This is a genomic window from Modicisalibacter muralis, from assembly GCF_900102945.1.
Lineage (GTDB): Bacteria > Pseudomonadota > Gammaproteobacteria > Pseudomonadales > Halomonadaceae > Modicisalibacter > Modicisalibacter muralis.
Genome location: NZ_FNGI01000005.1, coordinates 56791 through 114034 on the forward strand (window position 1 = coordinate 56791; position 57244 = coordinate 114034).

Below are 57244 nucleotides of genomic sequence, written 5' to 3' on the forward strand. Positions count from 1 at the left end.
GGTACAGGTCGCCCAGTATCGCGAAGCCGAGGACGATAAGCGCGGCAAGATGATCGGCTATTTCGTCGGCCAGGTGATGAAGGCCTCGCGTGGCACCGCCAACCCGCAGCAGGTCAACGCGCTGCTCAAGGAAAAGCTGGATCAGGCATAGGGAGTCAGGAATGTCAGACGATGTCGGCCCACGCTTGCGTGCCCTGCGCACCTTGCGGGGTATTTCCCAGCGCGAGCTGGCCAAGCGCTGCGGTGTCACCCACTCCAGCCTGTCGCTGATCGAACAGAACAAGGTCAGCCCTTCGGTCAGCTCGCTGAAGAAGATTCTCGACGCCATCCCGATCAGCGTGGGCGATTTCTTCACCATGGACCTGGAGAGCCGCAATCAGGTGTTTTATTGCGCCGACGAATTGCCCGACATCGGTAGCGGCGACGTGGTTTACCGGCTGGTCGGCGCCAACCGCGAGACACGCGCACTGTCGTTCATCATCGAGACCTATGCCGCCGGTGCCGATACCGGGCGCGAGATGATCGCCCACCAGGGCGAAGAGGCCGGAGTGATCATCGAGGGCGAGATCGAGATCACCATCAACGCCGAGACCCGCACACTGGGCCCCGGCGAAGCCTATTACTTCAACACCAACATCCCCCACCGCTTCCGCAACCCCGGCAAGGTCGCTTGCCGGCTGGTGAGTTGCTGCACCCCGGCCAAGACGTTCTGATCGCGGCGATCTTTGACAGTCGACGGCGCAACTGGAACCATGGCGCACCTTTTTCAAAAACCGTTTCCACAGAATGGAGAAACCGATGCCCATCGTCCAGATCCAGCTCATCGAAGGCCGCAACGACGAGCAGAAGGAGAAGCTGATCCAGAAGGTCACCGAGGCCTGCGTCGAATCCATCGATTGCACCCCGGAGAGCGTACGCATTCTGCTGAGCGACATCTCCGAGCAGCATTTCGGCGTCGCCGGGGAATCGGTCAGGACACGTCGCGCACATAAGTGAGCCGGCCAAACGACGAAATACCACGGGCCGCCCATTCTGGGCGGCCCGTGGTCCTTTAGAAGCGGATAAACGGAAACTTCTTGCGCCTCAGGGCGCCAGCGACATCCATACCGTCTTGAGTTCGGAGTATTCCTCCAGCGAGTGGTGCGACTTGTCGCGACCATTGCCCGACTGCTTGACGCCACCGAAAGGCACCGTCATATCGCCGCCGGCCCAGTTGTTGACGAACACCTGACCCGAATGCAGCCGCCGCGAAACCCGCATGATGCGGTCGATATCCTGGCTCCACAGCCCGGCGGCCAGGCCGTATTCGCTGTCGTTGGCCATGGCCACGGCTTCTTCCTCGCTGTCGAAGCCGAACACCGACAGCACCGGGCCGAAGACCTCCTCGCGACCGATGGCCATCTGCGGCGTGACGCCATCGAAGATCGTGGGTGCGACGAACAGCCCACCCTCGACCGGACTCACCGCCGCGCCGCCGGTGCGCAGGTGGGCGCCCTCTTCCACGCCCTGGCGAATGTAATCGAGGATGCGCTTGTGCTGCACCTCGTCGACGATCGCGCCCATGAAGCTCGCCGGGTCGAGCGGGTCGCCGGGCTGCATGTTCTCGGCATGCGCCAGCACCCGTTCGATGAACGCCTCACGGATCGGATTCTCGACCAGCAGGCGCGAGCCGGCGATGCACACCTCGCCCTGATTGTGGAAGATCGCCGCGGCGGCATTCTCGGCCACGGAATCGATATCCTTGCAGTCGGCGAACACCAGGTTGGGACTCTTGCCGCCGCACTCCAGGTAGATACGCTTCAGGTTCGACTGACCGGCGTATTGCATCAACTGCTTGCCGACCCCGGTGGAGCCGGTGAACGACAGGCAGTCGACGTCCATCGACAGCGCCAGCGCCTTGCCGGCGGTGTGGCCGAACCCCGACAGCACCTGGAACACGCCATCGGGTAGCCCGGCCTCCTGCGCGAGTTGCGCCAGGCGCAGCGCCGAAAGCGGCGACTTCTCCGAGGGCTTGAGGATCACGCTATTGCCCGCCGCCAGCGCCGGGCCGATCTTCCAGGCGGTCATCATCAGCGGGAAGTTCCACGGCACGATCGAGGCCACCACGCCCAGCGGTTCGCGCAGCACCAGGCCGAGGCTCTCCTCGCCGGTGGGCGCGACCTCACCGTAGACCTTGTCGATGGTCTCGGCGTTGTAACGAATGCAGCCGATGGCGCCGCTCATATCGCCCAGCGAGCTTCCCACCGGCTTGCCCATGTCGAGCGTGTCGAGCAGTGCCAGTTCGTTCTTGTGCCGCTCCATCAGTTCGGCCAGGCGCAGCATGGCCTGCTTGCGCTTGCCCGGTGCCAGGCGCGACCAGTCGCCGCGATTGTAGGCATCGCGGGCATGGCGCACGGCAAGCTCGACATCCGGCGCATCGCAACTGGCGATCTCGGCAAGCACTTCGCCGGTGGCCGGGTTGATGGTGGCGAAGCGCTCGCCACTCGCGGCATCGACGAAGCGGTTGCCGATGAAGGCGCGCGTCTCGTAGCGCAAATCGCCGGCGAGTTTTTGCCAGTCGGCGTGGCTCAATTGCGTGCTCATGCGGGAGTCCTCTCAAACGTACGATTTTTCAGCCGCCGCGCGGTCTCGTCCAGGGCCTGGCGTGCAAGCCGAACCAATTCATCGATCTGCTCACGGGTGATGACCAGCGGCGGCGAGATAATCATGGTGTCGCCCACCGAGCGCATCACCAGGCCATTGGCAAAGCATAGATCGCGGCACAGGCTACCGGCACCCAACGACTTGTCGAAGCGTGCCCCGCTGGCCTGGTCGGCGACCAGTTCCAGTGCGCCGACCAGGCCCAGGCTGCGCGCCTCGCCAACGATGGGATGCTCGGCCAGCTCTGACCAGCGGCTGGCCAGATAAGGGCCGAGGTCGTCGCGTACGCGTTCGACGATATTCTCCGCCTCCATCAGCTCGAGATTCTTCAGCGCCACGGCGGCGCAGGCCGGATGCCCGGAATAGGTGAAGCCATGGAAGAACTCGCCGCCATCGTCGATCAGCGTTGTGGCAACCCGGTCGCCGACCAGCACGCCGCCGATCGGCAGGTAACCCGACGACAGGCCCTTGGCGATCGGCATCAGGTCGGGCTCGAGGCCGTAATGCTGGCTGCCGAACCACTCGCCCAGTCGACCGAAGCCGCAGATCACTTCATCGATGACCAGCAGGATGTCATATTTGGCCAGCACCGCCTTGACCGCCGGCCAGTAGCTCTCGGGCGGGATGATCGCGCCACCGGCGCCCTGCACCGGCTCGGCGATGAACGCCGCGACGTTGTCTTCGCCGAGCGTCAAAATCTTGTCTTCGATGGCCTGGGCGCAGGCGCGTCCGAACGCCTCGGGCGACTGATCGCGCCCTTCGCCAAACCAATAGGGCTGGCGCACGTGTTCGATCCCCGGCACGCAGGGCCCGCCCTGGCCGTGCATCGGCGCCATGCCGCCCAGGCTCATGCCGGCCACGGTGGAGCCGTGATAGGCGTTCTCGCGGGCGATGACGATGTGCTTGTCCGGCCTGCCCTTGAGCGCCCAGTAGCGTCGCACCATGCGCAGCACGGTGTCGTTGGCCTCGCTGCCCGAACCGGTAAAGAACACCCGGTTGACGTGCTCTGGCGCCAGTTGGCAGAGCTTCTCGGCCAAACGCACCGCCGGCGGGTGCGTAGTCTTGAAGAAATTGTTGTAGTACGGCAGCTCGCGTAGTTGGGCGGTCGCCGCCTCGACCAGCTCCTCGCGTCCATAGCCGAGGTTGACGCACCACAGCCCGGCCATGCCATCGAGAATGCGATTGCCCTCGCTATCATGGATGTACACGCCTTCGGCATGCGTGACGATGCGGCTGCCCTCTTCGCCCAGCGCCTTGAAATCGGTAAAGGGGTGCAAGTGATGCGCGCGGTCCAACGCCTGGAGTTCCCCGGTAATAGGCCTGTTCATGGTCGTTCTCCACAGAGTGAGCCAAGTGTGGCATCGGGTGACTTAGCGCGTCGCATGATGGCGGCAGGCCTCGGCGAAGCCGCGAAACAGCGCGTCGTATAGCGGATGTTCGGCGGGCTGCCACTCGGGATGCCACTGCACCGCCAGGGCAAAACTCGCAGCACCTTCGACCGACACCGCCTCGACGAGCCCATCCGGTGCGCGGCCTTCCACGCGCAGCCCGTCGCCGAGACGCGCGATGCCCTGCTGGTGCAACGAATTGACCTGCGCGCAAGATCGATCGAACAGCCCCGCCAATACGCCGCCCGGCTCGATGGCCAGGTCGTGAACGGGCGCGTACTGTGCCGCCTTGTCGCCCTCGGGTTCGCGATGATCGAGCAATCCGGATACCGTCTGCACGGCCTGATGCAGGCTGCCGCCGAAGGCGACGTTGAATTCCTGAAAGCCACGACAGACGCCGAACAACGGCAAACCCCGCTCGATAGCGGCGGGAATCAGCGCCATCGACACGGCGTCGCGATCGCGGTCGTCGCGGGTGTTCTGCGGAGCGGGTTCCTCGCCATAGCGCCACGGCTCGACATTGGTGTAGCTGCCGGTCAACAGCAGGCCATCCAACTTCGTCAGCAGCGCCGTATCCACGCCGTCTTCCCAAACCGGCAGCATTACCGGCGCAAGACCGTAGTCGTGCAGCGCTCGCAGATATTTATCGGTGACCATGTGCGCCGGATGGCCTTCGACCTGCCGACGGCAGGCGATCACTCCCACCAGAGGACGTAGCTCCATAACGCGCTCCTTCGAAAACGATTAGGCAGTGTTATATTTTTCTCAACATAACGCCATTAATTACGCTTGCCAAGGCACCTTGAGGATTTTTTCCATAAACTTCATATAAATTCTTTTAAAACATTGCATTAAAGAAATTAAATCGAGAAACGACAAATTCTGTCGATCAGAATTAGCGTAAAAAATTTGACAACACTCTTGGCCAGCGGAAAGATGACGGCCATGCATCACAAAATTGGCACAAAGGGTTCACCTCATGACGTCCTCACCTGCCCAAGCCGAGGCCCGGGAGTTTCTCGAACGCCATCCGGACATCGAAAGCTTCGATCTGTTGATCAGTGACTTGAACGGCGTGCTGCGCGGCAAGCGCATCCCCCGCGACAACCTGATCGGCGCGTACCGCAGCGGCATCAATTTACCGGCGTCGGTGTTCGCGCTCGATATCAATGGCAACACCATCGAGGAAACCGGCCTGGGTCTGGCCACCGGCGATAGCGACCGGGTGTGCCGCCCGATACCCGGCACGCTGATGCCGACACCCTGGCTGCGCGAGGGGCGCCAGGCCCAGCTGCTGATGACCATGCAGGAAACCGACGGCCGGCCGTTTTTCGCCGACCCGCGTCAGGTGCTGAGCCGGGTGCTGGCCGGGTTCACCGCGCGCGGTCTGACCCCGGTGGTTGCGCTGGAACTGGAATTCTATCTGGTCGACCGGCGCCGCGACGATCTTGGCCTGGCCCAACCGCCCTGCTCGCCCGGGACCGGCGAACGCGCCACCCAGAGCCAGCTCTACTCGATCAACGAGCTCGACGAATACGCCGATTTCCTCGAGGAAATACAGCAGGCCGCCATCGCCCAGCAACTGCCGCTGGACACCGCACTCAAGGAGTGCGCGCCGGGTCAGTTCGAGATCAACCTGATTCACTGTGACGATGCGATCAAGGCCTGCGATAGCGCCGTGCTGCTCAAGCGCCTGATCAAGGGCGTGGCGCTCAATCACGGCTTCGAGGCCACGTTCATGGCCAAGCCTTACGGCGACGAGGCCGGTAGCGGCGCGCATGTGCATATCAGCCTGATCGACGGCGAAGGGCGCAACATCTTCTCCAGCGACGACGAGGACCCGTTAGGCACCCCGGCATTGAAGCAGGCGATCGCCGGCCTGCTGGAGTTGATGTCGGCTTCGATGGCCATCTTCTCGCCCAACCTCAATTCGTTCCGGCGTTTCCAGCCCGGGCTTTACGTGCCCATGGCGCCTTCCTGGGGCTACGACAACCGCTCGGTGGCGGTGCGCATTCCATCGGGCCCCAATGCCGCGCGGCGCATCGAGCATCGCGTCGCCGGCGCCGACGCCAACCCGTATTTGATGTTGGCGACGTTGCTGGCATCGGTCATGCACGGCTTGAAAAACGAATTGACGCCACCCGAGGCGATCAGCGGCAACGCCTACGAGCAACTCGAGCCGACGCTGACCAATAGCTGGCAGCACGCACTCGACCTGTTCGCGACCAACGAGGTGCTGGCCGAGGCGCTGGGTCGCGATTTCATCCATGTCTACCACGCCAACCGGCTCGCCGAACGCGCTTATGCCATGCGCACCGTCAGTTCGCTGGAGTATGACTGGTATCTGCGCCACGTCTGATCATGGCTTGAGATAGCCAAACGCCAGGCGCCCCATCGACGGATGGGGCGCCTGGCGTCGTGAACTCGCTAAAATCTCCAATCAGGAACTGGCGTTGCCACCCCCGGCGGCGGCCTGCCACTGCGGCTCGCCATTCTCCAGCGGCACGCGATCGCCTTCGGGTGCCTGGTCGAGTTGGGTTTCGTAGGCTTGGCCATCGACCCGGTACTCGACGTCATAGCCGATCAGTTGTTCCTGGGAATCGGTCACGGTGCGGCAACGCCGCTCGCTGGTGGTGTAGGTATCGCCCTGCTGCATGCGCTGCTGCACCTCGCGACCGGCAAAACCGCCAGCCACGGCGCCCGCCGCGGTAGCGATCTTCTGACCGCTGCCATCGCCGATCTGATTGCCCAGCACGCCACCGACGATCGCGCCGATCGCGGTGCCGGCGATGCGGTTGGGGTCCTTCACCGGGCGCCGGTGTGTCACGGCAACGTTCTCGCAGACTTCGCGCGGCGTCTCGACGGTTTCGGTGACGCGGTCGACACTGATCACCTCGGCGAACTGTGGCTGCTGGGCCGTTTGCATCTGATAAGCACCGAAGGCCAGGCCACCCAGGCCCAGCACCGCTAGGGTGCCACCAATGACGATTGATTTGCTCATATGTCGACTCCTGTATTCTTCTTGACGTCACTGTCGTTCAAGCTGCTGATCCGTTTCGCTGATAGAGGTCCGCATAACGAGCGATGTGTGGACGATACGCCGGCTCGAGCGCATCGCTGACCACGAGAGACAGGCTAAGCTTACTGCATCGAATGCGTTGCCGTTAGTTTTTGAACAGTGTTTTCATATTGTTTGTCATTTCTCCGAAGAACCCTTGAGCATCCATTCCTTCAGTTCGCGAAAAGCTCATCGACGTCGCAGACTTCACCGCAGCGATCCGGCGAATAGCCCGGTAGTTCGGCAACCGCGGTCTTGAAAGCCTCGCTTTCGATCAGTTCGAACAGCCGCTGAAATTTCGGATCGCTGAGGGATTTCCCATGGCAGACCATCAGGTAGTGCTCACTGGCCAGCGGTATGAATCCCAGACCGAACTGGCGCGCTGCGGCCTCCACGCCAAAGCCGACGTCCGCCATGCCGGCGGCGATATAGGCCGCCACCGCCGAGTGGGTGTATTCCTCGAGCTCGTAGCCCCTGATCCCGCGCATCGACAGCCCGGCCTCGCGAAGCAAGCCATCGAGTAGCGCCCGGGTGCCGGAGTCCTTCTGGCGATTGATGAAACGCACATCGGCTTGCAACAGATCCGGCAATCCCTTGATCCGCTTGGGATTATCCGGCTTGACCATCAAGCCCTGGCAACGCGTAATAAAGCGAATGACGCGGTGGCTGCGGGGTTTCAGCAGGCGACGGTGGGCCTGTATCAACGGGCCGCTGGTCGCGCTCGTCGGCAGGTGAAAGCCAGCCAGGTCACAGGCACCGCGATTGAGCGCCGCCAACGCCTCCCGGGGGCTGCAGTACTGCAGATCGAGTTGCAGGTCGGTGGCGAATTTCGGCAACAGGGCCACCGCATAGCCATGACTGGCATGCAGGCGCAGCACCGGCTTGACGCCTTCCAGCAATTGCTGAATCTCGAGATTCAATTCCGAACCCAGACTTTCGAGCTGAGGACCCAATCGCGCGATGACGCGCTGCTCGGCCCACAACAATTTTTCACCCAGCGGCGATAGCCGAGCCCCCCGCCCCCGCTGCATCTCGACGAGTGCCAGTCCGAAGAAATCGGTCCACTTGTTGAGCAGGTTCCAGGCATGGCGATAGGAAATGCCACACCCCTTGGCCGCCACGGTCAGCTTGCCACTCTGGTGAATCGCCTGTAGCAATCCAAAAAGCTGGGGATCGAGGCGCTTGCCGGCCTCGTCCGTGAAGCTCCACTCGGGGATGATTCGAATTTTTTTCATATGAATTAAATTTCATATTTTGTGATTCATGATCCGATGCTAGCTTTGCCGCGATAGAGTAACAACCACAAAAACAAATATGAATTGTTTTACATATTTAACCGTGAAGCGCAAAACTAGCAACCAGGTGATCCCATGAGTGGCTCTTCCGAGTGGACTCCCCAGCTTTTGCAACAAGAGATCGACGCGTTGAGGTCGCTGCCCGGCGCGCTGCTGCCGATCCTGCATGCGATCCAGAACCGTTTTGGTCATGTTCCCACCGAAGCCGTGCCGCTCATCGCCGAATCGTTGCGGCAATCGCGCGCCGAAGTCCACGGCGTGATCAGCTTCTACCATCATTTTCGCAGCACCCCACCCGGCAACCACACGCTGCGGATCTGCCGGGCCGAGGCCTGCCAGGCGAGAGGGTCGCGCGCGCTGGAGGCTCATGCCAAGGCACGCCTGGGCATCGACTATCACCGCACCACCGCAGATCGTGAGCTCAGCCTGGAGCCGGTCTACTGCCTGGGGAATTGCGCCTGCGGTCCATCCATCCAGGTTGGCGATCGCGTGCTCGGCCGAGTCACGGCGGACAAGTTCGATCGCCTGGTCGATGAGTTGAAGACTCACGTAGTGGAGGTGAAATGATGGCGACCCGGCTCTACGTTCCCTATGAAACGACTGCCCTGGCGATGGGTGCCGATGAGGTTGCCACCCGGATCGTCCGCGAGGCGAAGGTACGTGGTGCAAGCATCGAACTGGTGCGCAACGGATCGCGCGGCCTCGCCTGGCTCGAGCCATTGGTCGAGGTCGAAACGCCGGCCGGGCGTGTCGCCTATGGCCCGGTCGAACCCGACGACGTCGCCGCCCTGTTCGACAGCGGTTTTCTCGAGAGCCGCACCCAACATGCACTGTCACGGGGGGCGACCGAGGAAATCCCCTACCTGAAAAAACAGCAACGCCTGACCTTCGCTCGCATCGGCATCACCGATCCGCTGTCGATCGAGGATTACAAGACCCATGACGGTTTTCGTGGCCTGGAGAAGGCGCTGCGACTCGCACCGCAGGCGATTGTCGATGAGGTCACCGCCTCAGGCCTGCGCGGGCGAGGCGGCGCCGCCTTCCCCACCGGCATCAAGTGGCAAACCGTGCTGGATGCCCCGGCCGATCGGAAATACATCGTCTGCAACGCCGATGAAGGCGATTCCGGTACCTTCGCCGACCGCCTGGTCATGGAGTGCGACCCCTACCTGCTGATCGAGGGCATGACCATCGCCGGTCTCGCGGTCGGCGCCACCCAGGGCTATATCTACCTGCGCAGTGAATACCCGCTGGCCCACCAACTAATGAACGAGGCCATCGCAAGGGCCGAAGCCGCTGGCTATCTGGGCGAAAACCTGCTGGACAGTGGTCGGCGCTTCAACCTCGAAGTGCGCCTCGGCGCCGGCGCCTATATCTGCGGCGAGGAAACCTCGCTGCTCGAGAGCCTCGAAGGCAAGCGCGGCCTGGTGCGCGCCAAGCCACCGCTGCCGGCGATCGAGGGCCTGTTTGGCCAGCCCACGGTGGTCAACAACGTGCTGTCGCTGGCCGCCGTGCCTTACATACTCGACAAGGGTGGCCAAGCCTACGCCGATTATGGCATGGGACGCTCGCGCGGCACCCTGGCGCTGCAACTGGCCGGCAACGTCCAGCGCGGCGGCCTGGTCGAGCTGGCTTTCGGCGCAACGCTGCGCGAACTGATGGAAGACTTCGGTGACGGCACGTTTTCGGGTCGCCCATTGCGCGCGGTTCAGGTGGGCGGGCCCCTCGGCGCCTACCTGCCGAAAAGCCAGTGGGACACTCCGATGGACTATGAAGCCTTCGCCGCCATCGGCGCCGTGCTCGGCCACGGCGGTGTGGTGATGTTCGACGACACGGTCGACATGGGTGAACAGGCGCGCTTCGCCATGGAGTTCTGCGCCATCGAGTCGTGTGGAAAGTGTACCCCTTGTCGCATCGGCGCGACCCGCGGCTTAGAAACCATCGACCGCATCCGCGCCGACGACAGGCGTGACGCCAACCTCGCGCTGCTCGGCGAACTCTGCGAGACCATGGTGGACGGTTCGCTGTGCGCGATGGGCGGCATGACGCCGTTCCCGGTACAAAGCGTACTCGAACACTTCCCGGACGACCTGCAAGGCACCACGGCTGGAGGACGGCATCATGCTGCAGCACTTTGACCCCAACAAGGATTACGGCACCCCGGCCCGGCTGTCCGAGACCCTGGTCACCCTGGAAATCGACGGCAGCGAAATCAGCGTGCCCGAGGGAACGTCAGTACTGCGTGCCGCGGCACTCGCCGATATCAATATTCCCAAGCTGTGCGCCTCGGACAATCTCGACGCCTTCGGCTCCTGCCGATTGTGCGCGGTACGCATCGATGGCCGGCGCGGCTACCCGGCTTCGTGTACCACGCCCGTCGCGGAGGGCATGCGGGTCACCACCCAGGATAGCAAGCTGGCCAAGCTGCGCCGCAATATCATGGAGTTGTACATTTCCGACCATCCGCTGGATTGCCTGACCTGCCCCGCCAATGGCGATTGCGAATTGCAGGACATGGCCGGCGCGGTCGGCCTGCGTGAGGTGCGCTACGGCTTCGACGGTGAAAATCACCTGGAAGCCGAGCAGGATCACTCCAACCCCTACTTCAGCTTCGATCCCAGCAAGTGCATCCTCTGTTCGCGTTGCGTGCGCGCTTGCGACGAGGTCCAGGGCACCTTCGCGCTGACCATCGACGGCCGCGGTTTCGATTCCCAGGTATCGCCGGGGCAGAACGCCGCGTTCATGGACTCCGAATGCGTGTCCTGCGGCGCCTGCGTGCAAGCCTGCCCGACCGCGACGCTGATGGAAAAGAGCGTCATCGACAAGGGCCAGCCGGAACACAGCGTGATTACCACCTGCGCTTACTGCGGCGTGGGTTGTTCGTTCAAGGCCGAAATGAAGGGCGACGAGGTCATCCGCATGGTGCCCTACAAGGGTGGCGACGCGAACCATGGCCACTCCTGCGTCAAGGGGCGTTTCGCCTTCGGTTACGCGACGCACAAGGACCGTATCAAGCAGCCGATGATCCGCGATTCGATCGACCAGCCCTGGCGCGAAGTCGGCTGGGAAGAGGCGATCGCCTTCGCCGCCCAGCGGCTGAAAGCGGTACAAGCGGAGCATGGCCGCGAGAGCATCGGCGGCATCACCTCGTCGCGCTGCACCAACGAGGAAACTTATCTGGTGCAGAAGCTGGTGCGCGCGGCGTTCGGCAACAACAATACCGATACCTGCGCGCGGGTCTGCCACTCGCCTACCGGCTATGGCCTGAAGCTCACCCTCGGCGAATCCGCCGGCACCCAGACATTCGATTCGGTCATGCAGGCCGACACGATCATCGTGATCGGCGCCAACCCGACCGACGCCCACCCGGTCTTCGGCTCGCAGATGCGCCGCCGCCTGCGTGAAGGCGCGCAATTGATCGTCATCGATCCACGGCGCATCGATCTGCTGAAAACGCCGCACCTGAAGGATGCCCAGCACCTGGCGCTACGCCCGGGCACCAACGTGGCGTTGGTCAATGCCCTGGCGCATGTGGTCATCGACGAAGGGCTCGAGGATACGCAGTTCATTGCCGAGCGCTGCGATACCCAGGCCTACCAAGCCTGGCGCGATTTCATCAGCGATCAACGCCATGCCCCGGAGCGGGTCGAGTCGATCACCGGCGTGCCGGCCGAAGCCGTGCGCCGCGCCGCGCGTAGCTATGCCAAGGCAGCCAACGGCGCCATCTACTATGGCCTGGGCGTCACCGAGCACAGCCAGGGCTCGACCATGGTCATCGGCATCGCCAACCTGGCCATGGCCACCGGCAACCTCGGTCGCGAGGGTGTCGGCGTCAATCCGCTGCGCGGCCAGAACAATGTGCAAGGCTCCTGCGACATGGGCTCCTTTCCGCATGAACTGCCGGGCTATCAGCACGTGGCCGACGCGGCCGTGCGCGGTCGCTTCGAACGGGCCTGGGGCGTTGCGCTCGACGACGAGCCGGGCCTGCGTATTCCCAACATGTTCGATGCGGCGATCGCCGGCACCTTCAAGGCGCTCTACGTTCAGGGCGAGGATATCGCTCAGTCCGACCCCAATACCCAGCATGTCGAAGCGGCATTGCGGTCGCTGGAGTGCCTGATCGTACAGGATATCTTTCTCAACGAGACGGCCAAGTTCGCCCATGTGCTGCTGCCGGGCTCCACCTTCCTCGAGAAGAACGGCACCTTCACCAATGCCGAGCGCCGCATCAACCGGGTACGCAAGGTCATGGCGCCGCTTGCCGGCAAGGAGGATTGGGAGGTTACCGTGGCGCTGTCCAATGCGCTGGGTTATCCAATGGACTACCGCCACCCTTCCGAGATCATGGACGAGATCGCCCGCCTGACCCCGACGTTCAGCGGCGTCGACTATGACAAGCTGGAACGCCTCGGCAGCATTCAGTGGCCTTGCGACGAGCGGCACCCAGACGGCACTCCGACCATGCACGTCGAAGACTTCCCGATCGGCCGCGGCCACTTCGCGATCACCGAGTACCTGGCGACCGAGGAACGCACCAATGGCCGTTTCCCACTGCTGCTGACCACCGGGCGCATCCTCTCGCAATACAACGTGGGCGCCCAGACCCGGCGTACCCACAACCAGGTCTGGCATGACGAGGATGTACTGGAAGTGCATCCCCACGACGCCGAGGTGCGCGGTATCAGCGATGGCGACTGGCTGGGCATTTCCAGCCGATCCGGCCAGACGGTGCTGCGCGCTCGCATCAGCGAGCGCATGCTGGCGGGCGTGGTGTACACCACCTTTCACCACCCGGGTAGCGGCGCCAACGTGATTACCACCGATAGTTCCGACTGGGCCACCAATTGCCCCGAGTACAAGGTGACTGCCGTACAGGTCGAGAAGGTCAGTCAGCCATCCGCGTGGCAACGCCATTTCCACGCGTTCGATGAATTGCAACAGCGGTTGCTCGAGGGCCACATTCAGCAGCCCGCGCCCGAAGCCGGAGCGCAGCGATGAAGACGCCGGGCGCGAGCCATGCCAGCTATCGGGCCGCGGTGGATATTCGCCGAGGCCGAGACGGCGAGCCGCTTGGGGCGATCGACCGCATCGCGCTGGAAGTGCCGGTGGCGCTGGTCTACAACGGGATTTCGCATGCCGTGATGATGGCCACGCCGGCCGATCTCGACGACTTCGCACTCGGTTTCAGCCTCAGCGAAGGCATCCTGCGTTGCCGCGATGAGCTTTACGACATCGAGCTCGAAAAGCAAGAGGAAGGCATTGCGGTACATGTGCAAATCAGTGCCCAGCGTTTCGCCGAACTCAAGCTGCGCCGCCGCAGCCTGGTCGGTCGCACCGGCTGCGGACTGTGTGGCACCGAATCGCTGCAGCAGGCGATTCGTGAGGTGCCGCCGGTTAAGGCACCGACAATCGCCGACAGTGCCATTCAGCGCGCCCTGGGCGAGCTTTCCCGCCACCAGCCATTACAGGGCGAAACCGGCGCCAGCCACGCCGCCGCCTGGTGCGATGCCGCTGGCGCCATCGTGCTGGCGCGCGAGGACGTCGGCCGTCACAACGCACTGGACAAGCTGATTGGCGCGTTGATGCGTAGCGACCAGCCACGCGGCGAGGGCTTTGCGCTGGTCTCGAGTCGCGCCAGCTACGAGATGGTGCAGAAAAGCTGCAGCGCCGGGATCGGCTGTCTTGTCGCGGTCTCCGCGCCAACTTCGCTGGCGGTCGAGCAGGCCCGGCAAGCCGGATTGACGCTGGTCGGCTTCGCCCGCCCCGGACGCCATGTGGTCTATACCGCCTCCACGCCCTCAAACAAGGCAAGCCCGCCGGTATTGCCGCTGGCCCAAGCCAATCCAGCCGGCCGCCAAAGACTCGACACCCTGCCCGACCACGCCTACCGAGGCTACCTGCAATGAGTCACAGCCAACTCGACATGCTGATTCAAATGGCCAACCAGATCGCCGATAACAACACCCACCATGGCAGCGATGCGGCGGCGGCCCACTACGTGGCAACACATTTGCACAAGTTCTGGGCGCGCAGCATGAAGCAGCAGATCATCGGCTACCACGATGACGATGGTAACCGTCTCACTCCGGTCGCCAGACTCGCCGTACGGCAGTTGGCCAGTGGCGAGTCCTGAAACCTAGATGCCCAGCGCATCACGCGTGCGGTAATACCAGGCGCCCAGCGTGGTCAGGGGGACGCGCAACAGCCGCCCGCCGGGAAATGGCAGATGCGGCAAGCCGGCGAAGGCGTCGAAGCGCTCGCTCTCGCCATCGATCACCTCGGCGATCAAGCGCCCGGCCAGGTGGGTACAGGTCACGCCGTGACCCGAATAACCCTGCGCGTAATAGACGTTGGCGTTGAGTCGCCCGAACTGCGGCAGGCGGTTCAGCGTCAACAAGAAGGTGCCGCCCCAAGTGTAGTCGAACGCGATGCCCTTGAGCTGTGGAAAGGTGGTTTCCAGCTTGGGGCGAATGGCGTCTTCGATGCTGTCCGGGTCCTGGCCACCGTAGCTGACGCCGCCACCGTAGATCAGCCGGCGATCGGCCGACAGGCGATAATAATCGAGCAGATAATTGCAGTCCTCGACGGCACGGTCGGTGGGCAGAATGTCGCGCGCCTGCACGTCGTCCAGCGGTGTGGTGGCGATCACCTGGGTGCTGGCAGGCATCGATTTGGCTTCGAGTTGCGGCATCAGCCCCTGCATGTAGGCATTGCCGGCCAACACCACGCGCTCGGCGACGACCTCACCGCGAGGCGTGCGCAATCGCACCGGCTCGCCGTGGGTCAGCTCGGTGACCGGCGACTGCTCGTAAATCGCCCCACCCAACGACTCCAGCGCCGCGGCCTGGCCCAGCACCAGATTGAGCGGGTGCAAATGGCCACCGGAATGATCGAGCAGCGCACCGACATAACGATCGCTACCGACTTCACGTCGATAGCTATCGCTGCTCAGCAACTCCAGCTCATGGTTGCCGTAACGCTCCCACAGGGCCTTGTGTTCGATCAGACCCTGCATCTGCTTGGTGCTGCAGGCGGCGAACAGGTTGCCGTCCTTGAGATCGCAAGCAATGTCGTAACGCGCGATGCGCTCACGAATGATGCGATTGCCCTCGAAGGCCATGTCGCCCAGCGCGCGAGCGGTCTCGCTGCCGTAGCGCGATTCGATGACATCCATGTCGCGACTGTAGCTGTTGACGATCTGGCCACCGTTGCGCCCCGAGGCGCCAAAGCCGATGCGCGCGGCTTCGAGCACCACGACCCTGTAGCCTTTCTCAGCCAGATGCAGGGCGGCGGAGATGCCGGTAAAACCGGCACCGACGACACAGACGTCACAATGCACCTCGCCCTCGAGTTCAGGGCGCTCCAGCTTATCGTTGGCCGTGGCGGCATAGTAGGACGCCACGTGGGACGCAGTATCGGACGATGGCATGCCTGGCCTCCAGGTTTCGAATAATGTTGAGTGGTTAAACACGCAGCAGCAGGTGTTCGCGTTCCCACGAGCTGATGACCCGGTAGTAAGCCGTGTGCTCGGCACGCTTGACCGCCAGGTAGCTGTTGGTGAAGCGTTCGCCCAGCAGGTCGGCCAGCGGCTTGCATTCCCTGAGCGCGTCCAGCGCCGGGCCGACATCATCGGGCAGCTTGTTACCCGCCGACCAGGCCGAGCCGACCATCGGCGGGCGCGGATCGATCTGACTGATCATGCCCAGGTAACCGCAGGCCAGCGACGCCGCCATCGCTAAATAGGGGTTGGCATCGGCGCCGGCAAGGCGATTCTCGACCCGCGTGGCCTCTGGCTCGCCGACCGGAACGCGCAGGCCCACGGTGCGGTTATCGAAGCCCCACTCGGTATTCACCGGCGCCGACCCGCTGGTTTCGCTGCGCATCAGGCGGCGAAAGGAGTTCACATTGGGGGCGAAGAACGGCATCGCCGACGGCAGGTACTGCTGCAGGCCGCCGATGAAGTGATGGAACAGCCGGCTCGGCTGGCCATCGTCGCCGACGAACTGATTGTTGCCGCTGGCGATGTCCACCAGGCTCTGGTGAATATGCAGGGAACTGCCTGGCTCGTTGGCCATCGGCTTGGCCATGAAGGTGGCGTACATGTTGTGGCGCAGCGCCGTTTCGCGCAGGGTGCGCTTGAACATCACCACCTGGTCGGCCAGCATCAACGGGTCGCCATGCTGGAAGTTGACCTCCATCTGCCCGGCGCCCTCTTCATGGTTTAGGGTATCGATATCCAGATCCATGGCATCGCAGTAGTCGTACATTTCCTCGAACAGCGGATCGAATTCGTTGACCGCATCGATGGAGAACGACTGCCGGCTGCTTTCCTGGCGCCCGGTACGGCCGATCGGCGGTTCGAGCGGGTAATCCGAATCGGTATTGGTCTTGACCAGGTAGAACTCGACCTCGGGCGCCACCACCGGCTTCCAACCGCGCGCCTTGTACAGCTCCAACACCCGCTTCAGCACGCTGCGTGGCGATAGTTCAACCGGTTCGCCGGTCAGGTAATAGCAGTCGTGGATGATCTGCGCGGTGGGGTCTTCCGCCCAGGGCACCAGATACACGGCGTTGGGGTCGGGAACCAGCTGCATGTCCAGTTCCGAGGGATTCCAAAAGCGGATATCCTCGTCATCGGGATAACCGCCGGTGACCGTCTGGATAAAGATCGAGTCGGGCAGGCGCGGTCGCCCGGCGTTGAGATACTTCTTGGCGGGCATGATCTTGCCCTTGAGAATACCGGTCAGGTCCGAAACCAGGCACTCCACCTCGGTGATGCCGCGGGCACTGAACCAGTCTTCAAGCTCATGGCGTCGACTGTCACTCATACAAGTTTCCTTAAAACGCATTGTGCGCTCGCCGCTCCCTGTGCCCGCAGGCACAGGAAACGCGTAAGGGGATAACGCGCGCGGCGATTGCAGCCCCTTGCTCTCGCAGGACTAACGCGACTTCACTTCGGTCCATATCTGGGTGAATACCTGCAAGTCCTTGCCCTTCAGCGTGGGCGTGAAACTCAGCCGAGCCAGGTCTTCCTCGGTGGGCAACACCGGCGGCTTGGTCAACACCTCGTCGAGATAGGGCACGGCCGCCGCATTGGGACTGGCGTAGTAGTTGTAGTTGGACAACTGCGCGCCGATCTTGGCGTCGAGGATGAAGTTGATGAACTTGTGGGCAAGCTCAGGGTTGGGCGCCTGGGATGGAATCATCATGACATCCACCCATTTCTCGGTGCCTTCGTCGGGAATCATGAACTCGATGTTCTCGAAGGCTTTCGGGTTCTCCTCGCGGTAGAACAGGTAATCGCCGTTGTAGCTCATCGCCACATGACTCACGCCCCGGGCCAATTGCTGAAGCGCCGGCGTACCCTCGATGAAGCCGCTGAAATTGTTGCGGTTCTTGGTCTCGAGCAGCATCCGCGCAGTTTCCTTCCAGGCATCCAGATCGGTGCAGTCATAACCATGGCCGAGATACGCGCAACCGGCGCCCATGGTCACCTGGCCATCGCCCATCAGCGCGAAGGGATAGCTCTCGTTGACCTCCGGATCGAACATCAGCGACCAGCTCTTGGGCGCATCGGGGAACGTCTCGGTGTTGTACACCAGGCCGGTCACGCCCCACTGATAAGGTGCCGTGTAGGCACTCTGCGGGTCGTAGCTGGGATTGCTGAACTGCTCCATGATGTTGTCCAGATTGGGAATCTTGGACTTGTCGAGCTTCTGCACCATGCCGGTTTCGATCAAGCGTGGCACGTAATAGTTGGAGGGTACGATGATGTCGTACTGCGCCACGCCGCCGGTATTCAGCTTGGCGAACATCTCCGGCAGCGAGTTGTAGTAGCTCTGCACCACCTCGGCATCGTACTTGGCCTCGAAGGCCTCGATGATCGCGGGGTCCATGTACTGGGTCCAGTTGAACAGGTACAGCTTGTTCTCCTGGGCCTGGACTCCGGTGGCCAATAACAGGCCACCGAGCGCGGCGGCGAGTCGTGTAGTCGTTGTTTTCATTGTTTCGCTCTCCTTCGGTCCCACGTCGTAGTGACAGCGCACGCCTAACGGCGCCCCTGCCGGTTGAACAGCAAACTGAGTATGGCGGCCACCGCCACGGCACCGATCATCAAGGTGGCAATCGCGTTGATCTCGGGAGTGATGCCCTTCTTGATCGCACTCCAGATATAGATCGGCAGCGTCGTGCTCTCCGGCCCCGAGGTGAAGAAGCTGATCACGAAGTCGTCGATCGATAGCGTGAATGACAGGAAGAAGGCCGAGATCAGCGCCGGCTTGATGGTCGGCAGCAGGAAATGCAAGGCGCGCTTGAAGGGCGTGGCATACAAGTCCTTGGCCGCCTCGAACAGCGTCGGGTCGAGCCCCACGAAGCGTGAATAGACGATCAGCGCGACGAACGGAATCTGGAACGTCACGTGGGCGATGATCATCGTCCCCAGCCCCGGTTGCAGGAACCCGGTAAGCCGATAGAACTCGACGAAGAACGCCATTTCCGAGATACCGAAGACGATATCCGGCAGCACGATCGGCAGATAGATCAGAATGATCAGCCAGCCCAGCTTGCGATGCCGATGGCGATACATCCCATAACCGATCAGGCAACCGACCACCAGCGCGACGATCGAGGAACTGACCGCCAGTATCAGGCTATTGCCGAAGGCGTTGATGATCTGCTCGTTGCCCAGCAAACGCTGATACCAGACCAGCGAGAAACTGGAAAATACCGCGGTGCTGTTGGCCGAGTTGAAGGAAAACAGCACGATCACCGCCAACGGCAGATAGAGGAAAAAGAGCGTTGCCCACCAGATGCCGGTGAGGCCGCGTTGCAGGGTACGCTTTCTCATATCACCACCTCCTCGCCGCCACCCAGGCGCCTGCCGACACGCCGCATGGCAAATAGCCCAACGAAGGTCGCGATCAACATCAGAATCGCCCCCGCCGCGCCCAACGGCCAGTTCGAACTGGCGGCAAACTGGTTGGCGACCAGGTTGCCCAACATCATGCCCTTGCCGCCACCGAGCAGCTCGGGTATCACGTACATGCCGAAGGCGGGTATCGCCACCAGTACCGTACCGGCCAGCAGCCCCGGCAGGGTCTGCGGGAACACCGCATGCCAGAAGGCGCGCGTCGGCGAGGCGTACAGATCCTGGGCGGCTTGCACCAAGGCCTTGTCGAGTTTCTCGAACGCCGCGTACAGCGGCAACACCATGAACGGCAGGAAGTTGTAGACCAGCCCCAGCGTCACGGCAAAATTCGACGGATACAGGCCCATATGCGGGCCGATCAGGCCCAGCGCGTCGGCCAGATCGGACAACGGCGTACCCGGCGCCAGCAGGTTCATCCAGCCGAAGGCGCGAATCACCTGATTGGTCCACGACGGCACCACCACCAGCAGCAACAGCAACGGCCGCCACCTTTCGCGGCAGGTCGTGATGTAGTAAGCGACCGGGTAGGCGATGACGACCACCAGCAGCGTCGACACGATGGTCTGCCATAGCGAGCGCACCAGCGTGTAGAGATTGCCCGGACTCCAGCCGAGAAAACCGAAACCGGCCAGTTGCTTGAAGGCATCCAGCGAGAGCGGCATTTGCGGCAGGCCGTAGGGGCCATTGGACATGAACGCCACCGACATCAGATACAGGCTGGGCAAGACCAGGAAGGCAAATATCCAGGCAGCGCCAGGGGCCACGCTGAACAGCAGATGACGGGTCTCGCTGACCACGCCGCGGTTGCGCGCGGCAAGCCGTGAAGATTCAGCCATTGTCGTCTCCTCAGTTCGCGACCCGCACCAGGTCTTCCGGGCACACGCCGATCGTCACCCGATCACCCACGCCGTGCAGGCGTTGCCCCAAGTTACTGGCGACTGCCATCAGCGTCTGGCCGTTGACATCCAGCCGGTACTCGACACGACTGCCCCGGTAAAGGCGCTCCTTGACCACCCCTTCCAGGCGGTTGGAATCTGCGGGGATCTCCACGTCCAGCTCCAGCGTCTCGGGACGAATCAATAACCAGCCATCCTGATCCGGGCGTTGCTCGGACATATCCAGGCGCAAGCGTCCCAACTCGGTATCCACCCAATCGTCTTGGCTGCCATGAATGGCGAACAGGTTGTCATGCCCCATGAAGCGCGCCACGAAGGCATTGGTGGGGTGTTCGTAAACCTCGCTGGGCGTGCCGACCTGCTGGATGATGCCGCCATCGAGCACCGCAATGCGATCCGACATCACCATGGCCTCGTCCTGGTCATGGGTGACGAACACGAAGGTCATGCTCAGGCGCTTCTGGATGCGCTGCAACTCGACCTGAAGCTGGCCACGCAGGCCGGCATCGAGCGCCGACAACGGCTCGTCGAGCAGCAGCACATCGGGCTCGCAGATCAGCGCGCGCGCCAAGGCGATACGCTGGCGCTGGCCACCGGAGAGTTGGTCGACACGCCGCTCGACCAGCGGACCGAGATGGATGAACTCGGCGACCTCGGCGACCTTGCGCTCGCGCTCGGCGACCGATTCGCCGCGCATGCGCAGTCCGAAGGCCAGGTTGTCGCGCACCGAAAGATGCGGAAACAGCGCGTAGGACTGAAAAACGGTATTGACGCTGCGACGATGCGGCGGAATATCGGTAATATCCGTTCCGCCGATCAGCAGGCTGCCGTCGTCGGGTTCCTCGAGACCGGCGAGAATCCGTAGTAAGGTGGTCTTGCCGCAGCCGGAAGGCCCCAGCAGGGTGAAGAATTCACCCGCTTCGATGGTCAGGTCGACGCCATCGAGCGCCACCGTGTCCTTGCCGAAACGCTTGCGCATGCCCTTGAGTTCGATCGACGAGGCCTTGCGCGGCGCTTTCTCTCGAACCTCGTCGTGGCTACCCGCCGATTCGCGTGCTGCGGCCGCAGGGACCGCCGTGGGATTGTTCATCGCACCACACTCCTGTTGTTGTCGTGGCGTATCGTTGTCGTGGCGTATTTCGTGAAGTTACAGCCGGTCACGCAACTTGTAGAAGTTGGTGGCCAGCACCAGTAGCGGCGTGCGCAGCCAGCGCCCGCCCGGAAACTCGCGGTGAGGCATGGCGGCGAATACGTCGAAGCGCTCGGCCTGTCCGGCGATAGCCTCCGCCAGCAACTCGCCGGCCAGCCCCGCCAGCGACATGCCATGTCCCGAATATCCTTGAGCGTAGAAAAGATTGCCGTCCAGGCGACCGAAATCCGGCGCCCGGTTGAGCGTGATCGCCACATCTCCGCCCCAGCGATACTCGATCCCGATACCCTTGAGCACCGGAAACAGTCGCGCGATCTTGGCATCCATGCGCGATTTGAGGCCACGCGGCTCGCGCCCGTCGTAACTGACCTCGCCGCCATAGATCAGGCGCCGATCACCGGACAAGCGGTAATAGTCGAGCACGAAGTTGGCATCGGACAGCGCATCGTTGTGCGGCAATACCTGCGCCACCTGAGCTTCGGACAAGCGCTCGGTGGCGACGATATAATTGGCCGCGCGCATGATGCGCCCACCCATCTCGGGCATCAGACCGCCGATATAGGCATTGGTCGCCAGCACCACGAAGTCGGCGCTTACGCTGCCATGTGCGGTACTGACACGCGCCGGTTGGCCGCGTTTGATATCCACCACCGCGCTGTGCTCGTGAACGACGGCTCCAGCCTGCTGCGCCGCCCGCGCGAGGCCCAGGGTGTAGTTGAGGGGGTGCAGGTGGCCGCCTTCGGATTCATGCAAGGCGGCGGGATAGGCATCGCTCACGACGCGTTCGCGAAGAGCATCGCCGTCGAGAAAACTCAACGCCTGATAGCCGTAGCGGTTGGCCATACTGTCCTGAAAGGCGCGTAACTCGCGAACCTGACGCGGCTTGACGGCGGCATGCAGAGAACCGTGAGCCAGATCGCAGGGGATGGTGTGACGCTCGATGAGACGCTCGGTCAGGCGCACCGATTCGCGGCTCATTTCCCAGATATCGCGGGCGCGTTCCAGGCCCAGGGCCTTCTCGATCACATCCTGGCCGGTACCCAGGCCAGGCAGAATCTGGCCACCGCTACGTCCCGAGGCGCCATGACCGATCTCGCCGGCCTCGAGCAGCACCACGCGATAACCGCGCTCGGCCAAATGCAGCGCCGCCGAGCAGCCGGTCACGCCGCCGCCAACGACGCACACGTCGGCCCGCTCCTCGCCGACCAATGGTGGGGTCGGCGCCAGGCTGACAGCGATACTGGCACTGTAGTAGGAGGCAGGACGGCGCAGATCGGCGGCAACGTTCATGACTGTTTCCCGGGGTTTGGTGAACCGCTCTGGCGGCCAAAAATTATTGTTGAATTCTTTCACCATTGAAGCGGCGTTGATCGCAGCTCATGCCCTTAGTCTGACACCAGGGCGCCACCGGATGTCAAGTATTCAATAACAGGCGTGAAGGATTTTTTGACGCTTTCCCATGGAAACAGTCTTCTATGATCACCTGAAAAACTCACGGCTGGGCGGCCAGCGCTTCCAGGAAAGCCTCCAGAACGCGATGTGGGCGGCGCCCGCGACGCGTCACGGTAACGAACGCCGTCGTGAACCGTTCGCGCTCCGGGCTTAGCACTCTCAGGCGCCCCGCTTCGACCAGCGGGCGCGCCAGGTGATCGGGCAGGTAGCCGATATAACAGCCGGTGAGAATCAAAAAGGCGGTTCCCTCGCGATCCGAAGCCGTCGCGCAGCCATTGAGTCGCTGATGGCAGGCCCGGGCCTCGGGAGGCAACGGATAACTGGGCACCACGGCTTCCTGGCGTGCCAGGCAAGCACTATCCAGCGCCGCCGAATCGACATCGAACAGCGGATGACTGTCGGCGCAGTACAGCAACGAACGCTCGCTGTAGAGCGGCATCGCCTCGAGGCTCGCCAGCCGGTTGATTTCCGGCACCACGCCCAGGTGGAGGCCGCCATCGAGCACCGCCAGGGCGATCTCGTTGGGGGGCGTCATGTGGATATTGATACGCACCTCGGGGCCACGCGCCTTGAGTTCGGCCAGGGCGTGAGTGATGCGCATCTGCGGCAGGCTGACCAGGTTGTCGGTAATGCCGATATTGAGCTCGCCGCGCAGGGTCTGGTGCAGGGCATTGACCTCGGTACGAAAGGTCTCCAGCGAGGCGAGCAGGGTCAACGACGCCTGATAGACCTCGCGCCCCTCCTCGGTCAGCGCGAAGCCGCTGCGACCGCGCTGGCACAGGCGCAATCCCAGGCGTTTCTCCAGGTCGCTCATGTGCAGGCTGATCGCCGAGCGACCGATGCCCAGCGATACCTCGGCGGCGGTGAAGCCGCCACATTCGGCGACCGTCTTGAAAATCCGCAACAGGCGAATATCGAAATCGCTGACCTGACCGAGCGGCGCCGACTGGCGATCGACCATGGCTATCGGCGCGTCGGCACGGCGCAAACCGGGCAGGCCGGATCGCGCGGCACGTTGAAGCGACGCCACTCACCGCTCAGGCCGTCGAAGGTGGAAAGCCCACGATGCGGCGTGCCGGCGCCACTCAACAGCTTGAGCGCCTCGAGCGCCTGGAAGGTGCCGATCAGGCCGACCAGCGGCGCGACCACGCCATTCTCGGCACAGCGCAGTTCGTCGTCGGCCTGCTCGCCATCCGCGGGTGGCGGATACAGGCAAGCGTAACAAGGGCTCGCGGCGTCGCGTGGATCGAACATCACCAACTGGCCGGAGAAGCGGATCGCCGCTCCCGAAATCAAGGGCTTGTGCGCCTCAAGGCAGGCACGGTTGATGGCATAGCGACTCGAGAAACGGTCGGTGCAATCGATGACCACATCGGCCGCGTTCGCCGCCTCGAGCAACGCCGCACCGTCAAGGCGCCGGGTAAGCGCCTCGATACGACAACCGGGATTCAGGGCACGTGCCGCCTCGGCGGCGGACTCGGTCTTGTGGCGACCGATATCGGCCTCGCCGTGGGCGATCTGGCGTTGCAGGTTGGAAAGCTCGACCACGTCGTCATCGGCCAGCGTCAAACGCCCCACGCCGGCAGCCGCCAGATACAACGCCACCGGCGAGCCCAGCCCGCCGGCGCCGACGATCAGCGCATGGCTGGCGAGCAGGCGCTCCTGGCCGGCAATGTCGATCTGTTCCAGCATGATCTGTCGGCTATAGCGCAGCAGGGCTTCGTCATTCATTGGCTCACTTGTCATCGGCTCACTTATCGTCGAAGTGGTCGATGTCCGGTACATGCAGCGAAAACTCTTCCTTGACCTCTTCCATCACCACGTAGCTCTTCGACTCTTTGACCCCGGGCAGCGTCAGCACGACGTCGCCGAGCAACTGGCGATAGGCGGACATCTCGGGAATGCGGCATTTGAGAATGTAATCGAATTGTCCCGATACCAGATGACACTCCTGGATCTGTGGCAGTTTGGCGACGGCACGACGAAACTCATCGAATACCGCCGGCGATTGGGTCTCGAGACTGATCTCGACGAACACCAGCAGATTGGCCTTGAGCGCCTTGGGATCGAGCAGAGCCTTGTAGCCACGAATGATGCCCGAGCGTTCCAAGCGTTTGACACGCTCGAGGCATGGCGTGGTCGATAGCCCGACTTGCGAGGCCAAATCGACATAGGAGATACGTGCGTTGTCCTGCAGGCAGCGCAGGATTTTAAGATCAATACGGTCCAGCGATCGGGTCTTGGCTTTCATTGTAATCTTGTTCCCAGCCGAGTGACGGCAGCATGATCGCCTGCCAATGCCATTTGAAACAGCAGCAAGCGATGCGTCAGCGGTAAATCACCCCAAATAGACAGCAAAAACAACCTTTAAGACACCACTATTACCACACTCGCCCAGCCCGCCTCCAACTGAAGTTTCCACGTTAAGACGATGTACCGAAACGTCCCGACGAGACACGCGGCCGACCTTGCAGATCATCCAGCGTCGTCACCTCGCCATAACCGGCACGATTCAACGCGCCACGTACCGCCGCGCCTTGAGTCATGCCGTGTTCGAGCAGCAGCCAGCCACCCGGCGACAAATGCGCTCGCGCCGCCGCGACTAGATGCCGCAGGTCGGCAAGCCCATCGTCGGCGGCCACCAACGCCGAGCGGGGCTCGAAGCGCACGTCGCCAAGCGCCAGGTGCGGGTCGTCATCGGCCAGATAAGGGGGGTTGGAGAGAATCAGATCGAAGCGTTGGTCGGCGAGCGCCGCGAACCAGTCGCTCTCGAGGAAGGTCGCGTTGGCGATGCCCAGCCGCGCGGCGTTGTCCCGGGCGAGCGTCACCGCCGCCGCTACCCGATCGACGCCGATCACCTGCCAGTCAGGGCGCTCGCTGGCAAAGGCCAGCGCAATCGCGCCGCTGCCGGTGCCCAGATCCAGCGCCCGGCCAGACGTTTGCGTCGCGCACGCCAGCGCCGCTTCGACCAGGGTTTCGGTATCCGGGCGGGGTATCAGCGTCGCATCAACGGTGCGCAGGCGCAGCCCCCAGAATTCGCGTTCGCCCGTCAGATAAGCCACCGGTTCTCCCGCGATGCGTCTGCCGATCAATCGCTCGTAGCGCGACAACGCGTCGCCGCCAATCTCGCGATCGCCCCAGGTGTATAGCCAGGTACGGTCGCGCTCCAGCACATGGCCGAGCAGTACCTCGGCATCGAGACGCACGCTCGGCGAGCCGGCGACGGCCAGACGCTCGCGAGCGCTAGCCAGCAACTGGTCGATGCGCATCAGGCTTCCTGTAGCGCGGCGAGCCGTTCGGCCTGGTATTCGTTGATCAGCGGCGCGACGACTTCATCGAGTTCGCCGGTCATCACCTCGCCGAGCTTGTAGAGCGTCAGGTTGATGCGATGGTCGGTGATGCGGCCCTGGGGAAAGTTATAGGTGCGGATGCGCTCGCTGCGATCACCCGAGCCGACCAACGAACGCCGCGTGTCGGCCTGCTGCTGGCGCTGGCTATCCACGGCGCTCTGCTTGAGTCGCGCGGCGAGCAACGACATCGCCTTGGCGCGGTTCTTGTGCTGGCTGCGCTCTTCCTGACACTCGACCACCACGCCGCTGGGCAGGTGGGTGATACGAATCGCCGAGTCGGTGGTATTGACGTGCTGGCCGCCGGCGCCGCTGGAGCGAAAGGTATCGACGCGCAGATCGTTCGGGTTGATGTCGATGGCGCCGACCTCGTCGGCCTCGGGCATCACCGCCACGGTACACGCCGAGGTATGAATGCGCCCCTGCGACTCGGTAGCCGGCACGCGCTGCACGCGATGCGCGCCGGATTCGAACTTGAGCCGAGCGTAAACACCCTCGCCACGCACCCGGGCGATGATCTCCTTGTAGCCGCCCTGCTCGCCGTGGCTGGCGCTGACCACCTCGACCTTCCAGCCCAGCTTTTCGGCATAGCGCGAATACATGCGAAACAAGTCGCCGGCGAACAGCGCCGCTTCGTCGCCACCGGTGCCGGCGCGCACCTCGAGAAAGACGTTGCGATGATCGTCAGGGTCCTTGGGCACCAATAACCGCTTGAGACGCTCATCGAGCGTTTCCAGTCGAGCGCGACCGGCGTAAAGCTCCTCCTCGGCCAGCTCGCGCATCTCGGCATCGCTGTCGTCGCATAGCTGCTCGGCGGCCTCGACATCGCCTTCGGTCGCACGAAACTCCCGCCAGGCCTCGATCAGCGCGTCGAGTTCGGCATATTCACGCGAATAATCGCGAAAACGCGGCTGATCGGCGATCACTTCGGGCTCGGCGAGCAAGGCGGCGAGTTCCTCGAAACGCTCCTGCAGGCTTTCCAGACGCTGGCGCAATGACGCTTTCATTAAGCTTCCTGTTCCCGGTTGTTGTCCTGGGGCATGGTCGAATCCAGCAATAGCGTCTCGCCCGCCTCGATGATGTCGTGGCGCTCCAGGCCGGAGGCCTCGCGCAGGCGCAGCGTCGGACCATGCAACAGCTTGTTGGTGAGCTGCTGGGTCAAGCGGCGAATGACTTTCTCGGGGTCTTCGCCACGCGCCAACTGGGCCATGGCCTGGGCCTCGGCGGCATCGCGCAGCGCCTCGCCCTGTTCGCGATAGCGACGAATCAGATCACCGGCCCCACGCACCCGGCGTTCGTGTTGCCAGTGCCCCACGCCCTGAGCGATCAGCGCCTCGGCCTGATTGGCCGCTACCTGCCGATGGCGACGATTCTCCTCGATGACTTCCTGCAGGTCGTCGACGGTATAAAGGAAGACATCGGCGAGTTCGCCGACCTGCGGCTCGATATCGCGCGGCACGGCGATGTCGACCATGAAGATGGGCCGGTGACGGCGCACCTTCAGCGCCCCCTCGACCATGCCCTTACCGAGGATCGGCAGCGGTGACGCCGTGGAGGCAATCACGATATCGGCGCGCGCCAGAGCCTCGGGAATCTCGCTCAGGGTGATCGCCTCGCCAGCGAACTCACCGGCGAGGCGTTCGGCGCGCTCACGGGTACGGTTGGCGACGATCAGTTCGCGAATGCCGGATTCACGCAGATGCCGGGCGACCAGTTCGACGGTCTCACCGGCGCCGATCAACAGCGCCCGCGAGCGCGAGAAATCATCGAAGATGCGACTCGCCAGGCTGACCGCGGCATACGCCACCGACACCGGGTTCTCACCGATGCCGGTCTCGGTGCGCACCTGCTTGGCCACCGCGAAGGTATGCTGGAACAAACGCTCCAACTCGCCGCCCAGGCCCTGATGCGTGCGCGCCTGCTGGTAGGCGTCCTTGATCTGGCCGAGGATCTGCGGCTCGCCGAGCACCATGGAATCGAGTCCCGACGCCACGCGCATCAGGTGGCGCGCCGCCGCCTCGTCAAGGTAGTGGTAGGCGCACTGGGTCAATTGCTCGATGGGCAGATCGTGAAAGCGCCCCAACCAGTCGAGAATCGCCCGCTCACCCGCCGCGCCGGTAATACAGTAGAGTTCGGTGCGATTGCAGGTCGACAGCACCGCGGCCTCGAGCACTTCGGGCAGACGCTTGAGTTCGACCAGTGCTGTCTCGAGTTGGCTCGGGGTAAAGGCGACCTGCTCGCGCACATCGATGGCGGCGGTCTTATGATTGATTCCGAGTGCGAGAAGCGTCATTGCAGCGTCATTAACATTCAGGGGGTCGTCGGTGCTTGCGCGGCTAATCAGTTGGGCGGACAAGTTTACCACAGCACCCAAACGCTGTGATGCACTCGGCATCGCTTTGCCCGCGCGGGTCAAGCCGGTATGCTGAGCGACATGCCACTACCGCCCTCGCAGGGATGAATGGCGGGGTGTTCTCAGGCTCAAGAACGAGGAAGGCATGCGCGCACGCTTGGTTACGACCGCACTGGCAGCCGCCCTGCTGGCGGGATGCCAGGGTCTGCCCTCCGGCTCGACGCCGGAAATACTCGACGACCCCATGGCCTCGGCTCCGCCGATCACCCAAGGACTGGACGCGCAAGGCCTATCGACGTTGCTGATCGCCGAACTGGCCGGTCAGCGTGGCGATTTCGAGCGCGCCGCCAACGGCTATCTACGCGCCGCCGAGCGCTACGAATCACCAGCGCTCGCAGAACGCGCGACGCTGGCCGCCCGCTACGCCGACGACCCCGCACTGCTGTTGCGCGCCGCCGAGCGCTGGCGGCAATTGGCGCCGGATGCCGAGGCGCCGGCACGCCTGTTGGCGGGGTTGGCGCTGCAACGCGGCGACTGGCAGGCCAGTCTCGAGCAACGCCTGGCACTGGCCGCACGTAACGGCCAAGGCGATTTGGTCGCTTTCGCCGAAACGGCTATCGAACAAGGCGCGCCCTTGCCACCGCTAATCGCCCGACTTCGTCAATATCTCGATGACGATACAGGACCGGGCGAACCGGCCGAGGCGATTCTCGCCCTGGCGCTTCTCGAAGCCGCCAACGACGAGTCCCGGCGGGCCGAAGCCCGTCTCGCGGCACTCGCCGAAACTCATCCAGAACTGCCGGCGCTGTGGCTGGCGCGCGCGCGCATCGCCCTACAGGACGAGCGCCTCAATGACGCCCGCAACGCCGCGCAACGCGGCCTGACACTCGCACCCAACGACAGTCGTTTCATTTTGCTGTTGGCTCAGGCACAACTCAGATCGGGCGATATCGAATCCGCCGAGGCGCATCTCGACACGCTGATCGAGCGCCATCCCGAGGCGCCGTCGCTGCGCCTGGCACTCGCCCGGCTGTATCTGGAAGAAGGTTACAATGCCCCCGCCCGCCGCCTGCTGCTACCGCTGATCGACAGCGAACCGGCACCCACGCTGGCCTATCTACTGCTCGGCACGATCGCCGCCGACCAGGGCAACGTCGACAACGCGCTGCTCTATTATCGCCAGGTTCCACCGGGCGATGGCTTCATCGAATCGCGCCTGCGCGCCGCACGCGCCCTTGTCGAGGCCGACCGCCTGCTCGATGCCCGCGACTTCCTGCACATCGAGCGCTTGCGCCATCCGGAAATGGCCAGCGAACTGATCGCCATGGAAATCGGCCTGCTCGACGAACAGGACCTCGAGAGTGCCGCCATGGCGCTACTCAATCGCCAGATACGGCAGAATCCCGACGATACGCAACTGCGCTTCATGCGTGCCATGCGGCTATACGACATGGGCAACCTGGCCGGCATGGAGCGCGACCTGCGCCATATCATCGAGCGGGAGCCCGACAATGCCATGGCCCTCAACGCGCTGGGCTACACCCTGGCCGACCGGACCGAGCGTTACCAGGAAGCGCTCGAGCTGATTCAGCGCGCCCACCGACTGGAGCCCGAGAGCCCGGCGATTCTCGATAGCCTCGGCTGGGTCTATCACAAGTTGGGCGATGACCGGCGCGCCCTGCCCTACCTGCGCAAGGCCTATGCCAGCCAGCAGGACCAGGAAATCGCCGCCCACCTCGCCGAGGTGCTGTGGCGCTTGGAACGCCGCGATGAAGCACGGGCGCTGATCGCCGAAGCCATTGCGCGCTTCGACGAACGTCCGCTGATCGACGATTTACTCGAGCGCATCCCCGCGCTCGCCCCCCGCACCGACGAGACGATTTCGCCATGATGCGCTTGCTTGCCCTCTCCCTGTGCCTGGCACTGCTGGCCGGTTGCGCCAGCCGTGCGCCCAGTGTCGATGCTCCACCGCGCGAACGCGGCGACTGGTCGGCCCAGGCCGAGCGCCTGCAAACGCTGGAGCGCTGGCGCCTGGCCGGCAAGGTCGGCCTGCGCACGCCCGACGACGCAACCAGCGCCAACCTCGACTGGATTCAGGCGCCGCGCCACTATCGCATGCTGATCAGCGGCCCGTTTGGCGCCGGTCGCAGCGTGCTCGAAGGCACCCCCAACGGGGTCACCCTGACCACTGGCGACGGCCGCTTCCAGGCCGCCACGCCCGAGCAACTGATGCAGGAGCAACTTGGCTGGTCGTTGCCGATCTCGGCGCTCGATTATTGGGTGCGCGGCCTGCCTGCCCCCGGCAGCCACCATGCGATGCAGACCGATGCCCGCGGCTTTCCCACCCGTCTGAGCCAGTCGGGCTGGACCATCGAATACCGCGCCTGGAACTGGGCGCCCAACCTGGCCGATGGCCTGTGGCTGCCACGCCGCCTGGTCATGAGCTACGGCGACTTGCGCGCCACCCTGATCGTCAATCAATGGCGCCCCAACGCCAGCAGCGGCGCCAGCGAATCCACATGAGCGAGTTGACGCTACCGGCGCCGGCCAAGCTCAATCGCCTGCTGCATATCACGGGCCGCCGAGCGGACGGCTATCATGAACTGCAGACGCTGTTTCAGTTTCTCGAGCATGGCGACATCCTGCATTTTCAGCGGCGTGACGATGATCGGATACGCCTGACGCCAGCGCTCGATGGCGTCGCCGAGCGCGACAACCTCATCGTGCGCGCCGCCCGGCTATTGCAGGACGAAACCGGCTGCCGGCACGGTGGCGACCGCCGCGGTATCGATATCACGCTCGACAAACGCCTGCCGCTGGGCGGCGGCCTGGGCGGTGGCAGTTCGAATGCCGCGACGACGTTGCTGGCGCTCAATTGCCTGTGGCAACTCGGCTTGAGTCTCGATCACCTGGCCGCGCTGGGCTTGCGCCTGGGCGCCGATGTGCCGGTGTTCGTGCAGGGCCACGCGGCCTGGGCCGAAGGCATCGGCGAGCGCCTCACGCCGGTCGCGCTGGACAGCCCCTGGTTCGTGGTAGTGCACCCCAATGTGACGGTCGCCACAGCCAGCGTATTCGGGGCCGCGCAATTGACACGCGACACCCCCCCCATTAGTATGGCGCGCGCACTGCAAGAGGGGTTCGATGCCTGGCGCAACGACTGCGAACCGACGGTGCGCCGGCTTTATCCGGCCGTGGCCGAGGCGCTTGACTGGTTATCCGAATTCGCCCCGGCCCGACTGACCGGTACCGGTGCCTGCGTGTTCTGTCAGGTGGCGCACGAGCATGAGGCCAGCAGGATATTGCAGCGTGTCGGCGAGGGCTGGCAGGCCTTCAAGGCGCGCGGTTGCAACGTCTCTCCCCTCCATCAGGCGCTGGGGCCGTATGATCAGCTAGCCTGATCGGGTACAGCGACCCAATGGCAGTCGGTTCGACGGCGCGAAGAGCCTGGCGTCGCACGATTGCAAGAATCCCTCTCGAGATTCCCAGATCCCAAAGGTGGCTGCGCGTGTCTAAATTGATGGTTTTCACCGGGAACGCCAATCCCGAACTCGCCCGCAAGGTGGCCGAGGGCCTCGACAACCGGTTGGGCCATGCCACGGTCGGCCAGTTCAGCGATGGTGAAATCGCGGTAGAAATCAACGAGAACGTTCGCGGCAAGGACGTCTTCATTCTGCAGTCGACCTGCTCCCCGACCAACGACAACCTGCTCGAACTGATCCTGATGGTCGACGCCCTGCGACGCGCCTCCGCCACGCGAATCACCGCCGTGGTGCCCTATTTCGGTTACGCCCGCCAGGATCGCCGGGTGCGCTCCGCCCGCGTGCCGATCTCGGCCAAGGTCGTCGCCGACATGATGGTCAAGGCCGGCGTCGACCGGGTGATGACCATGGATCTGCACGCCGACCAGATCCAGGGCTTCTTCGACGTGCCGGTGGACAACGTCTACGGCTCGCCGATCCTGCTCGACGACATCGAGCGCCAGAACTACGACGACCTGGTGGTGGTCTCGCCCGACGTCGGCGGCGTGGTGCGCGCCCGCGCCATCGCCAAGCAGCTCAACGCGGATCTCGCAATCATCGACAAGCGCCGTCCGCAGGCCAATCAGGCCCAGGTGATGCACATCATCGGCGAAATCGAGGATCGCACCTGCGTGGTGGTCGACGACATGGTCGATACCGCCGGCACGTTGTGCAAGGCTGCCGAGGCACTCAAGGATCATGGCGCGCGCCGCGTGGTGGCCTACGCCACTCACCCGATCCTTTCCGGCCCGGCGGTGGACAATATTGCCAATTCGGTGCTTGACGAACTGGTCGTCGCCGATACCATTCCGCTTTCCGAGCTGGCGCGCCGCAGTGGCAAGATTCGCCAGCTCAGCGTGGCGGGGCTGATCGCTGAAGCGATCCGCCGCGTCAGCAATGAAGAATCCGTCAGCGCGATGTTCCACTAGGAACGGGCGCTGGGATAAGAAGCCCCAAGGGGCACCCGGAAACGGCATCGCCTGGTCGCGGGGATGCCGCTTTCCTTATTCGAAAACCCGCGAGGTTAACCAATGTCCGATTACAAACTGACTGCCAATGTTCGTCACGACCTGGGGAAAGGTGCGAGCCGCCGCCTGCGTCGTGTGAACCAACAGGTCGCCGCCATCATCTATGGCGGTAAAAAGGCGCCCCAGCCGATCGTCATCGACAAGGCCGCCTTCTACAAGGCCATCGAAGACGAAGCCTTCTTCTCGTCGCTGATCGACATCGACGTCGATGGCAGCAAGGAGCAGGTCATCATCCGCGATCTGCAGCGTCACCCGTTCAAGGCGCTGGTCACTCACGCCGACTTCCTGCGCGTCGACGCCACTCACGAGATGACCATCAACGTGCCGTTGCACGTGGTTGGCGAAGACGCCAACAAGAGCATCAAGGAAAAAGTCGGCGTGCTGCACGTACTCGCCAACGAAGTCGAGATCAGCTGTCTGCCGAAGAACCTTCCGGAATATCTGGAAGTCGACATCAGCGAACTCGAAATCGGCGACACGCTGCACCTGTCCGATCTCAATCTGCCCAAGGGCGTGACCCTGGTCGCCCTGTCGCACGGTGAAGAGCACGATGCCGGCGTCGTCAGCATCACCCGCCCGACCGTCGTTAGCGCCGAAGATGAAGGCGAGAGCGAAGCCGAAGGCGGTGAGGAAGGCGAAGAGAAGCCCGAGTGATTCAGGCTTCTTCATGACCGACACCGGCAAGGCGCTCGCATGAGCCAAGTGAAAGCGATCATCGGCCTGGGCAATCCGGGCGCTGACTACGCCGACACCCGGCATAACGCGGGCGCCTGGCTGGTGCAGGCCATTGCGCGCGACAGCCTCACTCCCCTGCGCATGGAGAAGAAGTTCCTCGGCCACTACGCCAAGGTCGACTTCGCCGGTCGGGAGTTGCATCTGCTCAACCCGACTACCTTCATGAATCGCAGCGGAGCGGCTGTCGCCGCGCTCTGTCAGTTCTTCAAGATCTCCCCCGAGGAACTGCTCCTAGCCCACGACGAACTAGACATCGCGCCAGGCACCGCCCGTTACAAGCAAGGTGGCGGTCACGGCGGCCACAATGGCCTACGCGACACCATCAGCGCGCTGGGCAACGACAATACCTTTCATCGTCTGCGTATCGGCATCGGCCATCCTGGCGATGCCAGGCAAGTCACCAATTATGTACTCGGGCGTCCCGGCAAGATGGAGCGCAGCGCCATCGATGCCGCCATCGACGAATGTCTGGCCACCCTGCCCGAGGCACTACGCGGCGATTGGGCCAAGGCGATGAATCGGCTGCACAGTTTTTCAGCCGGAGGCTGAAAAACGTAGCTATAAGCCTGAAGCTTTAAGCCAGAAGAAAAACCAGCGCAATCAAGGTGGGCTAAACCGCCATTATAGGCAATGTGGGTTGGGGGTTTCTTACAGCTTACAGCTTATCGCTCTTTCCCGTAGAATACCGGCCAATCACCAACTTCAAACACGCTCTCCAGGAAGAACCCATGGGTTTCAACTGCGGCATCGTCGGCTTGCCCAACGTCGGCAAGTCCACCCTATTCAACGCGCTGACCAAATCCGGCATCGACGCCGAGAACTTCCCGTTCTGCACCATCGAGCCCAATACCGGCATCGTGCCGATGCCCGATCCGCGCCTCGACAAATTGGCCGAGATCGTCAAACCGCAGAAGATCATACCGACCACCATGGAGTTCGTGGATATCGCCGGGCTGGTGGCGGGCGCCTCCAAGGGCGAAGGGCTGGGCAACCAGTTTCTGGCCAATATCCGCGAAACCGATGCCATCGCCCACGTGGTGCGCTGCTTCGACAACGACAATGTCATTCATGTCGCCAACCAGGTCGACCCGCGCGCCGATATCGAAATCATCAACATGGAACTGGCGTTGGCCGATCTCGATACCGTCGAGCGCGCCATCCAACGCCTGGTACGTATCGCCAAGGGCGGCGACAAGGACGCCATCGCCACCAAGGCGATCCTCGAGCGCATCCAGCCGCATCTCGCCGAGGGCCTGCCGCTGCGTAGCTTCGGCCTCGATGCCGATGAAATCCGCCAGCTGCGCAGCTTCGGCTTTCTGACCCTGAAACCGACCATGTACATCGCCAACGTCAATGACGACGGCTTCGAAGACAATCCCTACCTGGATGTCGTGCGCGAGATCGCCGCCGAGGAAGATGCCGTGGTGGTTCCGGTGTGCAACCAACTGGAATCCGAGATCGCCGAGCTCGACGATGAGGAGCGCGACATGTTCCTCGCCGATCTCGGCATGCAGGAGCCCGGTCTCGACCGAGTGATCCGCGCCGGTTACCAGCTGCTCGGCCTACAGACCTACTTCACCGCCGGGGTCAAGGAAGTGCGTGCCTGGACGGTCAAGGTCGGCGCCACCGCACCGCAGGCCGCCGGCGTCATTCACACCGACTTCGAGAAGGGGTTTATCCGCGCCGAAGTGATCGGCTACGACGACTTCGTCACCCTGGGTGGCGAACAAGCCGCCAAGGACGCCGGCAAGTGGCGCCTGGAAGGCAAGGAGTACGTAGTCAAGGACGGCGACGTGGTGCATTTCCGCTTTAATGTCTAGCGGAGCATGCATCCGCAAGGATAGTTACACCGCTGCATTGCCCATGCAGCGGTGTCTTCGTAAAGCACCGCTTTCAGATCTGTGATTTAGCCAATGCCTGGTCGATATCGGCGATAAGATCATCGACATGCTCGATGCCAATGGATAGCCGCACCATATCGGCCGTGACCCCAGCCGCCTTGAGTTCGTCATCGTTGAGTTGGCGATGGGTGGTCGCCGCCGGGATCGATGAGCAGGTCTTGGCGTCCCCGATATTGACCAGCCGCAGGATCAACTGCAGCGCATCATAGAATTTCACCCCCGCCTCGCGGCCGCCCTGGATACCGAAACTGAGAATTCCCGATGCCTGGCCCTTCATGTAGCGCTTGGCCAGTGCATGATCCTTATGGCTTTCCAGACCGGCGTATTGCACCCAGGAGACCTTGGGATGGCCTTCCAGGTATTTAGCCACCCGCCGGGTATTATCGCTGATGCGCTCGATACGTAACGCGAGCGTCTCCAGCCCCTGCAACAAATTCCACGCCGCCTGGGCGGAGAGCGCCGCGCCCATATTGCGCAGCGGCACCACTCGGGCACGGGCGATAAAGGCGGCTTCCCCGACATCACGGGTATAGCTGATGCCGTGATAGGAAACGTCCGGTTCGTTGAGCAGCGCAAAGCGCTGGGGATGGTCGGCCCAAGGAAACTTGCCGGAATCGACGATCACCCCACCTACCGTCGTGCCGTGCCCGCCAATGTATTTGGTGGCGGAATGAATGACGATATCGGCGCCATCTTCGATGGGGCGCCAGAGGAAAGGCGTCGCCACGGTATTGTCGACGATCACTGGTACGCCGTGGCGGTGAGCAACGTCGACCAATGCCCGCATATCAACGACACTGCCCGATGGGTTACCGATACTTTCACAGAATACCGCCTTGGTACGCGCATCGATCAGTGCCTCGATGCCCCGGAGATCATCCTTGTCGGCAAAGCGCGCTTCGATACCCTGCCGCGGCAGGGTATGAGCGAACAAGTTATAGGTTCCACCATACAACTCACTGATCGAGACGATGTTGTCGCCGGCTTCGGCGATGGTTTGAATGGCATAGGTAATTGCCGCCATCCCCGAGGCCACTGCGAGCCCGGCTATTCCCCCTTCCAGCGCGGCAATGCGCTGCTCTAGCACGGCGCAGGTCGGATTCATGATCCTCGAATAGATATTACCTTCGACCTTGAGATCGAACAGATCGGCGGCATGCTGAGCGTCGTCGAAGGAGAACGACGTGGTTTGGTGGATAGGCACCGCCACGGCATGCTGGTTATCAGGCTCATAGGCATGGTGCAGTGCAATCGTTTCGGGCTTCATGGCGTGAGACCTTGTTTTGGTTAGTCTGTCGATGCTAACCAACTCTGCGCGCAACGACCAATATCGTTGGGCCGCCACTTTCACCGACGCGCATTTGATTGACTTATCATGGACTTACCAGTATGGTATCGCCGCGTTGAATGGCTACGTAGCTCAGCTGGTTAGAGCACATCACTCATAATGATGGGGTCCCCTGTTCGAATCAGGGCGTAGCCACCACGGAACACACGAATCCCGGCGGGCATACCTGCCGGGATTTTCGGTTTTACGCCGGCTGGCCCATCAAACGCGGTTCGCGCTCCAGCACCACACCAAAGCGACGCTCCACCTCGTCGACCACGCGCTGGGCGAGTGCCAGCAGCTCCTCGGCGCTACCGCCGCCATAATGCACCAGCACCAGCGCCTGGCGCTCGTGAATGCCGACATGACCGTCGCGCAAGCCCTTGAGACCGCATTGATCGATCAGCCAGCCGGCGGCCAGCTTGACGCGGCCATCGGCGAGCGGGAAATGTGGCAAATCCGGATGACTGGCGAGCAGCGCCTGAGCCTGCTCGGCACTCGTCACCGGGTTCTTGAAGAAGCTGCCGGCATTGCCAAGCCTTGTCGGGTCGGGCAGCTTTTCGCGGCGCACCGCGCTGACCGCGGCAACCACCTCGCTGGCGGTGGGTGTATTGCATAGGCGCGTGGCCAGATCACCATAGTCGAGCCGTGGCCGCGCTCGTTTGGAAACCCGTAGCACCAACTGGGTGATGACCACGCGGCCGTCCAGCGCATGCTTGAAGATGCTGTCGCGATAGCCGAAGGCGCAGTCGTCTCGGCCGAGGATTTCTTCTCGCCAATCGTCGAGATGCAGCAGATGCACTTGTTCCAGCACGTCGGCCAGTTCGACACCGTAGGCACCGATGTTCTGGATCGGCGCAGCGCCAACATTGCCGGGAATCAAGGCGAGATTCTCGGTACCCCACAGCTCGAAAGCAGCCAATTCCTCGACCAGACCGTGCCAGTTCATGCCGGCGCCGACATGCACGCGCACCTTGCCCTGCCCGACGTCTTCGAGCCGCCAATCGGCAAAGGTCGGCTGCAGCGTCAGCCCCGGCAGATACGGGCGCAGCACCAGGTTGCTGCCGCCACCCAACATGCTCAGCGGCCAGCCCTGTTCGGCCGCCTGACGCAGCGCATCGCGCAGCGCGGCGATGCTGTCGGCGGCGACAAAGCGCTCGGCCCGGCTCGGCATGCCCAACGTATTGGCGCCGGTAAGATCAACGTCACGCTGGATCATGCAGACTCCATCAAGGCTTTCGCTGCGTTTCTTGAAGGTCGACCCAGCGCCGCACGCGCTCCAGGTCTTCGGCGGTATCGACACCCGCCGGATGCGGTTCGGCACTCAGCGCCACCTGAATATGATGGCCATGATGCAGCGCCCGCAACTGTTCGAGCTGTTCGAGGCGTTCCAGAGGGCTGGGTTGCCAGGTGACGTATTCGGCGAGAAAACCGGCGCGATAGGCGTATAGGCCGATATGGCGCAGCCAGGTATCGGTGCCGAGTCCTGCGCCGGGCCGCGCCACGGGCCCTTGGTGCCAGGCTTCGCGATCCCATGCCTCTCGATTCCAAGGCACAGGCGCCCGCGAGAAGTACAGCGCCCGGCCGAGCCGGTTGCAGACCACCTTGACCGCATTGGGATTGAACAACGTCTCGCTATCGTCGATCGGTTCGGCCAGGGTCGCTATCGAAGCCTCGGAGTCGGCGACCAGACGCGCCGCGACCTGATCGATCAGTGCCGCCGGCAGCAGCGGCTCGTCGCCCTGCACATTGACGACAATGGCGTCGTCGGCCAAACCCAGCCGCCTGGCGACCTCGGCCAGGCGATCGGTGCCCGATGGGTGATCGGCCGCGGTCAGCAGCGCTTCGCCACCGGCCGACTCGACCGCCGTCTTGACGCGGGAATCATCGGTGGCCACCACCACCCGCGCCGCGCGACTTTCGCAAGCGCGTTGCCAGACCCGCACCACCATCGGCACCCCGCCGATATCCAGCAATGGCTTACCCGGCAAGCGGCTGGAGCCATAACGCGCCGGGATGACCACCACGAAATCGCTCATGCCGATGGCTTTCCCTTGCCGTTCGCCATGTCTCGGCTATCGGTTTCCGGCCCCGAAGTCTTGCCAGGCTCCGGCCCCGCCGCCTTACCCAGCTTCTCGTCGGCATCCATCAGCCGGGCCTCTTCTTCGAGCATGACCGGAATGTCATCGCGAATGGGATAGGCCAGGCCATCGTAATGGCACTTGAGCTCGCCGCGCTCACGATCGTATTTGAGCTTGCCCTGGCACAGCGGGCAGACCAGCATGGCCAATAATTCCTTATCCATTACTTACCTCGTATCGCGGAAGAAGCGGCGTGGTTGTGGTGATTAAAGCCCGACGCTTGCAGCCTGGCAAGCCGACCACGCAGCCAGTCGGCAAAGGCCGGCTCGGGGCAGGCCTCGACGTCCAGCGCCCAGCAACGCTCATCGGCGAAGGGCCGGCATTTCACCGCGTCCTTGGCGGTCATCACCACCGGCCGGTCATCGCCGAACTGCAGATCCTTGGCGCCGTAGCGATGATGGTCGGGCAAGGGATGCGCCTCGAACGCCACGCCCAACGACTCCAGCGTCGTGAAAAAACGCTGTGGATTGCCGATGCCGGCCAGCGCATGCACGCGACCCTCGAACGGCAGTTCATGCGCTGGATGACAAACGCCATCGACAAGGCGACGCCAGCGCGCCGGCTGTAGTTGCATAAGCTGCATGAGTTGCATGCGCTGGCTGGACAGCGCAAGCGGCTGCCTAGGCTGGCCATTGACGATCACCGCATCGACCTCAGCGAGACGCGACAATGGCTCACGCAGTGGCCCCGCCGGCAGACAACACGCATTGCCAAAACCGCGTTCGCCGTCGACCACCAGCAACTCGATATCACGCCCCAGCGCCAGGTGCTGCAAGCCATCGTCACTGATGACGATATCGCAGCCGGCGGCGATCAGCTGGCGTGCGCCGCGGGGCCGGTCGGGGTCAACCACCACCGGCAAGCCGGTCTGCTGAGCCAGCATCAGCGGCTCGTCGCCCGAGTGAGTCACCAGGCTATCGACGCCGACGTAAAGCGGATAGCGCGGTGCCTTTCCGCCATAGCCGCGCGACACGATGCCCGGTCGCCAGCCCTGCTCGGCGAGCCAGCGCCCCAGCCAGGCGACCAGTGGCGATTTACCGGTACCGCCAAGGGTAATATTGCCGACCACGATCACCGGTACCGGCGCGCGCCATACCGGCTTGCGCCCATTGAGGTAAGCATCCCGGCGCTTGGCTACCGCCGCGCGGTACAGCCACTCGAGCGGGCGCAACGCCTTGAGCCAACCTGCATCGCGATAGCCGGCGTCGAGCCAACGACTCACGACGCCTCCTGGAACTGCAACTGATGCAGCGCGGCATAGGCGCCATCGCATGCGATCAATTCATCGTGGGTGCCACTCTCGACGATCTCGCCCTGCTCCATGACCAGGATGCGATCGGCGCGTTCGACGGTCGACAGGCGATGCGCGATGACGAACGTGGTCCGTCCGCGACAGACTTCCTCGAGGGCACGTTGGATGTAGCGCTCGGATTCGGTGTCCAATGCCGAGGTCGCCTCGTCCAGAATCAGCAGCGGCGCGTTCTTGAAGATCGCCCGGGCGATGGCCAGGCGCTGGCGCTGGCCGCCCGAGAGCATCACGCCGTTGTCGCCGACTTCGGTATCGTAACCCTGCGGCATGCGTACGATGAACTCGTCGGCATAGGCCGCCTTGGCGGCCGCCTCGATCGCCTCGCGATCGGCATTGGGCACGCCATAGGCGATGTTGTCGGCGATGCTGGCGTTGAATAGCGTGACCTGCTGGGTGACCAGGGCGATCTGTTGGCGCAACGGCGATAGACGATACTCCTCCAGTGCCACACCATCGAGGGTGATCCGCCCGGCACTCGGCTGATAAAAGCGCGGCAACAAACCCATCAGGGTCGATTTGCCGCTACCCGAACGCCCGACGATGGCGATCATTTCACCGGGCGCCACCTCGAGATCGATACCCTTGAGCACGTCGGGCAGGCCCTCGCCATAACGAAAGCGCACCGACTCGAAACGCACACGCCCTTCGATGTTGTCGGGCGTTCGCTCACCTTCGTCGCTTTCTCCGGGGACTTCGAGCAATCCGAACAACTCCTGGGACGCCGCCAGGCCTCGTTGAATCTGGCTATTGATTTCGGTGAGCTGCTTGACCGGCTTGGCCATCAGTGCGGCGGCGGTAATGAACGCCACGAACTCGCCGGCGTTCATGCTGGCCATCAGCTCCGGCGCCATCGCCAGCCATACCAGGCCGGCCAGGGCGACGGCGATCAGCAACTGGATGATCGGCGTGCTGGTGGCCTTGGTCAGCGCCTCCTTCATGCTCTGTTCGCGATTGTATTCACTGGCCGCGGCGAAGCGGCGCTTCTCGAACTCCTCGGCGCCGTGCGTGCGCACTACCCGATAGCCGGTCAGGGCTTCCGAGGCGACGTGCGTGACTTCACCCATGGAGTTCTGGATACGCCGCGAGATACGCCGAAAGCGCTTGCTGGCGATGCTGACCACGCCACCAATCAGCGGTGTGACGGCGAGAAAAGCCAGGGTCAGTAACCAATTGGTCCATAGTAGATAACCGATAAGGCCGATAACGAACAGCCCCTCGCGCAGGGCAATGGTAATCGCCTTGGTCGCCGCGCCGGTGACCTGCTCGACATGATAGGTGACTCGCGAGATCAGATGGCCGCTGGAGTGAGAATCGAAGAAGCTCCCCGGCAGATGCAACATGTGGTTGAAAACATGACAGCGCAGCGCATGCACCACGTTACGCGCGACGTTGCTCATGCAATAGGTGCCCAGGAACGTGCCCACGCCACGCGCCGCGAACATGCCGATAACGAACAACGGCAGGAACAGCCGAAAGCCCGCATCGGGGTTCTCGATACCGTTGATCAAGCGCTTCATCAGCTCGGCTAGCGCAGTGCTCGATGCCGCGTAGATGGCATAGCCAAGCACTGCCGCGGCGAACCATTTCCAATGGGGTTTGACGTAGCCAAGCAGGCGTCGATACAGGGTCAAACTGGTCGCTTGGATCACGGCGTCTCCGCTTGTTTCGATATATCGCTCGCGGGAATGGCGCGAGTCGCGATACGCACACGCACGATGCCCAATGCCGCTGCCTGGTCCAGCGCGGAGACCACCGCCGCATGGGTGGCCTGCGCATCCGCTTCGATCACCAGGCCATGCTCACGGGCGCTATCGGCGCGCTCGGCCAGCGCCTCGCGTAGCGTGCGGGTCGTGGTGAACGTCTGCTCGCCAAGGCGATAGTCGCCCGCCTGCGTTACCGAGAGCGTGACGGGCGACTGCTCCAGGGGCGCACCGCTCTCGCTCGTCGGCAGGCTCAATTCCAGCGCCTGACGGGTCTCGAAGGTGGTCGAGACCATGAAGAAGATCAACAACAGGAACACCACGTCGATCAGTGGCGTCAGGTTGACCTCGACCGGCTCGCGGTGCGTGCGCGGGAATTTCACGCGCGGTTCTCCCCGCTCCCAAGAGCATCGCGGCTTTCCCGGGCACCCGGGCGCTCACGTGGCTCGCGCCGTTCGGCCAGCGTCAGTTCACCGCCATGGTGAGCGAGATACTCGACCACCTGGCCGGCCTGTTCCTCCATGCGCACGGTGATGTCTTCGATACGACGCTGGAAATAGCGATGAAACATCAGCGCCGGGATGGCCACGGTCAAGCCCGCCGCGGTGGTCACCAGGGCCTGTGAAATGCCACCGGCCAGATCCGCGGTGCGCTCGGCGCCGTTGGCGCTGACGATCACCGAGAATACCTCGATCATGCCGACCACGGTGCCCAACAGGCCGATCAGCGGGGTGATCGAGGCGATCGTGCCCAGCGGGCTCAGAAAGCGCTGCATGTCGTGAATCACCGCAGTCGCCGCTTCCTGCAGGCGCGAACGCACCTGATCGTGGCCAAGCCGAGCGTTGCGCAGCCCGGCAGCGAGTACCGCGCCAAGCGGCGAATGGCTTTCCAGCCAATAGAGATTGACCTGGCCCTGATGAATCAGTTCGCACACCTCCTGACCCAGGCCCGTCGGTGCGATGCGCGAGGCCCTGAGGCTCCACAGCCGCTCGATGATGATTACCGTGGCGACCAGCGAACAACCGAGGATCGGCAGCATCAGCCACCCACCGGCTATCAGGGCGTCGAGTACATCCATGCGTCTGTCTCCTGGTCAAGCGTGCCAGTATGCATAGTAAGTCAAGGGTTACTGACTCTTTTGATGCGGCGATTCTACCGCAAGGCAGCCTACTCCGACACCAACGTCCCGACCCGGCAAGGGCCGCTGCGTCGTCACCCCGTGGGCCTGCGCCGCACCCAGCCACAGCGTCAGCGCCCCATCGACGGCGGTATTCCACAAACAGCTCCCCGCTTCGCGAAAGCGCCGTACCACCTCGTCGTGCGGGTGGCCATGCGAATTATCGCGCCCGGCGCTGAACATCACATGCTCAGGACCGGTTGCCGCCACCCAGGCCGGCGATGAACTGGTACGGCTACCGTGATGCCCGGCTACCAGCAGGGTAACGTCATCGGGCAGCGAGGCCAGCAGTTGCGCTTCGATATCCGCCCCGATATCACCGCTGATCAGCAGTCGCTGGCCATCGACTTCGACCAGCAGCACGCAGGAACGGTCATTGCTGGCCAGTGCCGAGGGGTCGTCGGTCGGCCACAAGAAGCGAAACGCGACACCGTCCCACTGCCAGTGCCGCCCGGCTCGGCAGGCAACGGCATCGACACCCAACGCATCGACACCGGGCGTCCACCAGCGCACCACCTCATGGTCGTCGCGCAGCGCCTGGATACCGCCGGCATGATCGTTGTCGCTGTGGCTGATGACGACGGCGTCGAAATATTGCCCTGCGGGCCATAGCGTCGCCAATGGCATGAACCCGGAGCCGAAGCGTGGGCCGCTGTCATAGAGCAGGCGATGATTGGCGGTGCGCAACTCGATCAACTGCCCCTGGCCAATGTCATACACGCGCACCCGCAATTGCCCCTCGGTCATCATCGGGGGCGTCAAGGTCATGGCCAATACGATGAGCGCGATACTGCCGGCCCAGCGCGGCGCCCTGGCGAGCCCCGGTAGCGCCCAGAGTGCGCTGAGTAGTCCCAGAATCAACACCAACGGCATTAGCCGCCAGGGCTGCGGCTGCCAGACCGGCAGCCAGTTGGCCGCAGCGACCAGACCTGCATGAACCCAATGCGCCAGCCAACCGAACAGCATCCAGCACGGCTCCATCAATGGCGGCACCCAGGCCAACAGCCAACCCACCAGCCCCAACGGCACCATCACGCTGCCCACCACCGGCACCGCCAACAGGTTGACCAGCGGCGATACCGGCGCCACCCGTTCGAACGTCAGCAGCACCGCCCCGGCCATCAGCGGCGCCAACAGGCACTGCGTACGTAGTAGCGCGATCAGCCAACCACGCACGCCGCGCGGTCGCATACGCCCTTGCCAGATCAGGATCAACAACGCCACGGCGACGAACGACAACCACAGCCCCGGCTGCCACAGGGCCAGGGGGTCGATTAGCACCACGATCGCCAGTGCCAGCCACCAGCCCTGCCAGGGGCCCGGCGCATGACGGCCACTGGCGACCCACATCGCCATCAGCGTCATGATCATCGCGCGCATGGCCGGCGGCTCGAGACCCGATAGCCAGGCATAGCCTGCCGCGGCTGCCGCAGCACACCACCAGGGCCATGTCACCATGCGCCACTGTCGAGGCGTCGCGAGGCGCGTGTCGTTTGCAGCACAAAACTGCATAGCCATGCTTATTAAATTAAACACTTATGAATAACAATCAACAATAAAGCTGCATAAAAATGCACCATAAAATTGCATAAATCACAGCTACCAAGCGTGAACCGAAATTCGTTTAGTAAGTTTACAAAAAACCCTAACTTCGTAGGGTTTTTAAAGCTGCCTTACGGCAGTCCATATGTGAAATCCAGATATCACTATCAAGTGAGTATTTTTGACTGCCTATTCGGCAGTTCACCCATCGTCGTTGCCCGCTATGCCGTCAAACTTATTTTTGACTGCCTATCCGGCAGTACACTAGAGTAAGGGCCCGAAAGAAAGAATAGCTATCAACCTATTTCCTTTCAATCAGCCTTCCAGCCATTTTCTCCACCCTATAATAACCGGTTGAAAACATAGGGGAAGAGAGAGCGGAAAAAAAGGGGGCACCGCCATCCATCCGCCTATCACTCTTGCTGATTCAACCTTTGGGGCACAGAGCCACGATGGGACTGCATGGTGGCTAAACCATATGAATTAAATATTCTACTGCCAACCCCCTCTCGTTGGCAGGAACGATCTATCTCTCTTTGAATATGCAGCATAAAGGACTGCCCTGTACTGCTACTCCCCAAGAACGATGAATGAAAAACGCCAAACTCTTTTGGGCTAGCCAGTTTGCTGGGGGCAAATGCCTCCCCCCGCGTTTCCGCTCTTTTTCTTGCCCTTGTTAGGCGTCTACGCATTTCGCCAGGAAAAATTTTTTTGATCCCCTGATTGCGTACAAATCTAACCTCAACGATGCCCTTCTCGTTAACTACATCAACATCGGAAACCGCAAACAACCCTTCCCGAATCATCATGGAAAAGTAATCACAATTCCTCAATTTCTGCAGCTTATCCAGCCCCTCGCACACAAAGTCAATTTCTCTACCAAGGGTTTTATCTGTCCATAGCGGAAAAGAAACCCCTATGTCATAGGGCTTGTTGTTTATAAGGTAATAGTGAAGCGCCGTAATACATCGCCCTGACAGGAGGCGCATATCAGCATTGGAAGAGAGGTAACGAACAGAAAAGTAGTATCTTGGCATTAAAGTCACCTTAGCCACTCTTGCCCCTCTGAAACATGCCACCTTTGGCAAGCACAGCCATCAGATAATGATAGTCAGGGCTGACATTTCTCTCTCTATTAAAATTCTCCAAAAGCCCATCGGAAGTCATAAGAATAGAGTAAAAATCTCTACCAGTGGCAGGGCTTCTTCTGGCAATTAAAAATTCACTATCGGCACCATACTCACCTACCCGAAGTGAATTTTCCGCATCTTTTTCCCACCAATTATCCACCATTTGCAAAGCAGCGCCAACTTTTGTCGAAGTAAAACATACTGCTGAACGCCCATCGCTCATTGCCACCTTAGCCAGCTGTTTAGTTGGCATACCCCTTACATCACTTCTGTCCATAAAAACTTGGCTAGGAAAAATTTCTTGGCAAAATTCAACACGAATTTTAGCCGTAATATCAGCAAACCAATATACTTGGGAATCATGGAAAGAACGACTCATTCCAGAAGAGAGTATTTCAAGTACTTCCCGCGAATTATCATCCCAATGCAAAGGATCGCCGCCTTGTCGATGAAGATTACTGACGGCCAGATCGTCTTCAGACTCAGGCACTTTTATTGAAACCTCTATATCTCTGGAGCGTTGATTATTCCACAGCCAGGCCCCACTCATAAGATTGATACAATAGCGTCTAGCCAGCTCATCGAACCCACCCGCATCGCGATATCGTATCGCTAAGTCCTTAAGGTGTTCAGCTAAATTTAAATCACTACATACTAGTGGCTGCATTACATTTGACTCAGCACGGAGAGAGAAGCGACAATAAATGTGTTCAACCAGAGGGGGAGCAAAGCAGGACTCTATAAAGATCGGATTTCCAAAGGGCAGCTTTCTTACTGCATCGCCGTTTTTGACTTCTCCTTTTCCACTATAAGCTTCAGAAAACGAGCATTTGACGCCACGTAACCGGTTGCTTTCAGCCTCTAGAGGCTCAAATTCGCTGTCCTTTGTTTTATAAAAGAAAACTGCCTTACCAGGTGATAATGATCTCTGATAACTTAGGTTTCTAGCGAGTTCAATCATGCGGCATGCCCCTAGGCTCTTGCCATCAGCATAGCGCACTTTTCTGGCTGCATCCCCCAAAATGCCTGCTGTGCGAACACCTCCCATCCCTTCCAGCGATACTCAATCGGCGAGACCAATCGTGCCATGCTGATCAGCGACTCTGCGTAAGCATGCAGTACCATAAGGCTCCCCACCCGCTCAACGGGGTCCTCCAATAATGCATAACCCGCCGAGACAGGCCTTAGATCACTGAATTTATTGCACAAATCCAGAGTTTCAAGCAAGCTATCAGACTGAATTGTGCTAGGAGTAACCCAGCGTCCACTGTGCGGCAATCGCCGTAGCTTCTTAAATAAGTTATCGCCATCGTCTACCTGGCACCAGTAATGTTCGTCCTGCAGACTAGGTGGGTGCAGGGCGCCTCCGGCAAATCGCCCCGGACATGCTGCCTGTAATAGCTGATGATCAATCGCCGCTAACTCCAGGTCGGGATCATGTACTCGAACTACCACATCCATCGTCATATCGCAGTAGCGCGAAGGCAGCAGTCCCGACCGCATCAGCCTACCAGGCTCTTCTGATAGTTTCGGAGCAGGAATCTTAGTATCCCCCCGTTCTTGGTATTCACGCAGAAACCATGCCACCCCATCAAATTCCACGTCTGTATGCGACAATGCTTTTAACTTAATCTCGTATTCTTTTATCAACCCCCACAAAGCAGTTAACGAAGGGATTCCGCAGAGGTAGGGATTGGCCATTGCCGAAGCATCGTAAACTCTCATCCCTTTTAAATAGAGGTAAGAACCATGGCTTTCTTCACTCCGGCTCAGCTGTGGCATCGGGTTCTCTCTAGGGCTTCCCTCGCTTAAAACTTTTCTTAGGATTGTTTTTAGCGGTGTCATTAACTCATAATGATACGCAAGGTGTCTTGTTTTACGATGACTTCCCAATTGGCCATTGAGCACTCTACTCAGCTCACGCACAAGAGCTGACGATGGCTTTCCTCGTAATGAAGAGATTCGCCACTCAAGGCTATCCGCCAAACCGGAGATGGGCTCGCCCATTTCTTCTTCAATAGCTTCGCGCCATTCGTAAACTGGATCCAACCACTCTACCAAAGCGCTTTTCATCTTAGAAATTGCATATCGCTTCTCTTGTCTCCTCCCTCGATCAGTTGAAAAGCGCTTTGCATTTCTCAGCACTTCACATGCAGCCAAAAAATTCTTATCGAAGAGGCAGCCTGTATCGAAAAAGTACTCTCCTTCCATTATGGCGTTGATTCTTGATCCTGATAGGCCACCACTAGCTGAACTTCTGAGGCTAGGGGGGTAATGAAGTATATTGATATTCCCTCCCATAGATCCTGCTAGATCGCCAATAGCGGCCGAACGGGGAAAGGCCAACCTAGCAAAAAAACCTACTTTTCTCCTTGCCAGCCTTTGTATATGAGCCATCATGGTATGTGAAACTACAGGCGTTATCGCAACATAATTCCCATGATAGAAGAAGCGCACTTGGGGTGAGAACAAGCTTACCTCAGGAGGAAAGTCAGGGCGGCTATCATACTCCTTAATAAAACTCACCAATTCATCAAAATTTTTATCTTTCAATCCAAGTGACTGTATAGAGTCTCGCCATACCTGGCGCCCTTCATCAAGAATAGTTGAGAGATTTCTTACGTGGCCATTCCATAAAAAGGTAGCGCAGAACATTTTTGCGTTGTTATAGGCTGCAGAATTATGTGACCACCCAAGCTCTCTTTCCAAACCGTGAGATGAGATATAGCCCGCATAGTGAAGCGGCGAACTCACCATTATCCGCCCACCGGAAACTCTTGCATCTGGATGCTTGAGATTATGGCTATGCTGCCAAGCTATTTCTTGAATACAGGATAGAATATGCTTTTTGTCTGCCATTATATTTCGCGCTGATTCTCTATTGCTAAGATCCTTAATGGCTCCTCTCTTCACCGATAGATTTACCAATACAACCATAGTAACAGCTTCGCTTCCCGTTACGTCTATTACCTCACTATAAGGAGCAAAATGCTTTCTTAGTGAATCTGACCGCTTTCTCTCATCTTGGATAGTGAGAATGTCATTGATATGCATATTTTCACCAGTGAGGGAGATAGGTGATAACAGCACCAAAATCAGGCGGCATTCGTGTCTTTGCTAGCTCAATGACTTGACGAAGATAGAAAATAGACTCATATGGCGAAACCTTTTGGCGCATTTGGATGCGGTATGCGGATTTCAGATATCCCTTTTCATGAAGAAGATATATCTGTTCATGAGTTGTTTGCAATAACACGGCAGCTTCTATGATCGTTAGCAGCATATCGCCAGGATTAGGGATTCTCGACTTAGGGTTCTTCGCCACGAGATCACGCAGCAAGTCCTGCAACTCAATTAATATAAAATTTTCTTTTATTCTCATCCCTTTTATCAGTGACGCTGCAGAAATATACGGCCCTGCGGCAAATGCAACAGGCGTCTTGTTGTAGGTTTTGATTAGCTTCCGATTAGCTTTATTAAATTTTTCCCAAAAGTTTTCAACGTACAGGGAAGGCCAACTCTCATAAAATTCTATGGCAAGCCGAAGCGACTCTTCAACCTCCGCTTCGCTATTTAAATCAACTGAATTTGTAATGCAGAAGTAAAGCAACGCAGCGTTTCTTATAGAAATAGATGATATGCCTCCTAACGAATTAGGAGATTCTACTTCTTCGCAAGAAGCTAATTGGCTAAGTAGTAAAGTTTTTTGATCTGCCTGGGTGGTGTCTGCCATACTCAAATCGTAACCGCACCGGCAATTCCTTATCATTTCGTTCTCAATATATGATAATGATCCCCCACAGCTTGGACATTCGTATATTAGGTAAACACCATGTTTTATGCATCCCGAATAGGTAAGATAATGCCAAGCCTGCGGTATATATGGATTCTCTGCAAGACAAAGCGGGCAAACAGGAATAACCGATTTCCGAATAAAGCAGCGAGGAATATGGGTGCTGCCTCGTGCCAGAGCACGGTAACCTCCACAAAAATCCGCGCCTGAATGACTTAGCGAAAGCGCCAGGAGAGGCAGGTCCTCGTTATCTGTCAGCTTCTCAAGGAGTGAAAATGCACGAACCCGAAGGCTGCTATTCTGGCGCGCATGCCAGATATTGACGGTATCCAGCTCCAGTGGAAAGGCCCCGCTTGCCTCATGGTCCTGCTCTAGCAACCAATCCTTGACGGCACCACTCAGCAATCGGTAAGACTCGATAAAATTGGCTTCAGCCAAACGCAGCAGGTAGCTTTCCAACGACTCGTCAAAAAATGGTTTTGGCCTGACTAGCAGCTGCATGTTTACCCCCTACCTTTATCGACGCTGTGCGCATCCGCCTCAGACAGACGATGCCTGATCGGCGAGTGACCGAGTCGCTTCATTGCGGTTGCTGGGCCAGACCGGCGGACTCTGGGGTAAGGGCAAGCTGATCGATAAACTGGGCAGCGCGTTAGCGTCGAGTGCAGCCGGCCCCGCAATAACAACATTTCGATGTTACCATTATAACCGGCTGAAGAAGTACGGCGGCCTAGAAAAGTCGGCAGCCCGCCGGGCCCAAGGTTCTCTGCACTGACTCGGGGCGCCAAGTGGGCGGTAATTTATTCACCGAATCCCATTTGTCCATGCGGAGTGATCGTTAGAACCCGTTTCGAATCACCTAATCGGTGGCCTGCTTATGTCCGGCCTACGCCAGACGTGTTTAGCAAGCAATGTAAATTCGCTTCACTAATCGTTAACCTGACAGAAGGAAGCTCAAGAACTCAAAAGCATTAGACTGCTGCTGCCGGCCATGAGCGGAAGTCGGTTGCGCTTGACTCTGTGATTGAAACAGGCACTCGTATCCTCGAAGCCAGCAGTAGTCCAGGGCTGAGAAAACAAGTCAGACTGCCTCGCTAAGCCCTGCCCCAACAATTTAAGAAAGGGAGCTAATGCCCATGTGGCATGATAATGAAACGACCGTCGATTATCTCAACTTTGGTGTTGTCGCAGATGCATGCACGAGTCTACTTAAGCGAGCAAACGGCGAGCCAATTTCAATCGGCGTCTCCGGTGGTTGGGGTGCAGGTAAGTCCTCTCTCGTGAAAATGATTGCAGCGCGGTTAAACGATGCTGCTGAGCCTGGCAAGAATACGTACGTGATCGTCACCTTCAACCCTTGGCTCTACCAAGACTTCGAGGGGGCACGCAGCGCGTTGCTTCAATTGGTAGGCGATGAGGTTTTGCGCCGAGCAGCCGCCGATGAGGAGCTCCTCAGGAAGGCAAAGCGGCTGCTGCAAAGAATCAACCTTCTTCGCCTCGTCCAGATGGGCGGAGAAGCAGCTGCAACCATTATCACTGGCGTCCCAGTCGGCATCGTGGGTCGCGCCATCGGCAAGGTTGGCGGGCTGTTTAGCTCGGATGGCGCTGAAGCGCCTGGAGTCGAACCTGACAAAGGGGGCGATAAATCGGACCAGGTAGACCCGCTGCTCAGGGCTGCTGAACCGGTCTCTCTCCCAAGTGAGATTCAATCCTTCCGCGATGCGCTTGAAGAACTCTTGGAGGAACTCAAAATCACGTTAGTGGTCTTCGTCGATGACCTCGACCGATGCTTGCCGAAGACGGCCATTTCGACTCTCGAATCCATCCGACTACTCCTATTCCTCAAGCGAAGCGCTTTCGTTATCGCGGCTGATAACGAATTCATCCGCGGCGCAGTGCGTGTCCATTTCGAGGGGACTGGCATCACCAGCGACGTAGCCACCAATTATTTTGATAAACTCATCCAGGTTCCCTTACACGTGCCACGGCTCGGCGTCAATGAAGCAAAGGCCTACCTGGCGCTGCTGCTATTGGAGCGCGCGAACACTGACAGCGACTTCGACGACGACAAGTTTGAGCAGGCCCTGAAGGCTGTCCCTGAACGCCTACAAAGGAGTTGGCGAGGCGACGCAGTGACAACTGATTTTCTTCACGGCCTTGTTGGCGTCGACGACCCCCAGATGGTGGCATTGATGGATCTGGCCGAAGGCCTCGCCCCCTTGCTGACGCAATCGAGTGCAGTTAATGCAAACCCGCGCCTGATGAAGCGCTTCCTTAATACGGTATTTCTCCGTTCTGCTCTCGCGGAGCCGCAAGGGATTGCTCTGGATATTCCCGCCTTGGCGAAGTGGCATCTTGCCGAGCGCTGTGACGAGATGCTTGCGAATGCACTAGCTGCAATGGTGACCTCTGCATCAGATGGTCGCGTTGATGCACTTCGCGAAGCAGAAGAGGCAGTACGCACGGGAGACAGTCTTCCCGATCCCTTCAAGGACGATGCCTTCACAAGGGAGTGGCTCCAGCTCCAGCCATCACTGGGAGAGGCAGACCTGCGACCATTGCTGCACTTAAGCCGCGACACAGCGACTCGCGACTTCGGGGCGGATAATATGACCACGGAAGGCCGAGCACTCCGTGATGCGCTTATGGTTGCCACGGGTGCCAATGAGCCTCTCACTCAAGCCATTCGTGCAGCCGGGCCCATCCAGGCAGAGATGGCAATGGCACGAGCATGGCAGTTAAAAGCACCGAAGCGAACCTGGCGTCAAGGAGAAGATATCATTCCTCTAGTAGAGCCATGCAAGGTCTTCCCCGAATTGGGCGAAAAAGCAGGATCGTTGCTCAATCAAGCACCGCTTAGCAAAATCGGCCCAGGAATCATTCCATCACTGTTCGCCCAAGGCTGGGCTCGCTCAGTTCTCAACCAATGGGCCGAATCCTCTAATGTGGATGGCCGAGTAAAGAGAGCAATTCAACAAGCTGATAATAAGAAGGCACGCTGATGGGTACTTCGACATCCTGCGCAGGCGGAAAGGCTGGTTCACCCTTCGATCCTGAATGGCTCGCTGGTGATGCAAATGAGGATATAGCGGCGGGAGAAGGCGACGCTGGCGATGAAATGCAGGCTGGAGAGGCAGGTGGCGAACATGGCTACGATGATACAGAGGATGCTGCCGGGGAGCCCGCTGGGAGCGACGAAGTAACCGGCATGCCGGAAGTTGCGCCAGATCGGCGTTTCGCTTCAGCCCGTACGAAGATGTCCGCATATCTTGCTAGCGGCGGCCGCGATCCTCTGCGTAGCGCAGCGAAAAGCATGATTAATAAGGGCATGGGCGGCCCCCGTCGTGCCGCGTCCACGATGCGCAGAACAGCCCAGGGCGCAGGACAGCTAGGCCAGTTCTTGGCTGAGGCCCGGGATGGCACCGATACACGTGTTAGGGATTGGGTTGAGCGGGTTCGCGCAGCCGACTTGTCCGCGAACGACCTAGTCCTCGAGCTAGTCAAGGAGGTAATACCAGATACCGGAAGCATCGATGACGAGTCTCTCCGGAATGCCGCGGCCGAGGCATTGGGCAAGCTTTACGAGAGCGATCCGGACATTGACATTTTTGACCTCACGGACCAACAGATTTCCGACGCCATCGGGTACACAATTGCTAACGATGTCTGCAATCGCATGGACTTGCAGCTAGGGCAGACGTACGAGCGGCTCAAGCATCAACCTCAGGAGGTTCAGCGCTACCGCAATGATGTCAAGGAATGGGTGCACGAAGAGGTGCGTACGGTTATGGAGCAATACCGCACTGTCCAGCTCAACCCCCAACGCCTCGCAAGAGAGGTACTCGCATCTGCCTTGAGGGTCTTCGCCGAATGACAAAGGTTATCTGTACTACTGTAGCTCGTCTACCCGCACGATTGGCCGATGGCGAGCGTGCATTCACGTTCTTCAAAAGCGCAAAGCAGAACGGCGTTGGAACTATCGCCAAGGGCTGGCGAGGCTCACTCAAACGAAAGGGGTTTGCTCCAAGCCCGCCAGTTTGGGATTTTGTACAGTTTTGTCTCGCAATATGTACAGCAGACCTCTGCTCCTTGCGTAGCAACAGTGCTGATGGGTGGACTCGGACGATAGAGCTGACCATCGGTTTACATGAGCCGCTTCGATGGCAGGCTTGCAAGCAGCACGCTGAAAAGCTACTCAAGGTTCTCACCGGCGACTATTGGACGCTGCATTTCGTGGAAGGAGGCGCACCACCACCCGATGGTCGTGGGCTACCGTTAGATCGGGACAGCGTGTCATTGCTCTCCGGCGGGCTCGATAGCCTTATCGGTGGTATAGACCTAGTTACCGAAGGACGCCGTCCGCTCTTCGTATCCCAACTGGCGCACGAGGATTCCGATAGGCAGCGCAACTACGCAGGGCTACTCGGTGGAAGCGGTTCGCATCTGCAGTGGAGTCATGGCATCAGCTTTCGCGGTTCGCGAGAGCCCTCGACCCGGGCACGCTCGCTCGCTTTCTACGGGTTTGCTGTGCTGGCGGCGACAAGGATATCTAACGCTCAGCCTCAGATATTCATCCCAGAGAACGGATTTATTTGCATTAACCCCCCTCTTGTTCCGGGCCGGGTGTCGAGCCTAAGTACCCGCACGACTCATCCTCTCTTCATCGGAATGCTCCAGGAGCTATTAGATGGGCTTGGCGTAACCGTTCGACTGGAGCTCCCGTACCGCTTCAAGACCAAGGGCGAAATGATGCAGGAATGTCGTAACCAAGAGTTTCTGCAGAGTTGGGCATCGGACTCGACGAGCTGTGGGCGATTCCGCACATACAACCGTACCCACTGTGGACGATGTGTTCCCTGCATGATTCGGCGTAGCGCATTCAACGCTTGGGGCTCAGGGCAAGACACGACAGAGTACAAGTTCCCAACGCTGGCGAATTGCGAAAAGACCAGTGGTCCAGACGACCCAATGGCGGTCGCGTTGGCAGTGCTCACCGTACGAGAGAAGGGCCTAGATGCATTCCTGGGCGCTTCTCTGGCGTTCGCTCCACGAGCTGAAAGGGCCGAGTACCGCCGTGTACTCAGCGCTGGCATCAACGAACTCGAGGCACTGCTTAGAGCAGACGGGGTCCTGTGATGGACTTTCACTGTCATCTAGATCTATACCCCAACGCACGCGCCGTCCACGCGGAGGCGGCGCGCCGGAATGCATTTACATGGCTGGTGACTACCAGCCCTAAAGCATTCATGGCCACCTCAAGAGTATTGGGCAATACACCTACAGTGCTGATCACTCCTGGATTGCATCCTGAAATCGCTCATGAGAGGGCAGACGAACTGGGCCTACTGCTGAGTCAAATCGAAACAATGCCGGCGGTGGGCGAGGTAGGACTTGATGGCTCTCCTCGTTATCGGCATTCGTATGCAGTCCAGCATCGTATCTTCGGTGCGGTTGTGAAGAGATGCCGCGAACTTGGCGGCCGCACGCTGAGCATCCATTCGCGACGCGCAGTCAAAGATGTGCTGATTGAATTGAGGCGGAATCCCGGCTTTGGTACTGCGGTACTTCACTGGTTCACCGGTAGCTCTGCGGAATTGAAAGCTGCAAAAGATCTTGGATGCTGGTTCAGTATCGGTCCCGCAGCGTTCAACTCAGCCAGTGGCAAGTCACTGGCGAAGAGCCTCCCCAAGGATCGGGTGGTTCCAGAAAGCGACGGACCCTTCGCCCAAGTAGATGGCAAGCCTGTGATGCCCTGGAGTCTAGCGTCGACCGCTCAGCTTCTTGCTGTCGCCTGGGCTGTTTCTCCCCGCGAAGCGGTAACATTGCTTGAGCAGAACTCGAATCGCCTGCTCCGAGCCATGGGTCTTCCATGATCGCAAGGTCTATACGAGATATGAACATTACACGGCCGCAGGATGGCAGTAACTAATTTGCAGAAGCGTAGCTTGTAGTGAATGTACTCGTACAGGCGGATGAGTAGCTAAGCTGGGTCAAGATATACTCTGGCGATCCCCCGTGCTCTAAGTAGCCGTTCATAAGTTCCGACCCAGCGTCAGGGACAGGACCGGGCGCCTACTTTCGAGTTAAGCTGTGACGGACGAAGGCGACTGAATTTCGTCACGCTAAGATCGCGATTATCTCTAGCCTGCTAGCTCTATCGCCTTACTGAGCTTCATGACCTTAGCTGGTACTGCGCTTGCTCTCTCACAGGCCAAATCGATACTCTGCCAAATTTTTGCACAAGGCTATTATCACGATGAAAAAACCTTCTATTTCACCTAGCCAGCAATTGCCTTTACTGGCTAGGTATGCCGTTATGCGCAGCGGCGACTCATTCATTCCTGGTAAGTATTCTTCCGAGAGAGACGTTTGGGTTGTCGATGGCCCAGGCGGAAAGAAGCCCATCATTGAAATGAATGGAACGCTGGCAGAACTCACCACGAAGACGAAAACCACCAACGAAGAAGACGATGAGGCGCCCTTTCTGCTCCTTGATTTAGCGACAAAAACGCATGTTCAGGTAGAAAGGGACGACGCCGATTTGAGCATGAATCACCTGCTTGAGCTGACTACGAAGACAGACGCGCGAACCGAGAGAGATGATGATGACGGTCCCTTTTTCGATTATGAGACCACTGAGCACCACACGCCTTCGCAAGCCAGAGGCACGATGTGATCCTACTCGTTACGAACCAGCGGGATCTCACCACCGATTACATCGTTCTCGAGCTGCAACGTCGCCGCCTAGAGTATTTCCGGCTCAATACCGAGTTGCTGCCAGAGTCTCGGATCACGCTGGGTGCGTTATCGAGCGAAGATTGGTCGATTTCTTTTGGTGGCAAATGCTTGACAGGGCATGACGTTGAAGCTGCCTACTTTCGACGGCCAGGCAAGCCGTTGGTGGCAGAAAGCATTGAGGATCAGGGCTCACGAAACTATATCGAGTCTGAATGGAATGCTTTATTGAAGAGCCTTTACATGCGCCTTGAGGGCCGCTGGCTTAATTCGCCAACCAAGATTGTGCTTGCTGAGGATAAGCCTCGCCAGCTGCTTATAGCAGCCGATCTCGGCTTTGACATACCCCAATCAGCAGTTACCAACGACCTTACGGTCGCCCAGAGAATAGCCGCCCATCACACGGCAATTGGTAAGCCATTGCGCCAAGCCCTGCTCGAGGGCGATCAAGAGCGAGTGATATTTACGACGCGGCTACCTACGCTAACAGCCGTGGACGAGAAAGCCTTAGCCATGGCTCCTATTATTGTCCAGCAAGAGATTCAGAAGCAGACCGATGTTCGTGTCACTGTGGTAGGCCAAAAGGTATTTGCGGTCGCTATTCACTCTCAAGAGCAGCAAGAAACCAAAGTTGACTGGCGCAGTGGCGCGCAGCCGGATCTAAAGCATGAAGTTATCTCCCTTCCTGGTCAGCTGGAAGAG

The 57244-nt window shown here is 60.6% G+C and carries 53 protein-coding genes and 1 tRNA gene (2 of these 54 running past the window's edge); 23 read left to right on the forward strand and 31 right to left on the reverse strand.

Annotation, left to right across the window (positions count from 1 at the left end; genetic code table 11):
- The 3 genes in view from gatB to BLR92_RS10255 are tightly spaced (at most 31 nt apart) and all read left to right on the forward strand, a layout consistent with a single transcriptional unit that may run on beyond the window.
- On the forward strand, positions 1-151 hold the final stretch of the coding sequence (gene gatB / locus BLR92_RS10245) for an Asp-tRNA(Asn)/Glu-tRNA(Gln) amidotransferase subunit GatB (protein WP_089728508.1). The gene continues 1301 nt to the left of window position 1, outside the view; the window shows 151 of its 1452 coding nt (coding positions 1302-1452); its start codon lies off the left edge, out of view; its stop codon occupies positions 149-151.
- 10 nt (positions 152-161) lie between these two features.
- Entirely contained in the window at positions 162-713 is a 552-nt protein-coding gene (locus BLR92_RS10250; protein WP_089728200.1) for a cupin domain-containing protein, read from the forward strand.
- 31 nt (positions 714-744) lie between these two features.
- Positions 745-996, forward strand: coding sequence for a 2-hydroxymuconate tautomerase (locus BLR92_RS10255; RefSeq protein WP_281242921.1), 252 nt, complete (start codon positions 745-747; stop codon positions 994-996).
- An 87-nt stretch (positions 997-1083) separates the two neighbouring features.
- Here BLR92_RS10255 and BLR92_RS10260 read toward each other — a convergent pair whose 3' ends face one another.
- From BLR92_RS10260 to BLR92_RS10270, 3 genes are read right to left on the reverse strand one after another with little or no spacing between them, the layout of a single operon-like run.
- Positions 1084-2583 carry an aldehyde dehydrogenase gene (locus BLR92_RS10260; protein ID WP_089728204.1) on the reverse strand — a complete coding sequence of 500 codons (1500 nt, stop codon included), beginning with the start codon at positions 2581-2583 and terminating at the stop codon, positions 1084-1086.
- On the reverse strand, positions 2580-3968 hold the full coding sequence (locus BLR92_RS10265; RefSeq protein WP_089728206.1) for an aspartate aminotransferase family protein: 1389 nt from the start codon (positions 3966-3968) through the stop codon (positions 2580-2582). Before BLR92_RS10265 ends, BLR92_RS10260 begins: the two co-directional genes overlap by 4 nt.
- A 42-nt stretch (positions 3969-4010) precedes the next feature.
- Entirely contained in the window at positions 4011-4751 is a 741-nt protein-coding gene (locus BLR92_RS10270) for a gamma-glutamyl-gamma-aminobutyrate hydrolase family protein (protein ID WP_089728208.1), read from the reverse strand.
- Positions 4752-5007: 256 nt separating this feature from the next.
- Here BLR92_RS10270 and BLR92_RS10275 point away from each other — a divergent pair, with 256 nt between their 5' ends.
- Complete coding sequence (locus tag BLR92_RS10275) at positions 5008-6387, forward strand: glutamine synthetase family protein (RefSeq protein WP_089728211.1); 1380 nt, start codon at positions 5008-5010, stop codon at positions 6385-6387.
- Positions 6388-6468: 81 nt separating this feature from the next.
- On the opposite strand, the gene BLR92_RS10280 is transcribed toward BLR92_RS10275, so the two are convergent.
- Both BLR92_RS10280 and BLR92_RS10285 read right to left on the reverse strand, forming a co-directional pair.
- A complete protein-coding gene (locus tag BLR92_RS10280) occupies positions 6469-7029 on the reverse strand; it encodes a glycine zipper 2TM domain-containing protein (protein WP_089728214.1) in 561 nt (186 codons plus the stop codon).
- A gap of 230 nt (positions 7030-7259) precedes the next feature.
- On the reverse strand, positions 7260-8321 hold the full coding sequence (locus BLR92_RS10285) for a substrate-binding domain-containing protein (protein WP_089728216.1): 1062 nt from the start codon (positions 8319-8321) through the stop codon (positions 7260-7262).
- Between the two features lie 135 nt (positions 8322-8456).
- Between BLR92_RS10285 and BLR92_RS10290 the strand changes: the two genes are divergently transcribed.
- From BLR92_RS10290 to BLR92_RS10310, 5 genes are read left to right on the forward strand one after another with little or no spacing between them, the layout of a single operon-like run.
- Entirely contained in the window at positions 8457-8948 is a 492-nt protein-coding gene (locus BLR92_RS10290; RefSeq protein WP_089728218.1) for a formate dehydrogenase subunit gamma, read from the forward strand.
- Positions 8948-10519 carry a formate dehydrogenase beta subunit gene (locus BLR92_RS10295; protein ID WP_089728510.1) on the forward strand — a complete coding sequence of 524 codons (1572 nt, stop codon included), beginning with the start codon at positions 8948-8950 and terminating at the stop codon, positions 10517-10519. The genes BLR92_RS10290 and BLR92_RS10295 overlap by 1 nt, the downstream gene beginning before the upstream one ends.
- Positions 10503-13379, forward strand: a complete 2877-nt coding sequence (gene fdhF / locus BLR92_RS10300) for a formate dehydrogenase subunit alpha (RefSeq protein ID WP_089728220.1) — start codon at positions 10503-10505, stop codon at positions 13377-13379. Before BLR92_RS10295 ends, fdhF begins: the two co-directional genes overlap by 17 nt.
- A complete protein-coding gene (gene fdhD, locus BLR92_RS10305) occupies positions 13376-14287 on the forward strand; it encodes a formate dehydrogenase accessory sulfurtransferase FdhD (protein ID WP_089728222.1) in 912 nt (303 codons plus the stop codon). The genes fdhF and fdhD overlap by 4 nt, the downstream gene beginning before the upstream one ends.
- Positions 14284-14514: a formate dehydrogenase subunit delta gene (locus tag BLR92_RS10310; protein ID WP_089728224.1), complete on the forward strand. Its 231-nt coding sequence runs from the start codon at positions 14284-14286 to the stop codon at positions 14512-14514. The genes fdhD and BLR92_RS10310 overlap by 4 nt, the downstream gene beginning before the upstream one ends.
- Positions 14515-14517: 3 nt before the next feature.
- Here BLR92_RS10310 and BLR92_RS10315 read toward each other — a convergent pair whose 3' ends face one another.
- The 13 genes from BLR92_RS10315 to hemA all read right to left on the reverse strand — a co-directional run bounded on the left by BLR92_RS10315 (position 14518) and on the right by hemA (position 28446).
- Entirely contained in the window at positions 14518-15810 is a 1293-nt protein-coding gene (locus tag BLR92_RS10315; protein ID WP_089728226.1) for an NAD(P)/FAD-dependent oxidoreductase, read from the reverse strand.
- Positions 15811-15844: 34 nt separating this feature from the next.
- Positions 15845-17209 carry a glutamine synthetase family protein gene (locus BLR92_RS10320; RefSeq protein WP_089728228.1) on the reverse strand — a complete coding sequence of 455 codons (1365 nt, stop codon included), beginning with the start codon at positions 17207-17209 and terminating at the stop codon, positions 15845-15847.
- 111 nt (positions 17210-17320) lie between these two features.
- Positions 17321-18385, reverse strand: a complete 1065-nt coding sequence (locus tag BLR92_RS10325) for an ABC transporter substrate-binding protein (RefSeq protein WP_089728229.1) — start codon at positions 18383-18385, stop codon at positions 17321-17323.
- 44 nt (positions 18386-18429) lie between these two features.
- Positions 18430-19227: an ABC transporter permease gene (locus tag BLR92_RS10330; protein ID WP_089728231.1), complete on the reverse strand. Its 798-nt coding sequence runs from the start codon at positions 19225-19227 to the stop codon at positions 18430-18432.
- Complete coding sequence (locus tag BLR92_RS10335) at positions 19224-20144, reverse strand: ABC transporter permease (RefSeq protein WP_089728234.1); 921 nt, start codon at positions 20142-20144, stop codon at positions 19224-19226. The genes BLR92_RS10330 and BLR92_RS10335 overlap by 4 nt, the downstream gene beginning before the upstream one ends.
- Positions 20145-20154: 10 nt before the next feature.
- Positions 20155-21294, reverse strand: coding sequence for an ABC transporter ATP-binding protein (locus tag BLR92_RS10340; RefSeq protein ID WP_089728237.1), 1140 nt, complete (start codon positions 21292-21294; stop codon positions 20155-20157).
- Between the two features lie 57 nt (positions 21295-21351).
- Entirely contained in the window at positions 21352-22644 is a 1293-nt protein-coding gene (locus tag BLR92_RS10345; protein WP_089728239.1) for an NAD(P)/FAD-dependent oxidoreductase, read from the reverse strand.
- A gap of 202 nt (positions 22645-22846) precedes the next feature.
- Positions 22847-23767 carry a LysR family transcriptional regulator gene (locus BLR92_RS10350; protein WP_089728241.1) on the reverse strand — a complete coding sequence of 307 codons (921 nt, stop codon included), beginning with the start codon at positions 23765-23767 and terminating at the stop codon, positions 22847-22849.
- Between the two features lie 2 nt (positions 23768-23769).
- Positions 23770-24537, reverse strand: a complete 768-nt coding sequence (locus tag BLR92_RS10355; RefSeq protein WP_089728243.1) for a HesA/MoeB/ThiF family protein — start codon at positions 24535-24537, stop codon at positions 23770-23772.
- Positions 24538-24556: 19 nt separating this feature from the next.
- Positions 24557-25057 carry an Lrp/AsnC ligand binding domain-containing protein gene (locus BLR92_RS10360; protein WP_089728245.1) on the reverse strand — a complete coding sequence of 167 codons (501 nt, stop codon included), beginning with the start codon at positions 25055-25057 and terminating at the stop codon, positions 24557-24559.
- A 172-nt stretch (positions 25058-25229) separates the two neighbouring features.
- Positions 25230-26075 (reverse strand): peptide chain release factor N(5)-glutamine methyltransferase, encoded by an 846-nt coding sequence (prmC, locus tag BLR92_RS10365; protein ID WP_089728247.1) that lies wholly within the window; start codon positions 26073-26075, stop codon positions 25230-25232.
- Entirely contained in the window at positions 26075-27160 is a 1086-nt protein-coding gene (gene prfA / locus BLR92_RS10370) for a peptide chain release factor 1 (RefSeq protein ID WP_089728250.1), read from the reverse strand. The genes prmC and prfA overlap by 1 nt, the downstream gene beginning before the upstream one ends.
- Positions 27160-28446, reverse strand: a complete 1287-nt coding sequence (hemA, locus tag BLR92_RS10375) for a glutamyl-tRNA reductase (protein WP_089728251.1) — start codon at positions 28444-28446, stop codon at positions 27160-27162. The genes prfA and hemA overlap by 1 nt, the downstream gene beginning before the upstream one ends.
- A 205-nt stretch (positions 28447-28651) precedes the next feature.
- Between hemA and BLR92_RS10380 the strand changes: the two genes are divergently transcribed.
- From BLR92_RS10380 to ychF, 7 genes are all read left to right on the forward strand, one after another.
- A complete protein-coding gene (locus BLR92_RS10380; RefSeq protein ID WP_089728252.1) occupies positions 28652-30397 on the forward strand; it encodes a tetratricopeptide repeat protein in 1746 nt (581 codons plus the stop codon).
- The gene (gene lolB, locus BLR92_RS10385; protein WP_089728254.1) at positions 30394-31029 is read left to right on the forward strand and encodes a lipoprotein insertase outer membrane protein LolB; all 636 of its coding nucleotides are present in this window, start codon (positions 30394-30396) and stop codon (positions 31027-31029) included. The genes BLR92_RS10380 and lolB overlap by 4 nt, the downstream gene beginning before the upstream one ends.
- A complete protein-coding gene (gene ispE / locus BLR92_RS10390; RefSeq protein WP_089728257.1) occupies positions 31026-31904 on the forward strand; it encodes a 4-(cytidine 5'-diphospho)-2-C-methyl-D-erythritol kinase in 879 nt (292 codons plus the stop codon). Before lolB ends, ispE begins: the two co-directional genes overlap by 4 nt.
- 107 nt (positions 31905-32011) lie before the next feature.
- Positions 32012-32953, forward strand: coding sequence for a ribose-phosphate pyrophosphokinase (locus BLR92_RS10395; RefSeq protein WP_175488777.1), 942 nt, complete (start codon positions 32012-32014; stop codon positions 32951-32953).
- Positions 32954-33055: 102 nt separating this feature from the next.
- Positions 33056-33706 carry a 50S ribosomal protein L25/general stress protein Ctc gene (locus BLR92_RS10400; RefSeq protein WP_089728261.1) on the forward strand — a complete coding sequence of 217 codons (651 nt, stop codon included), beginning with the start codon at positions 33056-33058 and terminating at the stop codon, positions 33704-33706.
- A gap of 39 nt (positions 33707-33745) precedes the next feature.
- On the forward strand, positions 33746-34336 hold the full coding sequence (pth, locus tag BLR92_RS10405; protein ID WP_089728263.1) for an aminoacyl-tRNA hydrolase: 591 nt from the start codon (positions 33746-33748) through the stop codon (positions 34334-34336).
- Between the two features lie 179 nt (positions 34337-34515).
- Positions 34516-35607: a redox-regulated ATPase YchF gene (gene ychF, locus BLR92_RS10410; RefSeq protein ID WP_089728265.1), complete on the forward strand. Its 1092-nt coding sequence runs from the start codon at positions 34516-34518 to the stop codon at positions 35605-35607.
- 73 nt (positions 35608-35680) lie between these two features.
- On the opposite strand, the gene BLR92_RS10415 is transcribed toward ychF, so the two are convergent.
- Entirely contained in the window at positions 35681-36955 is a 1275-nt protein-coding gene (locus BLR92_RS10415) for an O-acetylhomoserine aminocarboxypropyltransferase/cysteine synthase family protein (RefSeq protein WP_089728267.1), read from the reverse strand.
- Between the two features lie 142 nt (positions 36956-37097).
- Here BLR92_RS10415 and BLR92_RS10420 point away from each other — a divergent pair.
- Positions 37098-37174: transfer RNA gene (locus BLR92_RS10420), tRNA-Met, on the forward strand.
- A 46-nt stretch (positions 37175-37220) separates the two neighbouring features.
- Here the strand turns inward: BLR92_RS10420 and murB are convergent.
- The 12 genes from murB to BLR92_RS10475 form a co-directional block, all read right to left on the reverse strand.
- Positions 37221-38234, reverse strand: a complete 1014-nt coding sequence (murB, locus tag BLR92_RS10425; protein ID WP_089728269.1) for a UDP-N-acetylmuramate dehydrogenase — start codon at positions 38232-38234, stop codon at positions 37221-37223.
- A 10-nt stretch (positions 38235-38244) separates the two neighbouring features.
- Positions 38245-39054, reverse strand: a complete 810-nt coding sequence (gene kdsB, locus BLR92_RS10430) for a 3-deoxy-manno-octulosonate cytidylyltransferase (RefSeq protein ID WP_089728271.1) — start codon at positions 39052-39054, stop codon at positions 38245-38247.
- On the reverse strand, positions 39051-39320 hold the full coding sequence (locus BLR92_RS10435; RefSeq protein WP_089728272.1) for a Trm112 family protein: 270 nt from the start codon (positions 39318-39320) through the stop codon (positions 39051-39053). Before BLR92_RS10435 ends, kdsB begins: the two co-directional genes overlap by 4 nt.
- Complete coding sequence (gene lpxK, locus BLR92_RS10440) at positions 39320-40378, reverse strand: tetraacyldisaccharide 4'-kinase (RefSeq protein ID WP_089728275.1); 1059 nt, start codon at positions 40376-40378, stop codon at positions 39320-39322. Before lpxK ends, BLR92_RS10435 begins: the two co-directional genes overlap by 1 nt.
- Positions 40375-42114, reverse strand: coding sequence for a lipid A export permease/ATP-binding protein MsbA (gene msbA / locus BLR92_RS10445; protein WP_089728278.1), 1740 nt, complete (start codon positions 42112-42114; stop codon positions 40375-40377). The genes lpxK and msbA overlap by 4 nt, the downstream gene beginning before the upstream one ends.
- The gene (locus BLR92_RS10450) at positions 42111-42548 is read right to left on the reverse strand and encodes an ExbD/TolR family protein (RefSeq protein WP_089728279.1); all 438 of its coding nucleotides are present in this window, start codon (positions 42546-42548) and stop codon (positions 42111-42113) included. The genes msbA and BLR92_RS10450 overlap by 4 nt, the downstream gene beginning before the upstream one ends.
- Positions 42545-43243, reverse strand: coding sequence for a MotA/TolQ/ExbB proton channel family protein (locus tag BLR92_RS10455; RefSeq protein WP_089728281.1), 699 nt, complete (start codon positions 43241-43243; stop codon positions 42545-42547). Before BLR92_RS10455 ends, BLR92_RS10450 begins: the two co-directional genes overlap by 4 nt.
- A gap of 48 nt (positions 43244-43291) precedes the next feature.
- Entirely contained in the window at positions 43292-44800 is a 1509-nt protein-coding gene (locus tag BLR92_RS10460) for a DNA internalization-related competence protein ComEC/Rec2 (RefSeq protein WP_245704171.1), read from the reverse strand.
- A 497-nt stretch (positions 44801-45297) separates the two neighbouring features.
- Complete coding sequence (gene cas6f / locus BLR92_RS10465) at positions 45298-45921, reverse strand: type I-F CRISPR-associated endoribonuclease Cas6/Csy4 (RefSeq protein WP_089728285.1); 624 nt, start codon at positions 45919-45921, stop codon at positions 45298-45300.
- Between the two features lie 10 nt (positions 45922-45931).
- Positions 45932-46975: a type I-F CRISPR-associated protein Csy3 gene (gene csy3 / locus BLR92_RS10470; RefSeq protein ID WP_175488779.1), complete on the reverse strand. Its 1044-nt coding sequence runs from the start codon at positions 46973-46975 to the stop codon at positions 45932-45934.
- An 11-nt stretch (positions 46976-46986) separates the two neighbouring features.
- Positions 46987-49068: a type I-F CRISPR-associated protein Csy2 gene (locus BLR92_RS19555; protein WP_139171586.1), complete on the reverse strand. Its 2082-nt coding sequence runs from the start codon at positions 49066-49068 to the stop codon at positions 46987-46989.
- Positions 49069-49072: 4 nt separating this feature from the next.
- Positions 49073-50308 (reverse strand): TniQ family protein, encoded by a 1236-nt coding sequence (locus tag BLR92_RS10475; RefSeq protein ID WP_089728289.1) that lies wholly within the window; start codon positions 50306-50308, stop codon positions 49073-49075.
- Positions 50309-50943: 635 nt separating this feature from the next.
- Between BLR92_RS10475 and BLR92_RS10480 the strand changes: the two genes are divergently transcribed.
- From BLR92_RS10480 to BLR92_RS10505, 6 genes are all read left to right on the forward strand, one after another.
- Positions 50944-52809: a KAP family P-loop NTPase fold protein gene (locus BLR92_RS10480; protein ID WP_089728290.1), complete on the forward strand. Its 1866-nt coding sequence runs from the start codon at positions 50944-50946 to the stop codon at positions 52807-52809.
- The gene (gene qatB, locus BLR92_RS10485) at positions 52809-53681 is read left to right on the forward strand and encodes a Qat anti-phage system associated protein QatB (RefSeq protein WP_089728292.1); all 873 of its coding nucleotides are present in this window, start codon (positions 52809-52811) and stop codon (positions 53679-53681) included. The genes BLR92_RS10480 and qatB overlap by 1 nt, the downstream gene beginning before the upstream one ends.
- A complete protein-coding gene (qatC, locus tag BLR92_RS20135) occupies positions 53678-54943 on the forward strand; it encodes a Qat anti-phage system QueC-like protein QatC (protein ID WP_089728294.1) in 1266 nt (421 codons plus the stop codon). Before qatB ends, qatC begins: the two co-directional genes overlap by 4 nt.
- Positions 54943-55680, forward strand: a complete 738-nt coding sequence (gene qatD, locus BLR92_RS10495) for a Qat anti-phage system TatD family nuclease QatD (RefSeq protein ID WP_089728296.1) — start codon at positions 54943-54945, stop codon at positions 55678-55680. The genes qatC and qatD overlap by 1 nt, the downstream gene beginning before the upstream one ends.
- A 383-nt stretch (positions 55681-56063) precedes the next feature.
- The gene (locus BLR92_RS19815) at positions 56064-56483 is read left to right on the forward strand and encodes a hypothetical protein (protein ID WP_217636567.1); all 420 of its coding nucleotides are present in this window, start codon (positions 56064-56066) and stop codon (positions 56481-56483) included.
- Positions 56480-57244: the 5' portion of an MvdC/MvdD family ATP grasp protein gene (locus BLR92_RS10505; RefSeq protein WP_089728298.1), read on the forward strand. The gene runs 186 nt beyond the window's last position; 765 of the gene's 951 nt are visible here — the first part of the coding sequence; it begins with the start codon at positions 56480-56482; the stop codon falls past the right edge of the window. The genes BLR92_RS19815 and BLR92_RS10505 overlap by 4 nt, the downstream gene beginning before the upstream one ends.

Bases quoted from the DNA above. Each gene is read 5' to 3' on its own strand.
- BLR92_RS10415 (WP_089728267.1), bottom strand. From the start codon at position 36,955: ATGAAGCCCGAAACGATTGCACTGCACCATGCCTATGAGCCTGATAAC.
- BLR92_RS19555 (WP_139171586.1), bottom strand. From the start codon at position 49,068: ATGCATATCAATGACATTCTCACTATCCAAGATGAGAGAAAGCGGTCA.
- BLR92_RS10455 (WP_089728281.1), bottom strand. From the start codon at position 43,243: ATGGATGTACTCGACGCCCTGATAGCCGGTGGGTGGCTGATGCTGCCG.
- qatC (WP_089728294.1), top strand. From the start codon at position 53,678: ATGACAAAGGTTATCTGTACTACTGTAGCTCGTCTACCCGCACGATTG.
- qatD (WP_089728296.1), top strand. From the start codon at position 54,943: ATGGACTTTCACTGTCATCTAGATCTATACCCCAACGCACGCGCCGTC.
- BLR92_RS10460 (WP_245704171.1), bottom strand. From the start codon at position 44,800: ATGGTGACATGGCCCTGGTGGTGTGCTGCGGCAGCCGCGGCAGGCTAT.
- BLR92_RS10275 (WP_089728211.1), top strand. From the start codon at position 5,008: ATGACGTCCTCACCTGCCCAAGCCGAGGCCCGGGAGTTTCTCGAACGC.
- qatB (WP_089728292.1), top strand. From the start codon at position 52,809: ATGGGTACTTCGACATCCTGCGCAGGCGGAAAGGCTGGTTCACCCTTC.
- BLR92_RS10335 (WP_089728234.1), bottom strand. From the start codon at position 20,144: ATGGCTGAATCTTCACGGCTTGCCGCGCGCAACCGCGGCGTGGTCAGC.
- csy3 (WP_175488779.1), bottom strand. From the start codon at position 46,975: ATGATTGAACTCGCTAGAAACCTAAGTTATCAGAGATCATTATCACCT.
- prfA (WP_089728250.1), bottom strand. From the start codon at position 27,160: ATGAAAGCGTCATTGCGCCAGCGTCTGGAAAGCCTGCAGGAGCGTTTC.
- fdhF (WP_089728220.1), top strand. From the start codon at position 10,503: ATGCTGCAGCACTTTGACCCCAACAAGGATTACGGCACCCCGGCCCGG.
- BLR92_RS10320 (WP_089728228.1), bottom strand. From the start codon at position 17,209: ATGAGTGACAGTCGACGCCATGAGCTTGAAGACTGGTTCAGTGCCCGC.
- prmC (WP_089728247.1), bottom strand. From the start codon at position 26,075: ATGCGCATCGACCAGTTGCTGGCTAGCGCTCGCGAGCGTCTGGCCGTC.
- BLR92_RS10260 (WP_089728204.1), bottom strand. From the start codon at position 2,583: ATGAGCACGCAATTGAGCCACGCCGACTGGCAAAAACTCGCCGGCGAT.
- ychF (WP_089728265.1), top strand. From the start codon at position 34,516: ATGGGTTTCAACTGCGGCATCGTCGGCTTGCCCAACGTCGGCAAGTCC.
- kdsB (WP_089728271.1), bottom strand. From the start codon at position 39,054: ATGAGCGATTTCGTGGTGGTCATCCCGGCGCGTTATGGCTCCAGCCGC.
- BLR92_RS10270 (WP_089728208.1), bottom strand. From the start codon at position 4,751: ATGGAGCTACGTCCTCTGGTGGGAGTGATCGCCTGCCGTCGGCAGGTC.
- lolB (WP_089728254.1), top strand. From the start codon at position 30,394: ATGATGCGCTTGCTTGCCCTCTCCCTGTGCCTGGCACTGCTGGCCGGT.
- BLR92_RS10315 (WP_089728226.1), bottom strand. From the start codon at position 15,810: ATGCCATCGTCCGATACTGCGTCCCACGTGGCGTCCTACTATGCCGCC.
- BLR92_RS10360 (WP_089728245.1), bottom strand. From the start codon at position 25,057: ATGAAAGCCAAGACCCGATCGCTGGACCGTATTGATCTTAAAATCCTG.
- BLR92_RS19815 (WP_217636567.1), top strand. From the start codon at position 56,064: ATGAAAAAACCTTCTATTTCACCTAGCCAGCAATTGCCTTTACTGGCT.
- cas6f (WP_089728285.1), bottom strand. From the start codon at position 45,921: ATGCCAAGATACTACTTTTCTGTTCGTTACCTCTCTTCCAATGCTGAT.
- ispE (WP_089728257.1), top strand. From the start codon at position 31,026: ATGAGCGAGTTGACGCTACCGGCGCCGGCCAAGCTCAATCGCCTGCTG.
- BLR92_RS10435 (WP_089728272.1), bottom strand. From the start codon at position 39,320: ATGGATAAGGAATTATTGGCCATGCTGGTCTGCCCGCTGTGCCAGGGC.
- BLR92_RS10325 (WP_089728229.1), bottom strand. From the start codon at position 18,385: ATGAAAACAACGACTACACGACTCGCCGCCGCGCTCGGTGGCCTGTTA.
- BLR92_RS10475 (WP_089728289.1), bottom strand. From the start codon at position 50,308: ATGCAGCTGCTAGTCAGGCCAAAACCATTTTTTGACGAGTCGTTGGAA.
- BLR92_RS10480 (WP_089728290.1), top strand. From the start codon at position 50,944: ATGTGGCATGATAATGAAACGACCGTCGATTATCTCAACTTTGGTGTT.
- BLR92_RS10280 (WP_089728214.1), bottom strand. From the start codon at position 7,029: ATGAGCAAATCAATCGTCATTGGTGGCACCCTAGCGGTGCTGGGCCTG.
- fdhD (WP_089728222.1), top strand. From the start codon at position 13,376: ATGAAGACGCCGGGCGCGAGCCATGCCAGCTATCGGGCCGCGGTGGAT.
- BLR92_RS10310 (WP_089728224.1), top strand. From the start codon at position 14,284: ATGAGTCACAGCCAACTCGACATGCTGATTCAAATGGCCAACCAGATC.
- pth (WP_089728263.1), top strand. From the start codon at position 33,746: ATGAGCCAAGTGAAAGCGATCATCGGCCTGGGCAATCCGGGCGCTGAC.
- BLR92_RS10345 (WP_089728239.1), bottom strand. From the start codon at position 22,644: ATGAACGTTGCCGCCGATCTGCGCCGTCCTGCCTCCTACTACAGTGCC.
- BLR92_RS10330 (WP_089728231.1), bottom strand. From the start codon at position 19,227: ATGAGAAAGCGTACCCTGCAACGCGGCCTCACCGGCATCTGGTGGGCA.
- BLR92_RS10340 (WP_089728237.1), bottom strand. From the start codon at position 21,294: ATGAACAATCCCACGGCGGTCCCTGCGGCCGCAGCACGCGAATCGGCG.
- murB (WP_089728269.1), bottom strand. From the start codon at position 38,234: ATGATCCAGCGTGACGTTGATCTTACCGGCGCCAATACGTTGGGCATG.
- BLR92_RS10380 (WP_089728252.1), top strand. From the start codon at position 28,652: ATGCGCGCACGCTTGGTTACGACCGCACTGGCAGCCGCCCTGCTGGCG.
- BLR92_RS10285 (WP_089728216.1), bottom strand. From the start codon at position 8,321: ATGAAAAAAATTCGAATCATCCCCGAGTGGAGCTTCACGGACGAGGCC.
- BLR92_RS10290 (WP_089728218.1), top strand. From the start codon at position 8,457: ATGAGTGGCTCTTCCGAGTGGACTCCCCAGCTTTTGCAACAAGAGATC.
- BLR92_RS10400 (WP_089728261.1), top strand. From the start codon at position 33,056: ATGTCCGATTACAAACTGACTGCCAATGTTCGTCACGACCTGGGGAAA.
- BLR92_RS10295 (WP_089728510.1), top strand. From the start codon at position 8,948: ATGGCGACCCGGCTCTACGTTCCCTATGAAACGACTGCCCTGGCGATG.
- BLR92_RS10350 (WP_089728241.1), bottom strand. From the start codon at position 23,767: ATGGTCGATCGCCAGTCGGCGCCGCTCGGTCAGGTCAGCGATTTCGAT.
- BLR92_RS10250 (WP_089728200.1), top strand. From the start codon at position 162: ATGTCAGACGATGTCGGCCCACGCTTGCGTGCCCTGCGCACCTTGCGG.
- BLR92_RS10355 (WP_089728243.1), bottom strand. From the start codon at position 24,537: ATGAATGACGAAGCCCTGCTGCGCTATAGCCGACAGATCATGCTGGAA.
- hemA (WP_089728251.1), bottom strand. From the start codon at position 28,446: ATGACGCTTCTCGCACTCGGAATCAATCATAAGACCGCCGCCATCGAT.
- BLR92_RS10265 (WP_089728206.1), bottom strand. From the start codon at position 3,968: ATGAACAGGCCTATTACCGGGGAACTCCAGGCGTTGGACCGCGCGCAT.